The 55,144-nt window shown below is 62.6% G+C and carries 49 protein-coding genes (1 of these 49 only partly in view); 14 read left to right on the forward strand and 35 right to left on the reverse strand.

Features of this window, described 5'->3' with window-relative positions; genetic code table 11:
• On the forward strand, positions 1–815 hold the 3' portion of the coding sequence (locus FHW69_RS11480) for a histidine kinase (protein WP_183423184.1). It extends 256 nt beyond the left edge of the window; the window shows 815 of its 1,071 coding nt (coding positions 257–1,071); the start codon falls outside the window, past its left edge; its stop codon occupies positions 813–815.
• Positions 815–1,543 (forward strand): LytTR family DNA-binding domain-containing protein, encoded by a 729-nt coding sequence (locus FHW69_RS11485; RefSeq protein WP_183423185.1) that lies wholly within the window; start codon positions 815–817, stop codon positions 1,541–1,543. The genes FHW69_RS11480 and FHW69_RS11485 overlap by 1 nt, the downstream gene beginning before the upstream one ends.
• A gap of 39 nt (positions 1,544–1,582) precedes the next feature.
• Here FHW69_RS11485 and FHW69_RS11490 read toward each other — a convergent pair whose 3' ends face one another.
• Together FHW69_RS11490 and FHW69_RS11495 are read right to left on the reverse strand one after the other, a co-directional pair.
• Entirely contained in the window at positions 1,583–2,182 is a 600-nt protein-coding gene (locus FHW69_RS11490) for a hypothetical protein (protein ID WP_183423186.1), read from the reverse strand.
• Between the two features lie 383 nt (positions 2,183–2,565).
• Entirely contained in the window at positions 2,566–3,465 is a 900-nt protein-coding gene (locus FHW69_RS11495) for an HNH endonuclease (RefSeq protein ID WP_183423187.1), read from the reverse strand.
• A 212-nt stretch (positions 3,466–3,677) separates the two neighbouring features.
• Here FHW69_RS11495 and FHW69_RS11500 point away from each other — a divergent pair, with 212 nt between their 5' ends.
• On the forward strand, positions 3,678–5,552 hold the full coding sequence (locus tag FHW69_RS11500) for a nuclease-related domain-containing DEAD/DEAH box helicase (RefSeq protein ID WP_183423188.1): 1,875 nt from the start codon (positions 3,678–3,680) through the stop codon (positions 5,550–5,552).
• A gap of 52 nt (positions 5,553–5,604) precedes the next feature.
• Here FHW69_RS11500 and FHW69_RS11505 read toward each other — a convergent pair whose 3' ends face one another.
• From FHW69_RS11505 to FHW69_RS11515, 3 genes are all read right to left on the reverse strand, one after another.
• Positions 5,605–6,357: an NrdJb gene (locus FHW69_RS11505; RefSeq protein WP_183423189.1), complete on the reverse strand. Its 753-nt coding sequence runs from the start codon at positions 6,355–6,357 to the stop codon at positions 5,605–5,607.
• Between the two features lie 82 nt (positions 6,358–6,439).
• Complete coding sequence (locus FHW69_RS19225) at positions 6,440–7,456, reverse strand: hypothetical protein (RefSeq protein ID WP_183423190.1); 1,017 nt, start codon at positions 7,454–7,456, stop codon at positions 6,440–6,442.
• Between the two features lie 20 nt (positions 7,457–7,476).
• A complete protein-coding gene (locus tag FHW69_RS11515) occupies positions 7,477–9,624 on the reverse strand; it encodes an adenosylcobalamin-dependent ribonucleoside-diphosphate reductase (protein ID WP_183423257.1) in 2,148 nt (715 codons plus the stop codon).
• Positions 9,625–10,090: 466 nt separating this feature from the next.
• Here FHW69_RS11515 and FHW69_RS11520 point away from each other — a divergent pair, with 466 nt between their 5' ends.
• From FHW69_RS11520 to FHW69_RS11535, 4 genes are all read left to right on the forward strand, one after another.
• Positions 10,091–11,425 carry a DegQ family serine endoprotease gene (locus FHW69_RS11520; RefSeq protein WP_255494775.1) on the forward strand — a complete coding sequence of 445 codons (1,335 nt, stop codon included), beginning with the start codon at positions 10,091–10,093 and terminating at the stop codon, positions 11,423–11,425.
• Between the two features lie 245 nt (positions 11,426–11,670).
• Positions 11,671–13,194, forward strand: coding sequence for a substrate-binding domain-containing protein (locus tag FHW69_RS11525; RefSeq protein ID WP_183423192.1), 1,524 nt, complete (start codon positions 11,671–11,673; stop codon positions 13,192–13,194).
• Between the two features lie 8 nt (positions 13,195–13,202).
• A complete protein-coding gene (locus tag FHW69_RS11530; RefSeq protein ID WP_183423193.1) occupies positions 13,203–13,934 on the forward strand; it encodes an HAD family hydrolase in 732 nt (243 codons plus the stop codon).
• A gap of 39 nt (positions 13,935–13,973) precedes the next feature.
• Entirely contained in the window at positions 13,974–15,353 is a 1,380-nt protein-coding gene (locus FHW69_RS11535; protein WP_183423194.1) for a leucyl aminopeptidase family protein, read from the forward strand.
• 39 nt (positions 15,354–15,392) lie between these two features.
• On the opposite strand, the gene FHW69_RS11540 is transcribed toward FHW69_RS11535, so the two are convergent.
• The 9 genes from FHW69_RS11540 to FHW69_RS11580 all read right to left on the reverse strand — a co-directional run bounded on the left by FHW69_RS11540 (position 15,393) and on the right by FHW69_RS11580 (position 23,608).
• Complete coding sequence (locus FHW69_RS11540) at positions 15,393–15,707, reverse strand: hypothetical protein (protein WP_183423195.1); 315 nt, start codon at positions 15,705–15,707, stop codon at positions 15,393–15,395.
• A 97-nt stretch (positions 15,708–15,804) separates the two neighbouring features.
• Positions 15,805–16,296: a DUF4019 domain-containing protein gene (locus FHW69_RS11545; protein ID WP_183423196.1), complete on the reverse strand. Its 492-nt coding sequence runs from the start codon at positions 16,294–16,296 to the stop codon at positions 15,805–15,807.
• A gap of 101 nt (positions 16,297–16,397) precedes the next feature.
• Positions 16,398–17,066 carry a hypothetical protein gene (locus tag FHW69_RS11550; RefSeq protein WP_255494761.1) on the reverse strand — a complete coding sequence of 223 codons (669 nt, stop codon included), beginning with the start codon at positions 17,064–17,066 and terminating at the stop codon, positions 16,398–16,400.
• Positions 17,063–18,538: an anthranilate synthase component I gene (gene trpE, locus FHW69_RS11555; RefSeq protein WP_183423197.1), complete on the reverse strand. Its 1,476-nt coding sequence runs from the start codon at positions 18,536–18,538 to the stop codon at positions 17,063–17,065. Before trpE ends, FHW69_RS11550 begins: the two co-directional genes overlap by 4 nt.
• A gap of 40 nt (positions 18,539–18,578) precedes the next feature.
• A complete protein-coding gene (locus FHW69_RS11560; RefSeq protein ID WP_183423198.1) occupies positions 18,579–20,579 on the reverse strand; it encodes an ATP-binding protein in 2,001 nt (666 codons plus the stop codon).
• 66 nt (positions 20,580–20,645) lie between these two features.
• A complete protein-coding gene (gene pdsR, locus FHW69_RS11565) occupies positions 20,646–21,335 on the reverse strand; it encodes a proteobacterial dedicated sortase system response regulator (protein ID WP_183423199.1) in 690 nt (229 codons plus the stop codon).
• A 402-nt stretch (positions 21,336–21,737) separates the two neighbouring features.
• Positions 21,738–22,412 carry a ribulose-phosphate 3-epimerase gene (gene rpe, locus FHW69_RS11570; protein WP_183423200.1) on the reverse strand — a complete coding sequence of 225 codons (675 nt, stop codon included), beginning with the start codon at positions 22,410–22,412 and terminating at the stop codon, positions 21,738–21,740.
• Positions 22,413–22,478: 66 nt separating this feature from the next.
• A complete protein-coding gene (gene djlA / locus FHW69_RS11575; RefSeq protein WP_183423201.1) occupies positions 22,479–23,297 on the reverse strand; it encodes a co-chaperone DjlA in 819 nt (272 codons plus the stop codon).
• Positions 23,294–23,608, reverse strand: coding sequence for a c-type cytochrome (locus tag FHW69_RS11580; protein ID WP_183423202.1), 315 nt, complete (start codon positions 23,606–23,608; stop codon positions 23,294–23,296). The genes djlA and FHW69_RS11580 overlap by 4 nt, the downstream gene beginning before the upstream one ends.
• 101 nt (positions 23,609–23,709) lie before the next feature.
• Here FHW69_RS11580 and FHW69_RS11585 point away from each other — a divergent pair, with 101 nt between their 5' ends.
• The 4 genes from FHW69_RS11585 (at position 23,710) to FHW69_RS11600 (ending at position 25,831) form a co-directional block, all read left to right on the forward strand.
• Positions 23,710–24,606: a phosphoribosylaminoimidazolesuccinocarboxamide synthase gene (locus FHW69_RS11585; RefSeq protein ID WP_183423203.1), complete on the forward strand. Its 897-nt coding sequence runs from the start codon at positions 23,710–23,712 to the stop codon at positions 24,604–24,606.
• 30 nt (positions 24,607–24,636) lie between these two features.
• The gene (locus FHW69_RS11590; RefSeq protein WP_183423204.1) at positions 24,637–25,125 is read left to right on the forward strand and encodes an Mpo1-like protein; all 489 of its coding nucleotides are present in this window, start codon (positions 24,637–24,639) and stop codon (positions 25,123–25,125) included.
• Positions 25,122–25,532, forward strand: a complete 411-nt coding sequence (locus tag FHW69_RS11595) for a hypothetical protein (protein ID WP_183423205.1) — start codon at positions 25,122–25,124, stop codon at positions 25,530–25,532. Before FHW69_RS11590 ends, FHW69_RS11595 begins: the two co-directional genes overlap by 4 nt.
• A 101-nt stretch (positions 25,533–25,633) precedes the next feature.
• Positions 25,634–25,831, forward strand: coding sequence for a DUF2061 domain-containing protein (locus FHW69_RS11600; RefSeq protein WP_183423206.1), 198 nt, complete (start codon positions 25,634–25,636; stop codon positions 25,829–25,831).
• 16 nt (positions 25,832–25,847) lie between these two features.
• Here FHW69_RS11600 and FHW69_RS11605 read toward each other — a convergent pair whose 3' ends face one another.
• Positions 25,848–27,998, reverse strand: coding sequence for a beta-agarase (locus tag FHW69_RS11605; protein ID WP_183423207.1), 2,151 nt, complete (start codon positions 27,996–27,998; stop codon positions 25,848–25,850).
• Between the two features lie 152 nt (positions 27,999–28,150).
• Positions 28,151–29,494 carry an amino acid permease gene (locus FHW69_RS11610; protein WP_183423208.1) on the reverse strand — a complete coding sequence of 448 codons (1,344 nt, stop codon included), beginning with the start codon at positions 29,492–29,494 and terminating at the stop codon, positions 28,151–28,153.
• Between the two features lie 170 nt (positions 29,495–29,664).
• Between FHW69_RS11610 and FHW69_RS11615 the strand changes: the two genes are divergently transcribed.
• A complete protein-coding gene (locus FHW69_RS11615; protein WP_255494776.1) occupies positions 29,665–30,132 on the forward strand; it encodes a transposase in 468 nt (155 codons plus the stop codon).
• A gap of 122 nt (positions 30,133–30,254) precedes the next feature.
• Here FHW69_RS11615 and lpdA read toward each other — a convergent pair whose 3' ends face one another.
• The 15 genes from lpdA to FHW69_RS11690 all read right to left on the reverse strand — a co-directional run bounded on the left by lpdA (position 30,255) and on the right by FHW69_RS11690 (position 48,679).
• Positions 30,255–32,051 (reverse strand): dihydrolipoyl dehydrogenase, encoded by a 1,797-nt coding sequence (gene lpdA / locus FHW69_RS11620; protein ID WP_183423209.1) that lies wholly within the window; start codon positions 32,049–32,051, stop codon positions 30,255–30,257.
• A 12-nt stretch (positions 32,052–32,063) separates the two neighbouring features.
• Positions 32,064–33,725 carry a dihydrolipoyllysine-residue acetyltransferase gene (gene aceF, locus FHW69_RS11625; RefSeq protein ID WP_183423210.1) on the reverse strand — a complete coding sequence of 554 codons (1,662 nt, stop codon included), beginning with the start codon at positions 33,723–33,725 and terminating at the stop codon, positions 32,064–32,066.
• 132 nt (positions 33,726–33,857) lie between these two features.
• Complete coding sequence (locus FHW69_RS11630) at positions 33,858–34,736, reverse strand: mechanosensitive ion channel domain-containing protein (protein ID WP_183423211.1); 879 nt, start codon at positions 34,734–34,736, stop codon at positions 33,858–33,860.
• Between the two features lie 129 nt (positions 34,737–34,865).
• Entirely contained in the window at positions 34,866–37,130 is a 2,265-nt protein-coding gene (locus FHW69_RS11635) for a carboxy terminal-processing peptidase (RefSeq protein WP_183423212.1), read from the reverse strand.
• Positions 37,131–37,153: 23 nt separating this feature from the next.
• Positions 37,154–38,152: a lipoyl synthase gene (gene lipA / locus FHW69_RS11640; RefSeq protein ID WP_183423213.1), complete on the reverse strand. Its 999-nt coding sequence runs from the start codon at positions 38,150–38,152 to the stop codon at positions 37,154–37,156.
• Positions 38,153–38,166: 14 nt separating this feature from the next.
• Positions 38,167–38,835, reverse strand: a complete 669-nt coding sequence (gene lipB / locus FHW69_RS11645; RefSeq protein WP_183423214.1) for a lipoyl(octanoyl) transferase LipB — start codon at positions 38,833–38,835, stop codon at positions 38,167–38,169.
• Positions 38,836–38,953: 118 nt separating this feature from the next.
• Positions 38,954–39,244, reverse strand: a complete 291-nt coding sequence (locus tag FHW69_RS11650; protein ID WP_183423215.1) for a DUF493 family protein — start codon at positions 39,242–39,244, stop codon at positions 38,954–38,956.
• Between the two features lie 14 nt (positions 39,245–39,258).
• Positions 39,259–40,476, reverse strand: coding sequence for a D-alanyl-D-alanine carboxypeptidase family protein (locus FHW69_RS11655; RefSeq protein WP_183423216.1), 1,218 nt, complete (start codon positions 40,474–40,476; stop codon positions 39,259–39,261).
• Positions 40,477–40,541: 65 nt separating this feature from the next.
• Entirely contained in the window at positions 40,542–41,717 is a 1,176-nt protein-coding gene (locus tag FHW69_RS11660) for a septal ring lytic transglycosylase RlpA family protein (RefSeq protein ID WP_183423217.1), read from the reverse strand.
• The gene (mltB, locus tag FHW69_RS11665; RefSeq protein WP_255494777.1) at positions 41,714–42,679 is read right to left on the reverse strand and encodes a lytic murein transglycosylase B; all 966 of its coding nucleotides are present in this window, start codon (positions 42,677–42,679) and stop codon (positions 41,714–41,716) included. The genes FHW69_RS11660 and mltB overlap by 4 nt, the downstream gene beginning before the upstream one ends.
• A 131-nt stretch (positions 42,680–42,810) precedes the next feature.
• Positions 42,811–43,926 (reverse strand): rod shape-determining protein RodA, encoded by a 1,116-nt coding sequence (gene rodA / locus FHW69_RS11670; protein WP_183423219.1) that lies wholly within the window; start codon positions 43,924–43,926, stop codon positions 42,811–42,813.
• Positions 43,923–45,920 carry a penicillin-binding protein 2 gene (gene mrdA / locus FHW69_RS11675; protein WP_183423220.1) on the reverse strand — a complete coding sequence of 666 codons (1,998 nt, stop codon included), beginning with the start codon at positions 45,918–45,920 and terminating at the stop codon, positions 43,923–43,925. The genes rodA and mrdA overlap by 4 nt, the downstream gene beginning before the upstream one ends.
• A complete protein-coding gene (mreD, locus tag FHW69_RS11680; protein ID WP_183423221.1) occupies positions 45,917–46,408 on the reverse strand; it encodes a rod shape-determining protein MreD in 492 nt (163 codons plus the stop codon). Before mreD ends, mrdA begins: the two co-directional genes overlap by 4 nt.
• Complete coding sequence (gene mreC / locus FHW69_RS11685) at positions 46,405–47,415, reverse strand: rod shape-determining protein MreC (RefSeq protein WP_183423222.1); 1,011 nt, start codon at positions 47,413–47,415, stop codon at positions 46,405–46,407. Before mreC ends, mreD begins: the two co-directional genes overlap by 4 nt.
• A gap of 217 nt (positions 47,416–47,632) precedes the next feature.
• The gene (locus FHW69_RS11690) at positions 47,633–48,679 is read right to left on the reverse strand and encodes a rod shape-determining protein (protein ID WP_183423223.1); all 1,047 of its coding nucleotides are present in this window, start codon (positions 48,677–48,679) and stop codon (positions 47,633–47,635) included.
• A gap of 266 nt (positions 48,680–48,945) precedes the next feature.
• On the opposite strand from FHW69_RS11690, the gene FHW69_RS11695 reads away from it, so the two are divergent.
• On the forward strand, positions 48,946–49,881 hold the full coding sequence (locus tag FHW69_RS11695) for a carbohydrate kinase family protein (protein WP_183423224.1): 936 nt from the start codon (positions 48,946–48,948) through the stop codon (positions 49,879–49,881).
• Positions 49,882–49,953: 72 nt separating this feature from the next.
• On the opposite strand, the gene glpK is transcribed toward FHW69_RS11695, so the two are convergent.
• From glpK to FHW69_RS11715, 4 genes are all read right to left on the reverse strand, one after another.
• A complete protein-coding gene (glpK, locus tag FHW69_RS11700; protein WP_183423225.1) occupies positions 49,954–51,456 on the reverse strand; it encodes a glycerol kinase GlpK in 1,503 nt (500 codons plus the stop codon).
• 15 nt (positions 51,457–51,471) lie between these two features.
• The gene (locus tag FHW69_RS11705; protein ID WP_183423226.1) at positions 51,472–52,176 is read right to left on the reverse strand and encodes an MIP/aquaporin family protein; all 705 of its coding nucleotides are present in this window, start codon (positions 52,174–52,176) and stop codon (positions 51,472–51,474) included.
• A gap of 60 nt (positions 52,177–52,236) precedes the next feature.
• Entirely contained in the window at positions 52,237–53,736 is a 1,500-nt protein-coding gene (gene glpD, locus FHW69_RS11710) for a glycerol-3-phosphate dehydrogenase (RefSeq protein WP_183423227.1), read from the reverse strand.
• Positions 53,737–53,962: 226 nt separating this feature from the next.
• Positions 53,963–54,739, reverse strand: coding sequence for a DeoR family transcriptional regulator (locus FHW69_RS11715; RefSeq protein ID WP_183423228.1), 777 nt, complete (start codon positions 54,737–54,739; stop codon positions 53,963–53,965).
• A 169-nt stretch (positions 54,740–54,908) separates the two neighbouring features.
• On the opposite strand from FHW69_RS11715, the gene FHW69_RS11720 reads away from it, so the two are divergent.
• On the forward strand, positions 54,909–55,144 hold a 236-nt coding region (locus tag FHW69_RS11720; RefSeq protein ID WP_183423229.1), incomplete at its 3' end, for a transposase.

Raw genomic sequence — 55,144 nt, forward strand, 5'->3', positions numbered from 1 at the left:
CGGTAATCAACAACAGCCTTGGCTGGATGATGGCCGCGCACTGGCGTGTGGCGACGGCGTTCTCGTGGACTCGCATATTCCAGGGGCTGGATGGCTGCTGGCTCGCGCTGATCGCCTTCTGCGCCATCCATGCCGTTGTGTCGTACTACTACGAACTGCGCACCACTGAGCAACGCCTTCGCGACGCCCAGAACCTGGCGCGAGATGCCCAGCTGCGTGCCCTGCGTTACCAACTGCACCCTCACTTTCTTTACAACACCCTCAACGCCATTTCCTCGCTGGTGCTGGAGCATCGCAACGACGACGCAGCACGCATGCTGTCCAGCCTGGGCGACCTGCTCCGCGCCACGCTGGACAGCGGCGACACTCATTCGGTCACACTGGCCGAAGAACTGTCGATCACCCAGCTGTACCTCGACATCGAGAAAGCACGCCTCGGCGACAGACTGGTTGTGGACATCCGCGTCGGTCCCGACGTGCTCGCCGCCCGGGTTCCTTTCCTTCTTCTCCAGCCGCTGATGGAGAATGCCGTGCGCCACGGCATAGCCATGCGGCGCACAACCGGCCACATCCACCTGGACATTGCGCGCGCGGGCGACACTTTGAGGGTGACCCTGACCAACGACGGCATCGAAGAGGCTGGCAGGGAAAGCGAGCGCCCGGGTGCCATCGGGCTTCGCAACGTACGCGACCGGCTGGCCACGCTGTATGGCGACGAGCAAAGCGTCAACGTCGACATTGCACCCAGCGGATCGTGCGTCGTTACCGTGACCTTCCCCCTTCAGTCAGGCCCACCCCTGAAGGTGATGGATTGATGGACGTGTTGATCGTCGACGACGAACCGCTCGCTCGCAGCGGCGTCCGGACACGACTGGCACGGCACGCCGGCATCCACGTGATCGGCGAGTGCACCGACGGAGAGCATGCACTGGACAGACTGACAAATACGCACGTAGATCTCGTGTTTCTCGATATTCAGATGCCGGGAGTCAACGGCCTGGATGTGCTGCGTCAGTTGAAGCCCGAGCAACGCCCGCTATGCATTCTTCTGACGGCATACGACGACCATGCCGTACACGCGTATGACCTGAAGGTACTCGACTACCTTCTGAAGCCCATCAACGATGCGCGCTTCGACGAAGCAATACAACGCGCACGCGATGCCATGGACGCCAAGCGACACCTCTCGCAAAAGCGCCATAGCCACGTTCACCGATTTCAGGTGCGAGTCGGACGTCGCGACCTGCTCATCAATGCCGGCGACATCGACTGGTTCGAGGCCAGCGGTGACTACGTCGGACTCCATGTGGGAAGCGCCACACACCTCATACGCGAGACGATGCTTCAGGTGGAACAATCGCTTGATCCGGAACGCTTCGTCCGCATCCACCGATCCACTATCGTGCGTATTGACCGTATCGCCGAAACCCAGGCGCTGTCCAACCGCGATTGCATCGTTCGCCTGCACGACGGCACGATCCTGCGGGCAAGCCGCAGCTACGTGGCCGCGATGAAGGCCTTGCTGGAGCGGGGAACGCTTTAGCGTCGACCGACCTGCCGTGCATCCAGCCGCACCGTCACGCTAATCCCTGTACCAAACCGGACGAAGTCGCCGACTCGCTGCCCGACAAGGCAGCCGCCAGCGTCCATGCACCAAGGCCGCACGCAGCGGTCGCGCAAAAGCCGCACGAATGCACGCACCCTCACCCACCATCGCCGCCATCATCTCTTCCCTCTTATCCGGCGAGATGATGAGCTTCCGACCATTCGCCAGGACCACGAGAAACGGTGACGTAGCATTGCGAATATGCAGTCGCACCCAGCGATGCCGGGGGCTGTAGTAGAGGCCATCCACGGCAAAGAATGCGCCATGGCCTGGCACACGTTTCAACCCGTACATGATCGAAGCATCCAGGTAGATGGATGCGCCAGCCAGCGAATATTGGCGACACCACGCAAGCTGCCGGATACGCAACTCCCCACCCGAAACCGCATAGTCCTGTGTGGCAACGACGTAACGCACGGCCACAACAAGCACCGTCACCAGCCAGACCGTCAACGTCCACGGCGAGCTCAATCCATGGAAGGCCAACACCAGGACATCAACAAAAACAAGCACAGTGATCGACATCACCGTGCTGCATACGAGCGCCCTGCTCCGATGGGCATCAAACACCTTCATCCCGAATACCTCGCGCCCCGAAGACCGCGACACGATCTCGCGCGGCAGATTTCCGGGCAACGAGAAAATTCTGAGTTTTTACGGAATTAGCTGAAGGTTTTGTCAGCTGGAGACAGGACTATGCCTAATGGGAGATGTGTGGACGAGCCGTCACACACATTCGGCGAAAGTTACGAAATGGATTCCATGACTGCGCAACATGCGCCGCACGGTCTGTCACTACACAAGTGTGGATCGTCGCCGAGTAGTGCGAATCAAATGGAAGCCCGCAGTTCATACATCACCGATGACCAGAAGGCCAAACAGCGAGCGCTGGCATTCACCGGAATGGCAGACCTGCGTGCTCGCTTTGGAATTGGCTCAGATGACGCCGTCGACGAGAGTCACTGATCCACAGACTCTCGCCGTAAGCGCGGCACGCTCGCGTACAAACCGTCCACTAAGGCAGGCGAATCCAACCCGTGATGCAGGCGACGATGGCAGTTGGGGCAAAGGGCGACGGCATTGGTGATGGTGTCGGAACCACGGTCAGCGAGACGACGTACATGGTGTACTTCCAGGAACGGTCCATGGATATCGTGGAACGGCGCGGGCAGCCCACAGCAATCGCACACGCCGTTTGCTTCTTTCAGCACCCATGCGCGCACGTCCGGATCACGGGCGTAGCGCTTCACCACGACCGATGTCGACGACGGATGTTTGCTGCCGCCAGGTAGATTTTTTGGGGGACGTCTGGCGGCGCCTCGATAATCCAATTGTTCCGGTTCACGCTGCTCGACCTCGGCAATCATGCCCTCCAGCCGTTGAGCCACCACCGCTCCGACGTTCGATGCTGGAACCAGCCCCTTGATCCAAGCTTTACCCGACATATGAAGCACCGCCGAAATGTTCTGCATACGGCGCTCAAATGCCGAGGGCGAACGATTCCAGGTGTGACCCAAGACACGATAGACCTCCGCCTTGACGAACGGCTGCCCCGCCAAGGCCTTTTCACGCATCTGCATATAGGCCCGGACGGACGCCATCAGTTCGTCATCCGTCCACGGTCGCTCTTCGCTAATCAGCGTGATACGAACCGGGCTAACGGAATCCTCCTGGATAAATCGTTTGGATCTCTTGGCTTCCGAATGCACCGAACGGGTCAGGGCCGCCATCGGCGTTTGCCCTATCGGGCTATGGCGCCGGCCCGGGGTCGTCAATAATTCGGGAAATCGCTCCGCGGCCTGACGAGCCAATTCGGCGGCGTCCAAGCCATCAGGAAAGTCGGCCAAGATGGCCGCCATTGCGTTTGCCACTGACATGGATGTCGCCCCAACCTCGACAACCACGGAGGATAGCGAAATTTCTCAAAGACCTCACCCTACCCTACCCTAAAGGCAACGCATCCCCGGCCGATATGTGGTCAATGCCTTGCCCGACATCATCGGTCATAGTTGACACAACGGGCAGTCGAGGCTTATGGATTCAGCCACGGAATCGAACAAGGGGGGCCACGATGGCCAAGTTGATACCGGCACGGGGGACGTGCCTTCACGGGATGACTTCCGGAGAAAAGCGGGTTTCAGAGCGTCTGGAGCAGAAGCTCGATGACGACTATTTGCTTTGGTACGACGTACCCATTGGGCTCAAATACAGCAAACCCGACTTCGTGGTGTTTCATCCGCGACGGGGCCTGCTTGTTCTTGAAGTAAAGGACTGGAAGCTCGAATCAATTCAGAGCTTCGACAAAGAGAGTTTTGCGCTACTGACCTCACAAGGACTGGTGCGAAAACGAAATCCCGTGGCTCAAGCGCGGCTTTACTCGCTAGAGATCGGAGTCGTACTGGAGCGCGATCCGCTACTGCGACATCCTCCTGAGTCAAAATATGCTGGCAAGTTGGTATCGCCTTGGGCGTACGGCGTTGTTCTGACCAACATTAGCCGCAAGCAATTCGATGCGGCGGGCCTGGACCAAGTCATTCCTTCCCACTTGGCGATTTGCCAGGACGAAATGGTTCCATCGGTCGAGTCTGAAGCGCTTCAATCTCGTCTTTGGAACATGTTTCCGTGGCACTTTTCCGTCGCCATGAGCCTGCCGCAGATCGACCGAGTTCGCTGGCATCTTTTCCCTGAGATTAGGGTCGTTCCTGGCGAGGGCCAGTTCGGGCTGTTCGACCATCAGGAATCGAGTAAGACGTCGCTTGCCCTTCCAGACATCGTAAAAGTCATGGATATGCAGCAGGAGCAGCTTGCCCGATCCATTGGCGATGGCCATCGAGTGATTCATGGCGTGGCCGGCTCTGGCAAAACCATGATCCTCGGCTATCGATGTATGCACTTGGCGCGGCAGCCCATCAAGCCAATTCTGGTCCTTTGCTACAACAAGACTCTTGCAGCTAGGTTGCAGCAACTTATTGGCGAACGCGGCATCAGCGACAAGGTCCAGGTTTACAACTTCCACGCCTGGTGCATGGCACAAATCCGCTTTTACGGCTTGGTGCGCCCTGCCGGCAAGGACTTTTTCAACAAGCTCATCGAAGCGGTCATTGATGGCGTTGATAAAGGCTTGATTCCTCGTGAGCAATACGGCGCCATCCTCATTGATGAAGGGCACGACTTCGAGCCGGACTGGTACAAGCTAATCGCGCAAATGGTCGATCCGGCCACCAATTCGCTTCTCGTCCTTTATGACGATGCTCAGAACATTTACGGAAAAGCCACGCGCCGAAAGTTCACCTGGAAGAGTGTAGGTATCGACGCCGTTGGCCACACCACGATCCTAAAGCTCAACTACCGCAACACTGTGGAGATCTTGGCGGTGGCGCGCGGATTCGCGGAGGCTTTATTGGATCACCGCGAGGCGGCGGACGATGAAGTGCCTCTCGTCTGCCCCGAGTCAGCGGGCCGGCGCGGCGAGATTCCCGAACTCGTTCGGGTGGGTAGCCGAGACGAGGAAGTGCGCTTCGTGATCGGCCGAATTCGCGATGAAGTAGCTCATGGCCGCTCGCTTTCCGATATCGCCGTGATTCACCGCAAAGATCAAGATGGGCAGTGGTTCTTTGCCGAACTCGTCCGGGCCGGTATCGCCTGCCGACTGGCAAAGGGAGATGGAAAGGCTGATCTATTCACCGGCGAGCCGTCGGTAAAAATTGTCAGCATGCACAGTAGTAAGGGCCTAGAGTTTCCTGTCGTATTGATTCCACGCGTCGGGCAGATGCCCAGCGGGAAGGACGAAGAGGAAAAGGATGCCCGATTGCTATATGTCGCTATGACCCGAGCGACGGAGCGCTTGGTGCTCCTGAGCGATCAACCATCACAAATTTCCGACCGCGTATCGGAGTCGATAAGCCGCGTAAAGGTCGCAAGCGACGCGAGTCTCAGTATCGCTTGAACGAATGGGAAGCTCATGAAGGGGCGTCGGATTCGCCGCCCCTTTTGTTACCTCACCCGCACTTCGAATATCCGCAATTCAAGCAAGTCTGACACCCATCCAGGAGCACAAGAGCCTGGGTATTGCACTTGCTGCACAGCGTGGCGCCGGGCGGGAAGCTGGCTTCGGTGTCTGAACTGGTGAAGCTGCTCAGGTCGGCGGTGGGGGCTGCGGCGATGGGAGCGGGCTTCTTTGCTGCGGCCTCGTAGGCCGCGCGTTTCTCCGCGATGAGGGCGCGGGTGGCGTCGCTCATGTCCGGGTCGTGGATGAGGCCGATGGACTTCATGTGGGTTTCGATCGTGGCGCCGATTTCGGCGACGATGCTGGGCATGTAGATGCCGCCCGCCTTGAAGTAGCCGCCACGCGGGTCGAATACGGCCTTGAGCTCTTCAACGATGAAGGTCACGTCGCCACCCTTGCGGAAGACGGCGGACAGAATTCGGGTGAGCGCCACGATCCACTGGAAGTGGTCCATGTTCTTCGAGTTGATGAATATCTCGAAGGGGCGGCGCTGTTCGTGGGGGGTGCCGGCGTTGAGAACGATGTCGTTGACGGTCACGTACAGGGCGTGCTCGAAGAGCGGCGACTTGATCTTGTACGTACTGCCAACGAGGGTCTCGGGACGCTCGAGGCTTTCGTGCATGTGGATGACTTCGGCCATGGGCGCGGCGTCACTCACGGGGGCCGGGGCTGTTGCCTGGGCGGTTTTGTCTTCGGGCTTCACGACCTGGTAGCCCGTGATCTTCTTCTCGATCTTGATCGCCATGGCGTTGTGCTCTGTGTAGATCCTGGACAAAGGCAGCCCGGAGGGGTGCGGCCCGGCAGGTGCCGGGCCGCACGAGTACTACTTACTTGCGACGGACGCCACGTGCGGCGGACTTGCGTGCCGCGGTACGACCCGTCTTCTTGCTGGCAGTGGACCTCTTGACCGCCGGAGCGGCTTTCTTTGCAACGGGCTTGCGCGCCGTCTTGGTGCTGGCGACCTTACGGGTCGTCTTCTTGGCCGTGCTGCCGCGAACGCCAGCCTTGCGGCCGAGCTTGTTCACAGCCTTCGTGACTGCCTTGCGGGCGGTCGAAGCCTTCTTCGCAACGCGGCCGGCCGTCTTCTTGACTGCCTTGCGTGCGGTGGTGGCGGCCTTGCGGACGCCCTTGGTCACGGCAGCCTTACGGCCTGCAACCTTGCGGGCCACCTTCTTGACGGCCTTCTGGAGCGCGCCCTTGCGGGTCGTGACCTTCTTCGCAGCCGACTTCCTGACGGCGGCCTTCTTGACGGCAGTCTTCTTGACGGCCTTCTTTGCTGCGACCTTCCGGGTGGCTGCCTTCTTGCCAGCAACCTTCTTCGCGGCAACCTTCTTCACTGCTGCCTTCTTGACGGCCGTCTTCTTGGCGGGCGCCTTCTTGGCCGCAGCCTTCTTGACCGCAGCCTTCTTCACGGTGGTCTTCTTCACAGCCTTCTTGGCGGTCGCCTTCTTAGCTGCGGCCTTCTTGGCCGATGCTTTCTTGGCCGGTGCCTTCACGGCGGCCTTCTCAGCAACAGCCTTCTTGGCCGAGGCCTTCTTCGGCGCCTTTTTAGCCACCTTCTTCGGTGCAGCTGCCTCGACGACTGCCGGAGCGGCCTTGCGGGAAACCTTGCGAGCCTTCTTTACCGGTGCTGCTGCGACGACCGGCTCTTCGACGACCGGTGCTTCTGCAACCGGCTCAACGACCTTCGGTTTACGCGGCTTGCGCTTCACGACCTTCTTCACCACGGGGGCTTCGGAAGGGACGGGAGCTTCTTCTACTGCGTCAATTACCGGCGTGACGTCGGTAGCGTTGGTGTCGAGATCGAGCGTGTCGCCTTCGACAACCTGGTTTTCATCAGACATTTTTATCCCTCTCCGCGGGGTCAGAACTTGCCGTAATAGCCTTCCTTCAGGGCATCAAAAAGGTTGGCGGCGGTATGCATTTCACCGTCGTACTCCACCTTCTCGTTACCTTTCAGTTCGACAACGCTACCGTCTTCCAACTCGAAGCGGTAGAGGGTGTTTTCCAAATCGGTTTCTTTTACCAGTACACCCTGGAACGCGGCGGGGTTGAAACGGAATGTCGTGCACCCCTTCAAACCCTGTTTATACGCGTAAAAATAGATGTCTTTGAAGTCTTCGTAGGGATAGTCGGTGGGCACGTTCGCCGTTTTTGAAATGGATGAATCAATCCACTTCTGGGAGGCCGCCTGGATGTCCACATGCTCTTTTGGACTGATGTCGTCGGCCGAAACGAAGTATTCGGGCAGTCTGGCCTTAGGATCTTCGGAGTACGGCATCGCCTGTGCATTGATCAGGGCGCGGTATGCCAGAAGCTCATAGCTGTACACCTCGACCTTCTCTTTTGACTTCTTTCCTTCGCGAATGACGTTGCGCGAATAGTGGTGCGCGAAGCTCGGCTCGATGCCGTTGGATGCATTGTTCGCCAGGCTGAGCGAAATGGTGCCGGTGGGCGCGATGGAGGTGTGGTGGGTGAATCGCGCGCCGGTTTCCGCCAGGGACTGGACCAACTGTGGCGCCACTTCCGCCACCCGCTGCATGTAGCGGGAATACCGTGCGTGCAGCACGCTGCCCTTGATGGAGTCGCCCACCTTGTAGCCGTCGCGCACCATCTCCGGGCGCTTGCGCAGCATGTCGCCCGTCACTTCATAGGAGGCGGCCAGCACGGGAGCCGGGCCTTTTTCCTTCGCAAGATCCAGTGCCACTTCCCATCCGGCCACCGCCATGTCGCGGGACACAGCTTCGGTGAAGGTCACGGCATCGGCGGTGCCGTAGCGCATCTTCAGCATGGTCAGCGTGGAGCCCAGACCCAGGAATCCCATGCCATGGCGACGCTTGCCGATGATTTCCTGGCGTTGCTGTTCAAGCGGCAGGCCATTGATTTCCACCACGTTGTCGAGCATGCGGGTGAAGATTTTCACCACCTCGCGATACTCCTCCCAGTCGAACCGCGCCTTGGGGCCGAATGGGTCACGCACGAAAGTGGTGAGGTTCACCGAACCCAGCAGGCAGGAGCCATAAGGCGGCAGGGGCTGCTCGCCGCACGGGTTGGTGGCGCGGATATGCTCGCACCACCAGTTGTTGTTCATCTCGTTGACCCGGTCAATGAGGATGAAGCCCGGCTCGGCATAGTCATACGTGGACACCATGATCATGTCCCACAGATGCCGCGCGCGGATGTGGCCGTAGATCTTGCAGGCCACCAGGCCATCTTCGCGGACCACATAGTTCTGCGTGGTGGGCCACTCGCGCCAGATGACCTTCGTAGCATCGTTCAGGTCAAGCTCGTCCTGCTCTTTCACATGAATGGGAAAAACGGTGGGCCAGTCGCCATCGCTCTCCACGGCATCCATGAAGCCATCGGTGATCAGCAGCGACAGGTTGAACTGGCGCAGGCGCCCGTCCTCGCGCTTGGCGCGGATGAATTCCTTGGCATCGGGGTGACTGATGTCGAACGTGCCCATCTGCGCGCCGCGCCGGCCACCTGCCGACGAGACGGTGAAGCACATCTTGTCGTAGATATCCATGAAGGACAGCGGGCCGGATGTGTAGGCACCCGCTCCCGAGACGTAGGCGCCACGCGGCCGTAACGTGGAAAATTCGTAGCCGATGCCGCAACCGGCTTTCAGGGTGAGGCCGGCCTCGTGCACCTTCTCAAGAATGTCATCCATCGAATCGTGGATGGTGCCCGAGACGGTGCAGTTGATCGTGGAGGTAGCCGGCTTGTGCGCCAGCGCCCCCGCATTGGATGTGATGCGACCGGCAGGAATGGCACCGCGACGCAGCGCCCACAGGAATCGCGCAAACCAGTGCGCACGCAATTCTTCCGTAGCCTCCACATCAGCCAGCGCGCGGGCCACGCGCGAGTAGGTCTCGTCCACACTGCCGTCGACGGGTTCACCCGATTTGGCTTTCAGGCGGTACTTCTTGTCCCAGATGTCGTACGAGGCGGGCTGAAGCGGGATGACCGCGGCTTCAAGCCCTGCGGCTTGCGCACGTGCAGTGCTCATCGGTGTGTCGTCCTCGGTCTCGGCCATGTGTGGTTGGGCCGTTGTTGTCGTTCGCGGCAAAGCACTCAGATGCGTCCCCCCGGATGCACCTGAAAACCCTCATTTTCCGACATCGCACCGCCACCATTCCGCAGCGCACGCCGGCAAATCCCGACTCCACTTCAGCACCACCACTTGTGATATGCGAACACAAGAACACAAGATGTTGTGGTTGCCGTAGGTGGGAACCATACTGCTGCGCCTGGACGAAGTAAAGCTCGGCGTTGGCCTTTTTACGGCAACGGAAACCGCGCGTATTTGTTGTGGTCGAAAGGGAAGTTTTTGATGCCGGTCGACGCGGCCGCGAGGGGACCACACGAACACGGTCGCCCGTCCGTCGTAGCATCCTGATCCACACTGAAATCCACGCATCTTGATCACGTTAAGGAGACCGAACATGTCCGCTTTTCGACGTAATGCCAGCCGGATGCTTGCTACGTTGCTGCTGTGCTGCGCACCGCTTGCCGCCAGTGCGGCACTGCCCCCGGCGGTAAACGGCGAGGCGCTACCCTCGCTTGCACCGATGCTCACGAAGGTCACCCCCGCCGTCGTCAACATTTCCACCAAGACGCGCGTGCGTGCCCGCGATCCGTATTTCGACGACCCACTGTTCCGTCAGCTCTTTGGCAATCAGGGCGTGCCGCGTGATCGCGTGGAGCAGAGCCTCGGCTCAGGCGTGGTGGTGGATGCCACGAAGGGCTATGTGCTGACCAACCATCACGTGGTGGGCGGCGCGGACGACATCACGGTCACTTTGCAGGACGGGCGCGACTTCAAGGCGAAGCTGGTGGGCAGTGACGCGGACACCGATGTGGCCGTGCTGCAAATCAACGCCGACAACCTGCAGGCGCTGCCCATGGCCGATTCCTCTCAGCTGCGCGTGGGCGATTTCGTGGTCGCTGTCGGCGATCCGTTCGGACTTGGCCAGACGGTGACCTCAGGCATCGTGTCGGCACTGGGCCGGTCGGGACTGGGCAAGGGCTATCAGAGCTTCATCCAGACGGATGCCTCCATCAATCCGGGCAACTCCGGCGGCGCGCTGGTCAATCTGCGCGGCGAGCTGGTGGGGATCAACTCCATGATCTTCTCGCCGTCGGGCGGCAACGTGGGCATCGGCTTTGCCATCCCCGTGGATCTGGCCAGCCAGGTCATGAAGCAGTTGCTGGCCTACGGAAAGGTGCGTCGGGGAACACTGGGCGTGGAAGTGCAGGATGTGACAGATCGCGTCGCGCAGGCGCTGCGCCTCAAGGACGCCTCAGGTGCGGTCGTCACGCGCATCAACGAGGGCTCGCCCGCACAGAGCGCCGGGTTGCAGATCGGCGACGTGCTCACGGCCGTCGATGGAAAACCGGTACGCAGCGCTCAGGACGTACGCAATGCGGAAAGCCTGCTTCCGTTGGGCGCGTCGGTGCGCCTCACCGTCCAGCGAGAGGGAACCACCCGGAATATCCAGGCCACGATCGAGGCGACCAAAGTCGCCACCATGGAGGGTGGGCGCATCGACCCGAGGCTGACGGGCGTCACCCTTTCAGACGTCAATGCCAACCAGAAGGAGCAAGGCCTGTACGGCGTGGTGCTGAGCGGGGTATCGCGTGGCACCCGTGCGGCATCGGCCGGATTGCAGGACGGCGATATCGTCATTGGCGTGGGTCAACGCCGCATCATCAACGTGAAGGCCTTGCAGGCCGTCGCAGGACAACTGCCCCGGCAATTGCTGCTCACGGTGGTGCGGGGCAACGAGGTGTATTACGCCGTCATGTGAACGACAGCAGCCATCGGCGTGTCGCAGTAGGCAAATTCCTGCATTGTGCAGGTCTTCACCTACTACGATGGATCATCCGCTTTAGTCCGAAAATCAGCAGCCGAACGGGGTTTTTCGTCCTCAGGCCCCGTTCGGCTTTGTCACGGCAGGATGCTGAATGACGCCGCAGGTGCAGGCGAGGGCCTACATGGCCATAATTGCCGCCTATTACTTCACCGCTTTGCCCTTTGAGGTTCTTGCCGTCCATGTCCCTACGTCTCGCGCGACTGATTTCCGCCACGCTTATTAGCGTCTGTGCGTCCGCCACTGTTCTTGCCGCCGAGCCTCCGCTGGTCTGGCGTGGTGATATCACCACAGCCCGCGGCGTGGTCACCGACGTCGCCAAGGCATGGGAGAAGTCCGGCAAAGGCAAGATCGAACTGCAGCCCTTCAACACAGCGTCGGGTATCGACGCCGTGGCCAAGGGCTCGGCCGACCTCGCAGGCAGTGCCCGCCCGAGCTTCGGCGCCTCCGAACAGTCGCTGACCTTCACGCCCGTGGCGTGGGATGCGCTGGTCATGATCACCTACCCGTCCAACCCGGTCAGCAACATCACGCTGAAGGAACTGCACGAGATCTACTTCGGGCACATCACCAACTGGAAGGACGTGGGCGGCAACGACGAGCCCATCAACCTTTACGCGGTGGCGAGCCCGGCGGATGGTGTGGAATTCAGCATGCGCAAGCTGCTGTTCGGACGCGGCAACCAGCCGGTGGCCGCTCCGCGCCTGTACGTCAACGTGGCCAAGCTTGAAGAGGGTGTGACCCTCGACAAGCGCGGCCTCGGCGCCACCACGCTTGCGGGCGTTGCCGGCAACAAGAAAGTGAAGATCATCTCCATTGATGGCGTCGCGCCGTCGGCGGCCACCGTGGCAAGCGGCGCGTATCCGCTGTACACCGAGCTTTACCTGGTCACCAACGATGCTGGCCCGAAGGCTGCCGAGACCAAGGAATTCATCCAGTTCGTCACCAGCAGCCAGGGTAGCTCGCTGCTTCGCGCACACAGCCTGGTGCCGTACGCCGATGGCGCGTCGCTGGCATCGGGTGATGCGGCGCGGCGCGCCCGTATCGCCTCTGTCGTAGGCACCCGCGCCAATGTGGGCGCAGCGATGACCACGCCGACGGTGGCTGCCGCTGCCGCCGCGGAAACCACCGAGGCCAAGGCCGCGGCTGCGAAGGAGACCGTGGTTGCCAAGACCGGCAAGTCGGCGAAAGGCGAGAAAGCGGCGAAAGAAGCCGTTGCCAACGCCGAACCGTCGAAGTTCGCTGGCGTTGTTGCCAGCGTGACCACCACGGGCCACGTGGCGTTCAACGGCGTACACGCCGATGCGATCACGATTTCGGACAACGCAAAGCGCGGTGGCCGCTTCGCCAAGGTGATGGCCGACGCCGTCACCGTGCGCGGCAAGGCTGTGGCCAAGCCGATGCCGGCTGCCGAAATCCCCGAGAAGACGCCCGCTCCGCTGCCCATCAAGCCAGTCGCAGAAGCCGCCCCGGCCAAGGCGAAGGCTGAGCCCGCCAAGGTCGAGCCGAAGAAGGCCGTAGCCAAGGAAGTCCCGGCGAAGAAAGCTGCCGCCCCGACGCGCACCTACAAGGTGTCCTCCGGTGACACGCTTTATTCCATTGCAAAGAAGAATGCCGTGGACGTGAATCAGCTGCGCGCCATGAATGGCCTGAAGGACAACAATGTTCATCCGGGTCAGGTGCTGAAAGTCGGCTCGGCCCGCTGAGACCTTCGATGCAGATACATGCGGTATCGCTCGACCTCGATGACACGCTCTGGCCGGTCCTTCCAGCTCTCATCGAGGCCGAGCACTGTGTGGACCGGTGGCTGCGCGAACACCACCCCACCGTTGCCTCCGCATGGCCCATCGAGGCCATGCGTGAGTTGCGCGATCGTATCGCGCAGGAAAACACCCACCTCTCCCACGACTTCAGCGAACAGCGGCGCCTGACCATCCGGCACGCCTTTTCCGCTTGCGGCATCGACGATGCCCCGGTGGACGAGCTGTGGACGATCTATTTCGCCGCACGCAACCGCGTGGAGCTCTATCCTGACTCCCTTGCCGCACTGGAACGCATCGCGGCCCACCGGCCGATTGCCAGCATAAGCAACGGCAATGCGGACCTGGAAGTCATTGGTCTTCATCATTTCTTCCGTGAGCGCCTGAGCGCCAGCATCGAGGGTGTCGCCAAGCCGCACCCGCGCATCTTCCGCGCAGCCGCCGAGCGACTGGGCATCGCGCCAGAGCACATCCTGCATGTGGGCGACGACCCGCTGCTTGATGTCGTCGGCGCCCGCGAAGCCGGACTGGTCACCGGCTGGCTCAATCGCACGGGCGCCACCTGGTCGCATGGTCCTGCACCTGATTACGAATTTCCGGACATGACCGCGCTGGCCGACTGGCTGGAAGCGGATCGACTGTCCGGCAGCTCTTCGCGCGCCAGCCAGGCGCATCCCATTTCTTGAACGCGCGGTGCTTTGCATCGCAGGCATCTGGAGGCCCCCATGTCATCGCTGATTGAACGCAAGTCCGGAAAACATGCATTCGTTGTCATCGAAACCGTCGATACAGCAGGCATGGCCGCTACCGAAGGGCGACTGGATGCAGCGCAGAAGCAATGGCTGACGGCAACCGGGTTTCGCCCCACACCAGGCAGCGTGGCGCTGCTGCCGGACGCCAAAGGCGCGCTCACGCGCGTCCTTATAGGCGTGGATCGCGATGATCCCTTGTCGGGCGTGTCGTCTCTGCCCCATCGGCTGCCGGCCGGCGACTATGCCCTCGCACCGGAAGGCGTGATCGACAACGAAGAACTGCTCGCACTCGGCTGGGCGCTCGGCGCCTACAGTTTTGATCGTTATCGCAAGACGGCGCGTAGCCCCGCGCGCCTGGCCATTTCCGGCACCACCCTGAAGACACTCGCCCCGTTGGTGGATGCGACGGCGCAGGTGCGCGACCTGGTCAACACGCCGACCGAGGACATGGGCCCGGAACATCTGGCGGAAGCCATCAAGGCGCACGCCAACACGTACAAAGGCAAGTTCCGGGAGTGGGTGGGCGACGAGTTGCTGTCAGCCAACTTCCCGACCATTCACGCTGTGGGCCGCGCGAGCCATCGTCCGCCGCGCCTCATCGAGCTGACCTGGGGCAACGCCACCGATCCCAAACTGATGATCGTCGGCAAGGGTGTGTGCTTCGATACCGGCGGCCTGGATCTGAAGCCCGCCGACGGCATGCGCTGGATGAAGAAAGACATGGGTGGCGCAGCGCATGCGATTGCGCTGGCCAGCCTGGTGATGCAGGCCGGGCTGCCGGTGCACCTGACGCTACTGGTTCCGGCGGTGGAGAACGCCGTGTCCGGCAATGCCATGCGTCCGGGCGAGGTGATTGTCACGCGCGCGGGCTATTCCGTGGAGGTGGACAACACCGATGCCGAGGGCCGGCTCGTGCTGTGCGATGCACTGGCTTACGCCTCGGAGCAGAAACCCGACCTGATCGTGGATTTCGCAACGCTGACGGGCGCCGCACGCGTCGCACTGGGCCCCGACCTGCCCGCGCTGTTCACCAACCGCGACAGCCTGGCCAACGACGTGCTGGCGGCCGGTACGGCGGTGGCTGACCCGCTGTGGCGCCTGCCGTTGTGGCGCCCGTACCGTCGCATGCTGGAATCGTATCTGGCCGACTTCGCCAACTCGGGCGCGTCGCGTCATGCCGGCGCCATCACTGCCGCGCTTTACCTTGAGCGATTCGTGCCGGAAGACATCAACTGGATGCACCTGGACACGTATTCGTGGAATGACGCGGATCGTCCCGGCCATCCGCGCGGCGGCGAAGCGCAGGGGCTTCGCGCGTTTTTCCGCTTCCTGAGCGAACGTTACGCTGCCTGATCTGCACAGCCTGCCCCATCGGCCCGCCGGCGCCTGCGCTCAGGAGTCGGCGTCGGCCTGGCCGGCGCGACGGGCTTCAGCAACTTCCAGCGCCACCACGGCGCGCAGGTTGCGTTCCAGTTCGGCAATCGTGAGCGGGAAATAATTGTCGGCACGATCGGGGGCTGACCAACTCTCGACGCGCGCTTCGGTGACCGGAACGCCCACGGCATTGAGCGCTTCGCACACGCGCCTTGGGTCCAGGTGAGTGGATTGCAGCACCAGTTGCCACAACCAGTTCATTCGCTGCGGATCCACGCCGCGCGTCATCGGTGGGCGCGTGTATTCGCGCGCCGGAGTGTCTTTGCTGTTCACGAGGCGAGCCCTTCCTGATGCCGTGCCGGGCAACGATTATGGCATCGGGAACGCATAAGTTTGCGACCAGAAAGAGCGTAAGCCGCGCCCATGAATGTCAGAAAGCCTGTTCGTCCTCGCGGCCACGGGTGTCTGGTTGCACCGGTCGGATGACGTAGCCGACGGGCGACCAACCGCCCTGAACCGGGGCCAGCGAAATGCTTTCCTGCACGTCGCCCTGCGAATAGCGTGCATGGAATACGACGTTGAGATAGTCCCCTTCCGGCAATCCCTTGGGATCGACCACGCGGGTAATTTCAAACCAGTCCCGGGCACGGAATCGCCCCAGTTGCGCACGCAGGCCGATGAGGTAACGCAGCCAGTCGGCGAGCGGTACGCGGTCACGCATGAGGATGTCGGCCGCTTCCCACATGGCCTCGGCCTGGTGAGTGTTGGACAACTCGACCCAGTGGGTGGCCGTGGCCACGGCGCTGTCGATGCTGCGAAGAGGCGTGTCGATGCCCGGGCCGATGGTGAGGAATTCGGCCAGTGCACGCATCTTGCCCAGGTTGTCGACCGCGGCGTAGCCGCGTGTACCGGATCGAGCCATGCGAACCTCCCTGCATGCGCCTGAAGGGTCTGCCCATCACCGCGCCGGGTCAAGCCAGCCGAAAGGACTAGGCCCCGACCGCACCTTCACGCGAGCACGCCCTAGCGTGCGGGAAAGGTCAGGACGTCGGCCGTGTAGGTTTCCACAACAAGGCTGAAGGGCTGGTTGCCCGCCGTGTACAACACGGCCCGGTGTTGCAGTACCTCATGGGGGATCGCCAGGGGCAGAGTCTTCGACGGCCCCACAGGCGCGCCCATTTCCCAGCCCCTGGGTAATGGCGACCAGAGCAGTTCTGCCTTTGTGGTCTGTCTGCGGAAGCCCAGTGGCTGCACCACCTTGCCGAATGGCTGATCGGTGGTGTCGAGGGTACGGTTCATCTCTGGTGTGAGCCGTGAAGGCACATACCAGTTGTCGGCCTCGGACAGGACGTGTCCACCGCATGCCAACTGTACGCGGCGATACCGGACGGGCTCAGCGTCATCAATGCCAAGCTCTGCACGTGCGCCTTCCGGCAGCGGCTTGTCGGCACCAGGCACGCGATTTGCCACCACTTTGGCCGGATCAGCCATGCCGTGCTCACCGCACCAGCGCTCCAGCGTCAGCGTGGCGCTGGGATGACTCAGGAGATCTGAGTTGAGCGTTTCCAGAAGCGCAAGCGCCTGGAGGCGTGATTCGAAGTCGTCCACCCACGGTGCACGCGGCGGGCGCGCCTGCGTGCTGCTGACAGCCACGACGGCCGCCATGGCCGCCACTGTCGTCAGGCGGTTCATAGTCCTTTGGCCGCCTGCGCCACCGCGCGGAATAGCGCCCTGCCCTTGTTCATGGTTTCTTCCCACTCCGCCGCCGGGTCGGAGTCATACACGATGCCTCCGCCCGCCTGGACGTGCAGGCGACCGTCCTGAATGACTGCCGTGCGGATGGCGATGGCCGTATCGGCGTCGCCCCACCAGTTAAGCCAGCCGATAGCGCCTGCATAGATGTTGCGCTTGAAGGGCTCAAGCTCCTGGATGATTTCCAACGCGCGAATTTTGGGGGCACCGCTTACCGTGCCTGCGGGGAACGTCGCCTTGATGACGTCCATGTACGACAGGTCATCACGGATATCGCCCTCGACCTGAGACACGATATGCATCACGTGCGAATAGCGCTCCACAACGAAGGATTCGGCCAGTTCCACGGTGCCCGTCTGACTGACGCGACCGACATCGTTGCGGCCCAGATCAATCAGCATCAGGTGCTCGGCACGCTCTTTCGGATCGGCCAGCAGATCCGCTTCCAGCGCCTGATCTTCCGCCTCGTCCACGCCACGCCTGCGCGTTCCTGCGATGGGGCGAAGGACCACCCGCCCGTTCTTCAGGCGCACGAGAATTTCCGGCGACGAGCCGACAATCTGCGTCGTGCCAATGTCGATGAAGAACATATAGGGCGACGGATTCATCGCCCGCAGCGCGCGATAGACGTCCACGGGGCGGGCATGAAAGCCCACGCTCAGGCGTTGTGAGGGAACGACCTGGAAGATGTCCCCGGCGCGGATGTACTCCTGCGCCGTGCGGACCATGGCCTCGTATTCTTCGCGCGTAAACGACGACTTGAAGTCAGACTCGTCCAGTACAGCCGGCTGCAACATCTGCGGATACGACGCGCCGCTCTGGCGCAGGCGGAAAGCCAGCGCCTCCAGGCGTCGCGACGCTTCTGCATAGGCCTGCGGACGCGACGGGTCGGCGTGCACGATCAGGTACAGGCGGCCCTTCAGGTTGTCGAATACGGCAACTTCCTCGGCCAGCATCAGCAGAACGTCAGGCGTGCCCAACTCGTCACGCTTGTCCCACTGCGCCAGCCGCTTTTCGATGTAGCCAATCGTCTCGAATCCGAAGTAGCCGACGAGGCCACCCGTGAAGTCCGGCAGCCCGGCGAGCTTGGGAACCTCATATTGCTTGCGAAGGATTTCGATCTCACCAAGCGGATCATCAAGATGACGACGCTCGACGACCTCGCCCGACTCCTCCACCTCCAGCTCATGCCCGCGCAGGCGGTATACGCGGCGGGCAGGCAGGCCGATGATCGAATAGCGTCCCCAGGTGGCGCCGCCCTCAACCGATTCGAACAGGAAGGTATACGGGCCATCGGCCAGCTTCAGGTAAACCGACAGGGGCGTGTCGAGGTCGGAGAAGACCTCCCGCACCAGGGGAATACGCGTGTTGCCTTCGGCAGCCAGCGCGTCGAATTCGTCTCGGGAGATCACGGCGGAGCTCTTGTTCGATGGATCGGCCATTGTAGGCCAGTCAGCCGAGTCGCTGCCTGGGTAGCCCGCGAAGATGCAGAGTAAAGGCCACGCCACTGCCATCTTCCAGATTGCGGGCACTGGCCGAACCCTGATGGCGCTCGGCCACCAGGCGCACTACATACAGGCCCAGGCCCAGATGGGGCGCGTCGCCGGGCGTGGCCTTGTCGCGCAGGCTGACCAACGAATCGAACAGGCGCCCCTGCATGGCCGTGGGCAAAGCAGGCCCCTGATTGGCCAGTTCGATGTCGGCGCCATCCGATGTCGGACGCAGGGAAATACGCAGCCAGCCGTTCGGCGGGGTGAACGACAGGGCGTTATCGAACAGCTTGTCCAGCGCCTGCGCCACGAGTTCAGGGGACACATGCATGAGCACGGGGCCTTGCGGCAGCAGGCATTCAACCCGCCGATCCCCCGCCAGCGCCCGGTAGCCCTCAGCGCAACCGCGCACGATGTCGGCCATATTCACGTCTTCGGCTTCCGCCGCAGCAATCGCCCGCTCCATGCGGCTTGCCTCGCTCATGGCGCGCACAAGCGCACCCAGACGGGCCACGCCGTCGCGCGCCCGCAACAGATACGGCTGCGCTTCGGCGGGAAGGCCGGCGTGATCCAGGTTGTCGAGCGACGACTTGACGATAGCCAACGGGGTATTTAGCTCGTGCGACAGCTTCGATGCCAGGGTTCGCAAATAGTCTGTGTAGCTGCCCACCACATCGAACAGTCGGGCGAAGCTGCGGGCCAGATCCCCCAGCTCATCCTCTGAGTCGATGAGGGGAAACGGCCCGTCCAGACGTCCATCGTTGTCCTGAGCGCGCTCGGCGGCATTGCGCAAACGGCGCAGGCGAATGGTCAATCGGGTGGCAAACATCAGCAACACGCCACCGGCGATCAGCAGGACCGCAAAACTGGTCAGCAGCAAGCCGAACAAGGCACGATTCGCCAGCAGCGGAACAGCCCGGCTTGGCTGCTCCAGAAGGACAACGCCACGCGATTGTCCGCGCACCTCGATCGGCATGGCGGCGGCAAGAACCACACTGCCCCGTGCTTCACCTGCACGCCACGCCGTGGCCGGGGTGCCCTTCAGGGCTTCTGCAACTTCAGGCAGATCGACGCGCGGGGCATCTTCTGCCCAGCCACCGTCTTCGTCCAGCCGGGTGGCCAGCAGCGAGCGGTAGATCAGCGACGCGAACCAGCCCGGACGCTCCGATGCGGGCAAGTTGGGCAGATCCAGACGGCCGCTCTGCGCGAGCAACCATGCATCGGGCGCGAGGACGCGAACGCGAACGCCGTCGGGCGCAAGGAGGGCAAGCTCACGGGAAAGAGCGGTCGAGTACTCAAGAATGGGCCGGACATCCGCCGCCGCAGGGTCGCTGCTGTCCCCGGGAAGATGTGCGCCTATGCCGAGTCGCTCGATGGCCAGGCCGCGCGGCAAGCGAAGCTCCACGCGAAAACCGCTGCCATCCTCCTGCCACTGAGCGTTCAGACGGTCGGGCAAAATGCCTGCCGGCGGGTCCATGGCAATGCCTGTGGTGGCACCGGGCGCGGAGCTGGCAATCAGGTAACGCTGCGTGTCATCACTGCTGGCGATGGTGAGGACCAGATGGTCGGCGCTCATGGCCAGATGGTCTTCGGCGTCCGCCCGATGACGTCGGGGAGCGCGCACATCTATGTACGCATACAGCCAGTGCGCATCTTCAGCCAGAAGAAGGCGGGCATTTTTGCCCACCGGCTGCGCCCATGGCGTAAGCGCTGCCCAGTCGTCTCCGTAGCCATCCACGGTGATCGGCAACGAGGTGCGCTGGACGTACCAGGCAGGGCCCGCCGGCGGCAAAGGCGCATCGACCACGACAAGACTACGTGCCAGCGCGCGTGCGGATGCGACAAGCGCCTGGGCCTGACCTTCGCGCAGCAACGTTTCCATCTGCCGCACATATAGCCAGCCGGCCACTGGCAACGCCAGCGTGCAGAGGGCAACGAGAAGAAGTTTCTGGCGCAGGGTCATGACGTGAAGCCTGTTATTGCGCGACGGCGATGGCGACGCGCAACGACATTGCGCACGGAATCACCGTCACGGAGTCCAGCGATAGCCCACGCCATGAACGGTTTCGATAGCGTCAAAATCCGGTGCCAGGGCAATGAACTTCTTGCGGATGCGTTTGATGTGCGAGGTGATCGTGGCGTCGTCCACTACCAGTTCGGCTTCCCGCATCAGCTGGTCGCGGTTTTTCACGTGGCCGGGGAAGCGCACCAGCGTGTGCACCATCCAGAACTCGGTCACGGTCAGCGGAATTTCGATGCCATTCCAAAGGACGCGCATGCGCTCTGATTCCAGCTTCAGTGGGCCGTGCTCGATAACGGTTTCACTGGCAGCCGGCGCTTTCAGCGACTCAATGCGACGGAACAGGGCCGCGATGCGGGCTGCAAGCTGATGCAGGCTGGTGTCTTTGCTCAGGTAGTCGTCCGCGCCCAGACGCAGGCCGGAAATGACGTCAAAGTCGGAGTCACGGGCGGTCAGGAAGATGAGCGGAAGCGTGGCGGACTTCGCGCGCAGTTCGCGGCACAGGTCAAAGCCGCCTTCGGGCTCATCGCCCAGGCCGATGTCGATGATGACCAGGTCCGGCAGGCGCATGGAAAACGCGATGGACGCCTCACCCCGCGACCCGTAGCCACGCGTCTCGTAGCCGAAGCGATTGAGGGCTTCGACGTAGTTGGCGCGGATGATGGGCTCGTCTTCGACGATGGCGATAGTGCGGGCCATGCGGTACTCCAATGGATAAGCGGCGTGCGCAGGGTGCTATGGGATGCCGCCATGCGCAAGGGACGAGAGTCAATTGCCTCAAATTCGCCCGATTCGGTCGGCGCAATGCCTCTTCACTGCCGCACTGCGCCCTCGCTGGCAGGGTTTACTTAACCCCACTGGAGGACACTCATGAAAGCCGAAGCGAACAACACCGAACTGGAACGCAACTTTGAACCGCTGCGCGTCGCACTGGCCATCGGAGCACTGCTGCTCGGTATCGTCTTCGGCATGCACTGAGGGTCATCCGGCGATGAACTTCCGCAGCGACCCCGACCCGGACTGGCAGCCGATCTGAACCCCCTCGCTCCTCGTGGAGCTTCTCACTCCCCCGTACTCCTCGTCCGGGGGAGCTTTTTTTGCTCAGGCGTCCTGGATCGACCGATGCATGCTGGCAATCGCTGCGGCGTAGTCCGGCGCATTGAAAATGGCTGATCCGGCAACAAAGGTGTCGGCGCCCGCCGCTGCGATCTGTGCGATGTTTTCCGTATTGACGCCGCCATCCACTTCCAGACGGATAGGCCGACCGCTGCGGTCAATGCGCTCACGTACCTGACGGATCTTCTCCAGCGCCATCGGAATGAACTTCTGACCGCCGAAACCGGGGTTCACCGACATGATCAGCACCAGGTCGATCTTGTCCATGACGAAATCGAGGTAGTCCAGTGGCGTGGCCGGATTGAAGACCAGGCCGGCCTGGCAGCCTTCTTCCTTGATGAGGCTGATGGTGCGGTCGACGTGCTCGCTGGCTTCCGGATGAAAGCTGATGCTGTTGGCGCCAGCACGGGCAAAGTCGGGAACGATGCGATCCACGGGCTTGACCATGAGGTGCACGTCGATGTGCTCCATGATGCCGTAGTCACGCAGCGCCTTGAGCACCATCGGGCCGATGGTCAGATTGGGCACGTAATGGTTGTCCATGACGTCGAAGTGCACCCACTGTGCGCCGGCGTCCAGCACTTTGCGGGTGTCATCGCCCAGGCGGGCGAAGTCGGCCGAGAGAATGGAAGGGGCGATGACGGGAGACTGGCGGGACATGGGCTGGCCTTGGTCGAAGAGCTAGGGGACTAGCGTAACGCGGATCAGTGATGCGCCCGGAGACGCTTACTTGAAACCGCGCTCCGCCTTGATGCGTTCGTAAGCGGCGTTGATGTCGCTGGCGCGCGATTCGGCGCGGCGGCGCATGTCGTCCGGCAGGTCGCCCAGACGATCCGGGTGATGCTCGGAAATGAGCTTGCGATAGGCGCGCTTGATGGCGCGGTCATCTGCGTCACGAGCGATGCCCAGAACGGTGTAAGGATCTGGTCCCTGCGTACTGCGCTGGGGCGGAATATAGCTACCCTGGCCGCCGCCACCGCCGTAGGCGCGCCCGCGTTGCTGCCCGCCCGTATTCCAGGCATAGCCCTTCATGGCCATGAGGGCCATAAGTTCCATATCACTGATGCGCAGGGCAAACGCGAGCTGGCGCAGGATCGCCATCTTTTCAGGCGCGGGGTCGCCCTCGGCCAGAACCGTCTCCATGACCACATCCAGCACCGTGAAGCTGTGATCCCGGCGATGACCGACCCAGCTGCGCAGCTCATTGATGACGATGGTGGCGTTGAATTCGGGCTGTTTGCCCTGGTTGAAGGCCACGATGGCATCGCGACGGCGTTCCGTATCGAGGCCAAAACGGTCCATCAGGCGTTCGGCGATGGCGATCTCCGCTTCGGAGATGCGGCCGTCGGCTTTGGCCACGGCGCCGATCAGGGCAAACAGCGGCTGGAGGTAGCCGCCCGCTGCGGGAGCCGCCCGGGCGCGCTTCTGCTGACGGCTGGCATCGAACATGAAGCCGAGGGCAGCACCCACCATGGCGCCGAGAAGGCTGAAATGGGTGAACCAGAAGCCAATGAAGGCACCAATGAGGGTGACGGAAAAATTCATGGAGCGGCCTGGGGATGGGGCGTCTGGGCGGAGAACCACTCGGCGAGCTGGTCCAGTTCCGCATCGGAGAGGGGGCCGGTGGCCGCGCGCATGACCGCAATGTCGCGACGCCCGTCCCGGTACTGGCGCAAAGCTTCGCGCAGATAGTCCTTGCGCTGACCCGCGAGGTTGGGCGCGCCCGGCATCGTCGCCGTGCCGTCCGCGCCGTGGCAGGCCGCGCACAGCCCCAGACGCGCCGGCTTGGACGGCGGGGCAGCGAACGCAGGGAATGTCAGGGCCAGGGCAAGCGCCGCGGTCGTCAGAATACGCATTCGTAACGCTATGAGGGCATCGGACGCTAATTCTAGCCTGCGGTGGGGCGGGTCGGGGGCGGTACAATGGCGCATCCCTTAGCCTTTCCGGAGTCCGAGCCGTGCCGACCACCCTGCTGCAATCCGAACTGCCCGGCCTGGACCTGATCCATCGCGGCAAGGTCCGCGACGTCTACGCCCTGCCCGGCAACCGCCTGCTGATGGTGGCAACGGATCGGCTGTCCGCTTTCGACGTGGTGCTGCCGGACCCCATCCCGGGCAAGGGCGAGATGCTCTGCCAGATTTCCAATTTCTGGTTCGACAAGACGGCGCACATCGTTCCGAACCATCTGACTCACGAATCCGTGGCGTCAGTGCTGCCCGCAGGCGTCGATGTTGCCCTGTACGACAAGCGCGCTGTCGTTACGAAACGTCTCAAGCCGGTTCCCGTGGAAGCCATCGCCCGCGGTTACCTGATTGGTTCCGGCTGGAAGGACTACAAGGCGACAGGATCGCTTTGCGGCATTTCGTTGCCCGCCGGGCTGCAGCAGGCTCAGCAGTTGCCCGAACCCATTTTCACGCCGTCGTCGAAAGCCGCCGTGGGCGACCACGACGAGAACATCACCTTTGATCGCATGATCGAACTGGTGGGCGAAGAGATGGCCAACAAGGTGCGCGACACCACGCTGGCCATTTATCGCTTCGCGGCGGCGTACGCTGCCGAGCGCGGCATCATCATCGCGGACACGAAGTTTGAATTTGGTACGGACGAAGATGGCACGCTGTACGTGATGGATGAGATGCTGACACCCGACTCGTCGCGCTTCTGGCCCGCCGAGGAGTACAAGGTCGGCATCAGCCCGCCCAGCTACGACAAGCAGTTCGTGCGTGACTACCTGGAAACGCTGGACTGGAACAAGACGGCGCCTGGCCCGAACGTGCCGGCCGACGTCATCGCCGGCACAGCGGCGAAGTACGCCGAGGCGCTGGATCGACTGGCAGGCATCCGGATCGACTGATCCGGCACATCACGGGAGGGAGGGATCGACATGCGCGACGCAGCCACCTGGTTTGGTAACTACAGTCAGGATCATCAGCATCCGACGAATCGCCTGATTCACTGGATCTGCGTGCCCGCCATTACCTGGTGCGCCATCGCGCTGATCTGGCTGATCCCCGTCCCTTCCGTGATCGGACGACCCGGCCTCTGGGCCGTGGTTGCCATGTTTCTGGCGTTCCTCTTCTATTACTACCGCTTGTCCCGACGGATTGGCCTGGCGATGGCACTGGTGTTCATCGCGCTGGGCGTCATCACCGAGCTGCTGTTCCGGTCGCTGGGTGCTTCAGGCCTGGCGTGGCTGGCTGTCGGAGTTTTCGTCGCGGCATGGATAGGCCAGTTCGTGGGCCATGCCATCGAAGGACGTCGTCCATCGTTCTTCACTGACCTGCAATATCTGCTGATTGGCCCCGCGTGGCTGATGAGCAAAGCCATGCGGCGCGCAGGCTTCTCTTACGAAACGCCAAAGGATCACGCGTGACGCAAACGCTTCTGACGTTTCTCAGCGCGTCCATCTGGTGGGTGATTTACAGCAGTGCAGGAGCTGTCCTTCCTGCCCTCGTGGTGTGGCTGGTATTGCGCTGGCTTGAGAAGGTGCCTGTCGTATTCAACCGGGCCTATTTCGCCAGCCTGCTGTGGACGCTGGCCGCCGTTGCCATGGGCGCGGGGGTCCTCATTGCCCAACACGGCAGGTCGGCCGGCGTCTCGATCTTCCAGCTACCCTGGATGCGCGCAAGCCTCGTGGTCGACATGCTGCTTGGCGTGCTCCTGATCTGGCGACTGGTGCCCCGGACAGACGCCCGCCGTGTGAAGCCCACCAGCGCCTGCATGGCGGTCGCCCTGGTCATGATGGTGGCGATGATTGTGGGAACGACGATTCGGCGATAAGGCGCCGATATACGGGGCCTATCGGCGTCATTCAAAGGAACCGTTGGACTATCCGGGCGCCGACCCCATAATGAGAGTCATTCTCATCAAGGAGTCGCGCCATGGCACGCCAGATCAAATATGCCGCGACGCATTTCAGCATCGCGTTTTCCATGAGCTATGCCGCCAATCAGAATGTGCTGACCAGCGCCGTCATCGGCGTCGTCGAGCCCGTGGTGTTTGCCGTTGGGAGCCGCTGGTTTCGCGGCAAGCAAAGCTCGCCGCCGGTGAGATCGTCCGCCGCCTCTTACGCGGCTTGACGGTGCATCGCGATAATCAACGGCGTGATGCCTTGTCGTTCTCGTCCGCTACGGCGCGAGTGAAATCGTCGAAGGGAATGTCGGTGATGCCCACCAGACCGATATGGGCATTTTCGCCATCCAGAATGCGGCCCGTGACGGGCTGATCGACGTACTGAAACCAGTGCGTTCCGACAATGACGCCCGACGATACGGCCGCATCCACGAAGCGTGCGTATGCCTTGCCACGCTCCGCCTCCGTGGCCACAGCTGCCACACCGCTACCGAAAGGTCCGCGATCCGAAGAGCCGAAATGGAATTCGGTAATGAGAACCGGTTTGTCCATCCGGCGGAATGCCGCCACGTCAAAACCGTGCTCCGGAAGATCGGTGTAGGTGTTGATGCTGGTGACGTCAGCCCATTGCGCGCTGGCCGCCTCCACCTCCGGCGTTCGGACGGCCAGACGGCCTCCGAGGAAAAGGTGATGCGGGTCTGCTTTCTTCAAGGCCTGCGCCACTGTGCGGAAGTATGTATCCGCGTACAGCTTGAGGAATACGATGTAATCCTCCGCGACGGCGGGATGGGATTCGGAAGGATCCGGTGCTGCGAAGTTGGCCGCATTGAGTTGATCCCATGATGCAATCGACACGCCCCACGCCTGCGCCAATCGCGATACATCGTCCCGGTATTTGTTGCGAAGACTCGTGACGAAGGCCTGCTTGGCCGGACTATCCGGCGCCTGCTTCAAAGTGCCCGTAGCAAGTGCCCAGCGCCCCTGCGGGCCTGTACCTGCCCACGCCAGTTCATTGTCGGCGAAATATCCAAGAAGCCAGGGATCGTTCTGCATGTCTTTGGTCGCCGTCGCCACCGCGCTGCGGGTAGCGCTGACAAAGCGCGGATCGAAGGGGTCCGGCATCCGGCCCCAATAATCGAAACCGGTCGCTACCGTATTGAAGTCGCCGTGGATCAGGATGGGCACGGTGTACGCGATGCGCCGCGCTTTGCCGAGCTCAGGATCACTCCAGTTGCCCAGCGTATTGAATCGCCAGTTCAGCAGGCGGGTGATGCTGCGATCACGCCAGCCGGGCTGCCAGTTCTTGCCTAGCGTCCGGGCCACATTGCTCGCGTACACGTCCCACCACTTGCCATGATTCAGGCCATTGTCGCGCTGTGATCCCTTGTCGCTGCGGCTATCCCCCGCACCCATCAGATCATCGGCCCACGATGTATCCGTGAACATGTACTCGCGGCCCTCGACATAGGTGCGTCCGTCCGTCGCGTTCACCGCGTTGACGCCAAGCGAGAAGAACGCGTGCCCTTCGGGGGTCACCAGATACCAGCGATTGCCCTGCTTTTGCGTATGAAACCACCCCGTACGCTTGAAGCCGGCAAGATCCGTCCGACCACCATAGGTATCCATGCCTTCGCGAACGGTGGTGGCCTTGGAAAGGGCGACGCGCGCTTTCAGTTCACTGTCCGACGCAATTTTCTCAGGCCAGGTCGCCCGGGTGAATTGTCCGTAGCGATCCACGATGCCGGTATAGGCGGACGTCAGGGAGAAGTTGCCCGCAACACCGTCCAGCTTGCCGACAAGAATGGTCTGGGCGGCGCCAGGTTGCGGCATGGACAAGGTGATGGATCGAACCGCGCGAGTGTCGATCTGACCCTCCACGAACGTAGCCACGATGCGTCGATGCGCTTCATCACCGAACGGCATCGGCGGGCCCGCCTGCATCCCGAAAGCACGGGGCGATGTGGCAGCAAGCGGTATGTCCAGCGTTTGCGGCGGCCCGGGCGGCAGACCTGTGGTGGTCCGAATGTGGGTGTCGCCCTCCCCCGCAATATCCACAATGAGCGTGACCGGCCAGGGCATGCCGTTCTGCACGCGAAGGGCGACGCTGCCTTTTCCTGACCAGTCCCAATGACCCGAGGGTGCGCTCAGTTGCACGAAGGGCCGGGTGGCCGGGCGGAACGTCAGGGCCACCAGTTCGCTGCCGTCGGCGGCACGCTGAACCTTGCTGTCCAGGGTGGCATCCGCCGAATCGACTTTGACGCGTGAGTCGATGTGGGCGAAGTCTGCCAGGTCGCTGGGCGAGGCCGGGCTGGCTACCGAAACGGAAGGCTGTGCCGCTGCAGAGCAGCCACAGGCCACGCAAGCGACCAGCATCAGGGAATTCAGGGGGCGCATGGCAGTGTTATGCCACGTCGCCTGTGAATCAGAACTGGCCGCAGATGAAACCCGCGAAGCAGCGATAGTCGCTCGTGCTCATCCTGTGGTTGATCGGCTGCCGCGTGGCGCGGTCGGTCGAGTGCTTGGAATGTCGGTCGACACGCCTCCCATCACACCCCGTCGTTGTCTGGTGATCGAGTCAGACGATGACGCCACAGGTAGAAGACCGGTACGCCCAGCGCGATGATGAGCAGGCTCATGCCGGCATTGCGGGGATCGTTGATGGCCGTTGCCAGGATCACCCCGAGCACGGTGACCACGAAGATCATCGGCAATACCGGATACAACGGCACAAGGTAGGGAGAGGGTTCGCTTTTCAGCTTGCGCCGGTACCAGAAGATGGTGGCGATGCCGAATGCGTGGGCCAGCCATTCGCCTACAGTCGTGTAGTCCAGCAAGGCACCGAAGCTACCCGACAGGATGAGGAAAATGGCCCAGATGCCCAGCGCAGCCAATGCAAACTGAGGTGCACGGGTGCGCGGTTCGATGCGCGCAATGGGGCGGAAGAACATGCCGTCAGCACTCATCACCTGCAACACGCGGGCACCGCCTGCGATGGCAATGCTGCAATAGCCGAATGTGGAGCAAGCGATGCCGACAGCGATAACTGTCGCGCCGTGCGGGCCAAACATGCGGCGCATCAGTTCGGCAGCGGGCGCGGTACTTGCCGCCAATCCCGCATGCCCGAGACCCGCGAGGTAGGCGAAGTTGACCAGCACGTAGCAGACGACCACGGTCGCCATGCCCAGTCCGAGCGCGCGCGGGAGCGTGCGTTGTGGATCGCGGACTTCGCCAGCCAGATCGTTCAGATAGTGGAAGCCGCCGTAGGCGAACAGCACGGGAAGCAAAGCGCCAACGAATGAGCCTGCGGGCACATGCGTGGTGTCGGGAGCGAATGCCACGCCATAGTGACCCTGCGCAATGACAAGGCCGACGACAATCAGCAAGGCAACGGCGCCGAGCTTCAGCACCGTGAACAGGTTTTGCACCAGTGCGCCAGCCCGGATGCCGAACAGATTCACGGTGACGATGAAGACGATGGCGCCCACCGCAAGCGGCTTCACCCACAGGACAGGCAGGCCGATGGCGGCGCAGGCGTAGTCTGCGAACGTGGTGGCCACGGCCGCGACGCTGCCGGGATAGTTGATGAGCGCCATCGTCCAGCCGAAGAGGAAAGCGGGCAGCTGTCCGAAAGCCTCTCGCAGATAGACGTAAGTTCCGCCCGCCTGCGGGCGTCGGGCACCCAACTCCGCATAACAGAGCACGCCGCAAAGAGTGAGCAATCCGCCCACGACCCAGAGCGCCAGCAACGCGCCTCCGGAGCTCGTGCGTTCCGCCACGGTAGCCGGCGTGCGGAAAATGCCCGCGCCGATGACACCGCCGATCACGATGGCCGCGGCATCCCACAAGCCGAGGCGACGAAGGTAATGCTGTGATGCGGGTGCATTAGGCATGGCCTAACGATGCCACACGTGGGCGCTGGATTGGAGTGGCTTGCGAGGAGTATGAACGTGCTGTGGAAGCGAGCTTGCTCGCGATCCTACGCAGCAGGCCCCTCACCGCTTTCCTCCGCGAGCTTGCGCCGCTGATCGCCCGCTTCGCGGAATCAAAGCATCGTCACCGGATGCCCTCTGCACCTGCATCGAACGCTCTCAGAAAAGGCCGCGCCTCACAGGCGGGGCGAATCTGCCTGGTCACGGCATTCACCTGGGGGCGAGCCCATCTGTTTGCCCAGTGTGGAGCCGCGCGTACGGTAGCTCGCCTCTCCCACGCGTCATCCACGTGGCCTGACGCCACCTGTCTTGCATGGGTCGTCATGCCGGATCACTGGCACGGTTTGATCCAACTGGATCAAGGAGATCTGTCCCGGACAGTGGCTCGGTTCAAATCGAAAGTGACTGTCGCCTTGCGTGCATCCGGCAGGAAATATCCTGTGTGGCAGCAGGGGTTTGATGAGAGGACTTTGCGAGCTGAGGACAACCTTCGGACGGCCGCAAGATATCTGGTGGGCCATCCAGTCAGGGCTGGACTCGTTGACCGGATCGGAGACTATCCCTACTGGGATGCCGTCTGGGTCGGAGGAGGCGCTTGAGGATGTGTGGGCAGGAATATCGCGAGCAGGCCCGCTCCCACTGAGGCGTCCGTCTCGGCTGCCTGCCGCCTTGTGGGTTGTTCATTGCGAGCAAGCTCGATCCCACAAGGCGGCGGCCGGGGCTATTTCTTCTTCGGGATGTACAGGTCGGTGATCGTGCCTTCGTACACTTCCGCCGCCATGCCGACGGATTCGCCGAGCGTGGGGTGGGGGTGAACGGTGCGGCCGATGTCGCCGGCTTCTGCGCCCATCTCGATGGCGAGGGCCAGTTCGCTGATGAGGTCACCTGCGTGCACGCCGACGATGCCTGCACCCACGATGCGGTGGGTCTCTTCGTCGAAGATGAGCTTGGTGAAGCCTTCGGTGCGATCAATGCCGATGGCGCGGCCGGAGGCTGCCCACGGGAATTTGCCCACGCCGACCTTCAGGCCCTTCTCTTTCGCTTCGCGCTCGGTGACGCCGACCCATGCGATTTCCGGATCGGTGTATGCCACCGACGGAATGACGCGTGCGTCGAAGAAACTCTTCTCACCATGCGCAGCTTCCGCAGCAACCTTGGCCTCATGCGTGGCCTTGTGCGCCAGCATGGGCTGACCCACCAGATCGCCGATGGCGAAGATATGCGGCACGTTGGTGCGCATCTGTTTGTCGACCGGAATGAAGCCGCGATCGGTCACTTCCACGCCCGCCTTGTCCGCACCGACCTTGTTGCCATTGGGCGAACGGCCCACGGAAACGAGAACGCGGTCGAACACGGTGGTTTCCGGAATGCTCTCGCCTTCAAACGTGATGACGATGCCCTGCTTCTCAGCCTTGGCAGCGACAACCTTCGTCTTCAGGTGGATGCCCTTGTAACGCTTGGCGATACGCGCCTGCAACGGCTTCACCAGGTCGATGTCGGCACCCGGCATCAGCTGATCGGCCAGCTCGACCACAGTGACTTCGGCGCCAAGCGACGCGTAAACCGTGGCCATTTCCAGACCGATGATGCCGCCGCCGACTACCAGCAGCTTCTTGGGAACGTCGCGCAGTTCCAGCGCGCCGGTGGAATCGATGACCCGATCATCGTCCCACGGAAACGACGGCAGCTTCACCGACTGCGAACCTGCCGCGATGATGGCTTTCTGGAAGCGGACGAGCTTCACGCCGTCTTTCGTGGTGACTTCGATTTCATGGGGCGAAATGAACATGCCCACGCCGGTGACGGTGCGCACTTTGCGCTGCTTGGCCATGCTGGCCAGACCGCCGGTGAGCTTGCCCACGACCTTCGTCTTGAAGTCACGCAGCTTGTCCAGGTCGATCTGCGGCTTGCCGAAGGTGATGCCGTGCGCGGCAATGGCCTCGGCTTCTTCGATGACGGCCGACGCATGCAGCAGCGCCTTGGACGGAATGCAGCCCACATTGAGGCACACGCCGCCCAGCGATTCGTAGCGCTCGATCAGCACGACGTCCATGCCGATGTCCGCGCCACGGAAAGCAGCCGTATAGCCGCCCGGACCCGAACCCAGCACCACGAGCTCGCACTCGATGTCTGCGGTGCGACCCGATGCGCCAGCCGCCTTCGGAGCCGTAACGGCCGGTGCCGGTGCAGGTGCCGCCGCAATGGGCGCAGCAGCTGCCGCCGTCGTTGCCTGACCCACAACCTTTTCGCCCACAGGCTTGCCGGTGTCGACAGCCGCGGCCACTTCGATCGTGGCGATGACGGTGCCTTCGTTCACTTCGTCGCCAAGCTTGATCTTGATGTCGACGATGGTGCCGCCCTGGCTGGCCGGAATATCCATGGTGGCCTTGTCGGATTCGAGCGTGATGAGGCTCTGTTCCTTGATGACGGTGTCACCGGGCTTGACCAGGATTTCGATGACCGGCACGTCGTGCGAACCGCCCAGATCGGGGACTTTCAGTTCAATGATGTTTGCCATGGTGGCCTCCGGTCAGAGCAGCAGGCGGCGGATGTCGCCGAGCTGGTTGGCGAGGAACACGGCAAAGCGTGCAGCAAGCGCACCGTCGATGACGCGATGGTCATAGGACAGCGACAGCGGAAGCATCAGGCGCGGGGCAAATTCCTTGCCATTCCACACGGGCTTCATCTGCGCCTTGGAGACGCCGAGGATGGCCACTTCAGGCGCATTGACGATGGGCGTGAACGCCGTGCCGCCGATGCCACCGAGCGAGGAAATCGAGAAGCAGCCACCGGACATGTCGTTGGCGGTGAGCTTTTTGTCACGTGCCTTCTTCGAGATTTCGCCCAGTTCAGCGGCGAGTTCGAGCAGGCCCTTCTTGTCGGCATCGCGGATGACGGGAACGACGAGGCCGTCCGGCGTATCCACGGCGATACCGATGTGGAAATACTTCTTGAGCGTGAGCTTCTCGCCCGTGACATCCAGCGACGAGTTGAACTGCGGGAATTTCTTCAGCGCAGCGACCACTGCCTTGATCTGGAAGACCAGCGGGGTGATCTTCATGTCCTTGTTTTCTTCACCCAGCTTCTTGCGGAAGGCTTCCAGCTCGGTGATGTCCGCGTCTTCGTGCTGCGTGACGTGCGGAATCATCGCCCAGTTGCGCGCCAGGTTGGCGCCGGAAATCTTCTGGATGCGCGACAGCGGCTTTTCTTCGATCTCGCCAAATTTCGAGAAGTCGACCTTCGGCCACGGCAGCAGATTCAAGCCGCCGCCTGCCGCGACAAGGCCGCCTTCAGCCGGACGGGCGCCCGAGGCAAGTGCGTGCTTCACCCAGCCGGCGACGTCTTCGCGCTGGATGCGTCCACCACGGCCACTGCCCTTGACCTGCGCCACGTCGACGCCCAGCTCGCGCGCAAATGCGCGGACAGCCGGGCTGGCATACGGTGCCTGGCCGGGCATGATGACGCTGGCATCGAAGGACACCGGCGGCGTGCGCGGGCCGCCAGCATCAGCGGATTTGGCCGGCGCAGGAGCCGCCGCTTCCACGCGCCTGGGCGTTTCGGCCGGAGCAGCAGCGGGCACGGCAGGAGCAGCCGCCGGAGCAGGTGCGGCATCGCCCTCGGCGTCGATCAGGGCGATGACGGCATCCTGGGACACTTCATCGCCAATCTTGACCTTCAGCTCCTTGATGGTGCCCGCGAACGGTGCCGGGATTTCCATCGTGGCCTTGTCCGACTCCAGCGTCATCAGGCTCTGGTCCTTGGTGACGGTGTCGCCCACTTTGACCAGGATCTCAATGACGGGCACGGCGCTGGTACCGATGTCGGGCACGCGCACTTCTTTCGTTCCACCCGAAGCGGCCTTGGCAGGAACCGGGGCCGGGGCGGCGGGAGCCGGAGCGGCGGGCGCGGGTGCGGGTGCGGGTGCGGGTGCAGCGGCCTTCGGGGCTTCAGCGGCGTCAGCTTCCACCAGCGCGATGACTGCGCCTTCGTTGACTTCGTCGCCGATCTTGACCTTCAGTTCCTTGATGACGCCGGCAAACGGGGCCGGCACTTCCATCGTGGCTTTGTCAGATTCGAGGGTGACAAGACTCTGGTCTTTCTCGACGCGGTCGCCGACCTTCACCATGATTTCGATCACGGGAACGGCGGAGCCGCCGATATCGGGAACAAGTGCTTCTTTGACGTCGGCCATGGAACCTCCAGGAACTGCACGGACGGGCTGACGAACCCGTCTGCGGGGGAAAGAGGGCGCCGTCGTAGCGGCGCAACCCTCTAATCATAATCCCTGTTTACCCATTTCCCACGGTTTAAACGCTCGTTTGCCTCATTTCGCGGCTGGCGGCGACGGCACAAGCGGGTTCGTGGCCGACTCGGCGGGGGCCGGCTGGCTTACTACGCGGATTTCGCTTTGCGGATAGGGAATGGTGATGCCGGCCGCGTCGAAGCGCTCTTTTACCTTGCGCAGAAGGCTGGTCTGGGTCTCCCACATGTCTGCGACCTTGGTCCAGCCGCGGATCACCAGGTTCACGCTGCTGTCGCCCAGGGCTTCGGTCCAGACGCCAGGAGCCGGGTCGTTCAGGATGCGGGGGTCGGCGGCAAACAACTCGCGGACGGTCTCCATGGCCTTGCCAATGTCATCGCCGTAGCCGATGCCCACCTTGATCTCGAATCGGCGGGTACCGCGACGGTTGAAGTTGATGATGGCGTCACCGCCCACCTTGGCGTTGGGCACCACGGCCTCACGGTTGTCGCCCATGACCAGATAGGTGTGCATGAGATTCACGCTCTGCACCGTGCCTTCCACACCACCGACCAGCACGTAATCGCCCACGCGAAAAGGGCGGAACAGGATGAGCAGCACGCCCCAGGCCAGGTTGGACAGCGAGCCGTTGAGGGCCAGGCCGATGGCCAGCCCCGCCGCACCCAGAGCCGCCACAAACGGTGCGGTAGGAATGCCCGCGACGCCCATCGCCTGCACGATCAGCAGCGCGATGAGCACGCCGTAAATAACGTTGCGCAGAAACAGCGCCAGCGTGACGTCGACACTGGCGCGCTCAAGCGCACGGCGACCGACGTTGGATATGCGCGCCGCCAGCCAGAAGCCCACCACGACGACCAGCAGCGCCAGGCCGATCTTGATGCCGTAGTGCGACAGGTTCTGCGTGAAGTGCTCGAATCCGATCGAGTCGAAGAAGTCGTTCATGGGCTGCCCTTCGGTGGAGATCGCCGGGGAGGGTATCAGCGCAGGGGTGAATGATGAGTGGGCTGAAATCGCAAAAGGCCGGACTTTTCAGGGTCCGGCCTTTCGATCATGCGGTAATGCAGCCAGCCGTCAGTGCGGCGTGGCGGCCGGTGTTGCCGGAACCTGCGCGGTCTGCGGCTGCGCCATGTCGATCTTCTTGCCGCCGTACGGCAGCACGGTCGCGGCGAGCTTGCTGTCGGCCTTCAGCATGCCGACTTCGTCACCCACGATGTGGGCGGCTTCGTCCAGCGGCGTGTCCTTGGCTTTCTTGGCAGCATCTTCGGACTTCAGTTCCGACTTCAGGCTGCGCTCGTTCGGGTTCAGGCCATCGTCGCCGGAGTTGTCGTCAGCGGTGCTGTCCGAACCGTCACCACCGAAGATCGCCTTGCGACGATTGCGGAAGTCGGTCTGCAACGCGTCGTACTGCTTACGCTCTGCCTGACGTGCGGCGAAGTTCAGCGACACGTCCGTCTTGTCACGCAGCTTCTTGTACTGAGCCAGCTCGTCCAGCATCAGCTTCCACGCGGGCGAGTTCGCCGTGCGGGCTTCGTGCTTCTGGGTGAGCGGCGCAATCAGCGGCTTGAGGTCAGCAACCGGCTTGTACTCGGCCGGATCAATGTGACGCCACGGCAGCGCGTTGTCGTAGGTGGATTCGCCGAAGTCCTTGTCGTCGCCATTCTTCGGGAACGCGATGTCCGGGGTGACGCCACGCAACTGCGTGCTGTCGCCATTGATGCGGATGAACTCCGCAATGGTCATCTTGAGCTCGCCGTACTGAGCCTTCTCGCTGGCACCACGGCCGAAACGGTCGAGGTCCACCAGGTTCTGCACGGTGCCCTTGCCGAAGGTGGGCTCGCCAATGATGAGGCCGCGGCCGTAATCCTGGATGGCGGCCGCGAAGATTTCCGATGCCGACGCGGAACCGCGATTGACCAGAACGGCCATCGGACCATCCCACGCCATGCCCGGCACGTCGTCGCCCTGCGCGTCCACCTGGCCACGGGCATCACGCACCTGGACCACGGGGCCGGTGTCGATGAACAGACCGGTGAGCTCGGTGGCTTCGTTGAGCGAACCGCCGCCGTTGTTGCGCAGGTCGATGACCACGCCGTCGACCTTGTCGGCCTTGAGCTGGGTCAGGAGCCTGGCAACGTCGCGCGTGGCGCTCTTGAAGTTGGGATCACCGGCACGGTGCGCGGCGAAGTCCTGGTAGAACGTCGGAAGGGAAATGACACCGATCTTGCGGGTGACATCGCCGTCCTTGACGTCGATGACCTTCTTCTTGGCCGCCTGTTCTTCCATCGTGACCTTCTTGCGGACAAGCGCGACGAACTCGTGCTTGCCATCGAGGCCCACGTCGGCCGGAAGGATTTCGAGGCGAACGGTGGTGTCTTTCTTGCCGCGAATCAGCTTGACCACGTCGTCCTGGCGCCAGCCGACGACATCGACCATCGGGCCGCTTTCGCCCTGCCCGATCGCCACGATACGGTCGCCCGGCTTGATCTTGTTGGACTTGGCAGCCGGACCACCGGGAACGAGTTCGCGCACCTGGGTGTAGTCGTCACGGGCCTGCAGAACGGCACCGATGCCTTCCAGCGACAGGCGCATGGCGATATCGAAGCTGTCTGCCGCGCGGGGACCAAGGTAGTCGGTATGCGGATCGGTGGACTCCGCGTAGGCCGTCATGAACGCCTGGGTGGCATCCTCGTTGTCGAGCTGGCGCACGCGGCTGACGTAGTTGGCGTAGCGCTTGTCCAGCGTCTTGCGGATGTCGTCATCAGACTTGCCGGCAAGCTTCAGGCGCAGCCAGTCGTTCATCGTGCGCTTGCGCCACACGTCGTCGAGTTCGGCCTGATCTTTCGGCCACGGGGCCTTCTTGCGGTCGAAGTTGTAGCTTTCGTTGCCGCTGAAATCAAAGCCCTTGGCCAGCAGGCCGCGCGCATAGTTCATGCGGTCGACGGCGCGCTCGACATACAGGTTGAATACCGAGAACGGGCCGGAGAGGTCCTGGTTCCAGATGGCATCGTCGAACTGCGTTTTCAGCGGCTCGAACTTGGCCATGTCAGCCTGGGTGAAGAAGACTTTTTCGCTGTCCAGCGCGTCGAAGTAGGCCTTGTAGATCTTGGCCGACATCGCATCGTCGAGCGGCTGCGCCTGATAGTGGAAGCGCGTGAGAAAACGCGCCGACAGCTGCGCAGCCTGCGCTTCGGCCGCTGTGGGCTTCAGCGGAAGCGTCGATTCCTTGCGCCCCGGCTCCGGGGAGGTCGCCGCTTGCGACGCGTCCGGTGCGCTCTGGGCGTGAACGCCCATGGCGGAGAGAGCCAGAAGAAGGGCTAACGCGGGGCGAAAGGTCATACGGGATGGGCCTCGAAAGCGCTTTATTCGACGACGCCGGCGGCGTGAGCCATCAGGTCGGCATGGTAGGAAGAACGCACCAGCGGCCCGGAAGCGACGTGGCCGAAGCCCATCTCTTCACCAGCAACACGAAGCGTCTCGAATTCGTCCGGCGTCCAGTAACGAATCACCGGATGGTGATGCGCCGTGGGTTGCAGGTACTGTCCGATGGTGATCATGTCCACGTCATGGGCGCGTAGATCCCGCATCGTTTCCAGCACCTGCTCGAAGGTTTCGCCAAGGCCCAGCATGATGCCGGACTTCGTCGGAACATCGGGGTGCTGCGCCTTGAAGCGCTTCAGCAGGTCAAGCGACCACTGGTAATCGGCGCCCGGACGCACTTCGCGATAAAGGTGCGGCACGGTTTCAAGGTTGTGGTTGAACACGTCCGGCGGGAAGTCCTTCATGACTTCCAGCGCACGCTCCATGCGACCCTTGCCCCGGAAATCGGGCGTCAGGATCTCAATGCGGATGTTGGGGCTGGCGTGACGCACCGCGCGGATGCACGAGGCGAAATGCTCGGCACCACCGTCGCGCAGATCGTCGCGGTCCACCGAGGTGATGACCACGTACTTCAGGCGCATGTCGCGGATGGTTTCGGCAAGGCGCGCCGGCTCCAGCGGATCGGGCGGCTGCGGACGACCATGGGCCACGTCGCAGAACGAGCAGCGACGGGTGCACACCTCGCCCAGGATCATGAAGGTGGCCGTGCCCTTGCTGAAGCACTCGTGGATGTTCGGGCAGGAGGCTTCCTCGCAGACCGTGACCAGCGAGTTTTCGCGCAGCCGCGATTTCAGCTGCTGCACGGCGTTGCCCTGCGGAAGGCGCACGCGAATCCAGCTCGGCTTGCGCAGCGTCGGCACCGTGGTGTCGAAATTCGCGCGGTTCAGGCCGATTTTATCGTTGCCCAGCATCTTCTCGCCCGGCTTGTCGACCACGGCGATAGGGATGGAGCGGGAGGGGGATGTGGTGGTTTGGCTCATGACGTCTACCACTCTCAGACCGCGATGCGGGCCGGGAGTTCGGGAAGAGTGGGAGCGGCCGGCACGGCGTCGAAGCCAAACTGGCGGCAAAATTGCTCCACCAGAACGTCTTCCACGTCCGCCAGTCGCGACGGACCACCCAAGTCTAGCACCTGAGTGACTTCCAAACCCTTGTAGCCGCAGGGGTTGATGCGGTGATACGGCTCAAGGTCCATGTTCACGTTGAAGGCCAGCCCATGGAAGCTGCAGCCGCGCCGGATGCGCAGGCCAAGCGCCGCGACCTTGGCCCCGGCCACGTAGACGCCAGGGGCGCCTTCGACCCGCTCAGCCACGATGTTCCACTCGGCCATGGTGTCGATGATCGATTGCTCGATGCGGCAGACGAGCTGCCGTGCGCCCACACCAACGCGGCGCAGGTCAATCAGCGGATAGGCCACGATCTGGCCGGGGCCGTGGTAGGTAACCTGCCCTCCCCGATCCACCTGAACCACCGGGATGTCTCCCGGCGCCAGCACGTGTTCGGCCTTGCCCGCCTGTCCCTGGGTGAACACCGGGTCGTGCTCCAGCAGCCATATCTCATCGACAGTGTCGTCGGTACGGTTGTCGGTGAAGGCGCTCATCGCCTTCCAGATGGGCTCGTAGGGAACGCGGCCGAGCCGGCGCACGTTGAGAGGTAAGGACATGGGGATGGCCTGGATGGGGGCTCAACGGGAGAATTTGCGGGCGCGCCGGAGGCGAAACAAGTGGCAAAAGACGGGGGCGGAGCTCCCCTGACCCGCAGGCCAGGGGGCTCGCCACGCTTCAAAGGGTGAAGCGGATATTTTCGTCAGCCTTCAGGGCCGCGTGTGCTTCGTCGTACTTCTCGCGCGTTGGCGCGACAAAGCTGACGGTTACCGACTGGTAGTTGCCAGCCGGGGTTTTCTTGGTCGAAAGCGTTTCGTGCAGCACCGTCAGGCCAATGCTGGCCAGAATCTCCGGCACCCGGGCATCCAGGCCCTTGTCGGCAAAGCCGATGGCGGTGATCTCAAACTCGCCCGGGAACTGAAAACCCTGGTCCGGACGTTTGATCGCGTGCAGGTCAATGTGCTGCATGGCTGAAGGCCCTCTTACTTTTTGTCACCATCGCTGTGGAACCACAGCATGATCGTGTCCCAAAGACGGGAGAAGAAACCGCCTTCAGGCGCGTCGTTCAGCGCCACCAGCGGTGCGGTGAGCACCGGCTGTCCATCAAGGGTAACGCGCAGCGTGCCGATCTGCTGGCCCTTCTTGAAGGGGGCGATCAGGGTAGCCGGAATATCGAGATTGGCTTTCAGCTTGTCGTAGTCGCCGCGCTTGACCGAGACCATCGCGTCTTCTGCCACTCCAAGGGCCACGGTGTTTTCAGCACCCTTCCACAGCTTGGGCGTGGCCAGCGGCTTGTTGGCTTCGTACAGCTTGTGGCTTTCGTAGAAGCGGAAACCGTAGTTCATCAGCGCCAGCGCCGCATCAGCACGACCTTTCTCGCTGCTGGCACCCATGATGATGGCGATCATGCGGGCGTCGCCCTGCTTCGCCGAAGCAGCCAGGCAGTAGCCGGCAGCGGCTGTGTGACCCGTCTTGATGCCATCGACCGTCTGATCGCGCCACAACAGGAGGTTACGGTTGTGCTGCTTGATGCCGTTCCACTCGAATTCCTTGACCGCGGAAATCGCGTAGTCCTCGGGGAAGTCGTGGATCAGTGCACGCGACAGCACCGCGATGTCGCGGGCGGTGGTGTAGTGGTTGGCGACCGGGTAGCCGGAAGCGTTCTGGAACTGGCTGTGCGTCATGCCCAGCTGCTTGGCGTAGGCATTCATCAGGTTGGCGAACGCCGGCTCGGAGCCTGCGGTGTGTTCGGCCAGCGCGATGGCGGCATCGTTGCCGGACTGGATGATCATGCCGTACAGCAGGTCCTTCAGCGGCACCTGGCTGTTCAGCTTGAGGAAGCTGGTGGAACCGTCGGTGCCCGCACCGCCGCCGCGCCAGGCGTTTTCGCTGATGTTGACCGGATCGGTCATGTGGACCTTGCCATTGGCCACTTCGGCCGACACGACGTAGTCGGTCATCACCTTGGTGATCGAGGCGGGTTCGAGCTGAAGGTCCGGCTCTTTCGAGGCCAGGATCTGCCCGGTGTTGTAGTCCATGAGCACCCAGCTCTTGCCCTCGACGTCCGGCGGCGGCGGCACCGGCGCTTCCGGCACCACAGGGCGCGGTACGGTCGGGCGGGGCGGCGTCTGCGCGACGGTAACGCCAGCGATCAGCGCGACCGCAGCGAAAGCGAAGAGAGAGCGGGGCATAAGCTTCATGGTTTTCGGCAATCCAAGGGTTAAGGCTAAAAGTCTTGCGGCTCTTTGGGGCCGCTCAAAGCGGGTCAGTCTACCGCGACCTGCGGTCTGGGCAGTCCCATGCCCGCGATCTGGTCGGTCACCCGGTCAGCGGTATCCACGTCGGCCAGCGGGCCGACACGGACGCGACGTACGCTTCGGCCATTGATGCTGGCCTCCACGACACTGACAGGACCGAGGCCGGCACGGTTCAACTGATCGGCCACGCGGGACGCGTTCGCCAGATCGGAAAACGCGCCAACCTGCAGATAAATAGAGGGTTTCGGCTCAATCACCGGCGTGCCAGCGGGCACGGCGGAAGACGGAAGCCGCGTGGGCAGCGGCGGCAACAGTTCGGAGGAGCTACTGGCAACCGTGACCGGCGCAGGCGATGCGGGCGCAGGCACTGATCGTGTCGGCAGCGTCTGCACGGCGGGATTCCCTGCGGGCACGACGGTCGTCGGCGGCCGGGCAGCCACCACCACAGGCGCAGCAACCGGCGCACTGCGCGGCGGCGGCGTGGTCAGAAGCGGCGCAGGACCGCTTTCTTCCGGATGTTCCGGATCAATGGCGCGCACCTCGACCAGCCCGGTACCTTTGGGCCATACGCCCAGTTTTACGGCAGCCGCGAACGACAGGTCGATGATGCGGTTCTCGTGGAACGGACCACGGTCGTTGATGCGGACGATGACGCTGCGACCGTTTTCCAGATTGGTGACACGGGCGTAACTCGGCAGCGGCAAGGTCTTGTGCGCCGCCGAGAACTGATACATGTCGTATTCCTCCAGGCTGGAGGTTTTGTAACCGTGGAACTTGTTGCCGTAGAACGAGGCGATGCCGCGCTCCACATAGCCGTTCGGCGACGGCAGCACGTTGTAGCTCTTGCCCAGTACGCTGTAGGGTGACTTGTTGCCGTACAGCGCGCGCGGCTCCACCTTCGGCACGGGCTCGGGCAGCTTGCTGACGTCTGGAATCTCGGTGGGCACGCTGTCGTTGTCCACGCTGTAGCGCGAACCCTGCGACTTGCGGATGTCGTCATTGCGCCCGGAGCCACGCGGATATTTTGACGCACTGGCACTGGATGAGCCCCGCGACGGACGCTTGTTTTTCGAGCCACCACAACCGGCGATCAGCGCAACCAGCGCACAGAGCAACAGCAGCGCGGCGATTCGGCCGAACCGTGGTGTTGGCGCCCCCGCCTTCTGCGCGCCCCGTGAACTCATCTGCCGCTGCCTGCTCCCTGCGTGCGCTGACGGATAGCCTGCGCAAGTTGATCCACCGCCATGGCGTATAGCGGGCTGCGGTTATAGGTAGTGATGACGTAGAAATTCTGGAAGGTGAACCAGTACTCATCACCACCGGGGCCATCCAGGCGCACCAGCGCTGCATCACGGCCGGGCTCCAGGTGTTGCACGGGCGCGTAGCCTTCAGCCATGTAGTGCTCCACCGAAGCGGTGGGGCGGTAGTCCTTGGGAACGGCGGGCGGCACAGCGCGGGAGTCCGGCTGCGCACGTGCGGCGACCGGGCCACCGGCTTCCCAGCCGTGTTTCGCGAAATAATTGGCAACGCTTTCGAAGATGTCGGGCATGGAGCCCTTCATGTCGATGCGGCCATCGTGATCGCCATCCACACCGAAGTCGCGGATGCTTGAAGGCATGAACTGACCCCAACCCTGCGCGCCGGCGTACGATCCGGTCAGGGTGTCGATGGGACCGCCCAGGTGGTTGTCAGGCAGGATCAGCAGCGCCTTGAGCTGTTCGCGGAAGAACGGCGCGCGCTTGGGGTAATAGAACGCCAGCGTGGTCAGGGCATCGATGACTTTGTACTTGCCCGTGTTGCGGCCGTAGAACGTTTCCACGCCCACGATGGCCACGATGTATTCGGGCGGCACGCCATATTTCTTGCCGATGCCATCGAGCAGGGCACGATGTTCGCGGTAAAAATCGGCGCCGGCAGCGATGCGCTGCTCGGTGAGGAAAATGGGCCGGTAGTCTTTCCACGGCTTGCCTTCCGCCGGACGGCTGATCGCATCCAGAATGCTCTGCTGTTTCTTTGCGGCATCCAGAATGGCGGTAAGTTGTGCCGGGCTCTTGCCCGTCTCCTTCGCCACCTCCCTGACCAGTTGCGCTTCGCCCGGATGCGTTTCTGCATGGGCGGTGGCAACGAGGAACGGGAGGACGAACATCGCGCCGGCAAGGCGGCGAATCCGGTTCGTGGCGGGGCGTGCGCTGCGCGCTTTCATTACATCATCCATGTCCTGAAGCGTAGCACGCGATATCGCCCGCGCCCTGCCCGATTCATGGCGCCGTTCAGGCATTACTCGTGCAGCTTTCGATTCGCGTGAATGGACATCAGTACGCCAAACCCTACCAGCAACGAGACCGCCGACGTGCCGCCATAACTGACCAGTGGCATGGGTACGCCCACCACCGGCAACATGCCCGCCACCATGCCGCCGTTGACGACCACGTATACGAAAAAGCTCATGCCGATGGCACCCGCCAGAAGGCGCGAGTACGTGTCGCGCGCGTTCATCGCGATCCACAGGCAGCGGCCGATGATGAACGAGTACAGCAACACGATGGCACACACGCCCACCAGTCCGAATTCTTCGGAGAACACGGCGAAGATGAAGTCGGTGGTGTGCTCGGGCAGGAACTCCAGACGCGACTGGGTGCCCTGCCCCCAGCCCTTCCCGAACGCGCCGCCTGAGCCGACGGCGATCTTCGACTGAATGATGTGCCAGCCATTGCCAAGCGGATCGGATTCCGGATCAAGCAGGGTACGCACGCGGTTGCGCTGATACTCGTGGAGGAAATTCCACGCCACGGGAATCACGGCTGCCACCGCACCGACCAGGGCGCCAATGCGCCACCATGCCATGCCGGAGAGGAACAGCGCGAACGCGCCTGCGCCCGTGACCAGCAACGCGGTGCCAAGGTCGGGCTGCTCGGCGATGAGACCGGCCGGCACCGCGATCAGCAGGCCGACCACGATGATGTCTTTCCAGCGCGGGGGCAGCTGACGCGGATGCAGATACCAGGCCACCATCATCGGCATGGTCAGTTTCAGAAGCTCGGACGGCTGAAAGCGCATGAAACCCACGTCCAGCCAGCGATAAGAGCCGCGCCCCTCACCGAGGACGGCCACCACCACGAGCAATGCGGTGCTTCCCGCGTAGAGCCACGGCGTCCACGAGCGCAGCACAGGCGGTGGGATACGCGAAATCACGGCCAGCAGGATGCCGCCCAGCACGAAGCGCGCGGCCTGCCCGCCCACCAGCGCCATGTTGCCGTTGCCCGCGCTGTACAGCGTGGCCAGGCCGACGCAGCCCAGGATGAACAGCGCCAGCAGCAACGGCAGGTCCAGGCGCGGCCGCTTCAGGAGACGCAGGCCGAACCGGCGCAGGCGCGCGGGAATCGAGGCAATCATGGCGTGTCTCCGTTGGGCGTTCCGTCGTCCACTGGTGCATCAGCGGGCGGCGGCGGTGCAGAGCTGGTCGGGGCCGGTTCGCGTTCGGGCTCCGGCACGGCGTCGCTGGTCACGACGTCCACCGCGCCCGGCGGGGTCGGGCGCTCGCCGCCGTTGTCCACGACCCATTCGTCGAGAATTTTTCGCGCGATGGGGCCGGAGTCCTTCGCACCCCATGCACCGGCTTCCAGCACCACCGCTACCGCGATGCGCGGATCTTCCGCCGGGGTGTAGGCAATGAACAGCGCACGGTGACGCGTGGCCAGATAGGCCAGATTCTTGTTTTCGTTGTATGCGTTGGTGGTACGCGAGAAGCGCTCGGCCGTGCCGCTCTTGCCCGCGATGATGTACGGGAATCCCTTGCCCAGGCCTATGCCGGTACCCGTGCCGTTGATCACGGCGATCATGCCTTCATCCACCGCATCCCAGTCAGCCGACTTGCGAATGACCGACTCGCCCGCTGGAAACGGCTGCGCCACGCGCGGACTGTCCACGCCGTCCTGGGTGTCCAGCAGCAGATGCGGCGTATAAGGAATGCCCTTGCCGGCGAACGTGGCGGTGGCGTGTGCCAGCTGCAACGGCGTGACGGCCCAGTAGCCCTGGCCGATGCCCGCAATGATGGTTTCACCGGGGAACCAGCCCGCCTTGCTGCGGCCGGCCTTCCATTCGCGCGACGGAAGAATGCCTTCCACTTCGCCGACCAGGTCAATGCCGGTTTTGGCGCCGAAGCCGAACTTGCTCATCCACGCGCTGAAGCGGTCAATGCCCATGTCCAGCGCGAGCTTGTAGAAATACGTATTGGTCGACTTCTCGATGGCACGCACGAGATTGACCACGCCGTTGCCGCCCCGCAAATCGTCGCGATAGCAGCGCGATTGCCCCGGAATGCAGAACTCACCGGTGGAAAGCACGGTATCGGACGGGCGGCGCAAGCCGAGTTCGAGGCCGCCCAGCGCAATGAATGGCTTCACGGTGGAACCCGGTGGGTACACGCCGCGCAGCGCGCGGTTGTATAGCGGCTTGTCCGGCGCCGTGGTCAGCGCCGTGTAGTCGGCGTGGCTGATGCCGTTGACGAACAGGTTGGGGTCGTAGTCGGGCACGCTGACAAACGCCAGCACCTGGCCGTTGCGCGGATCAATGGCTACCGCCGCACCGGAACGGCCAGCGAATGCCTCCTGCGCCACCTTCTGCAGACGCATGTCGATGCTGAGGTAGATGTTCTTGCCCGGCGTCGGTGCGGTGGTATCCAGCACGGCCTGGGTACGGCCGTCCGCATTGACTTCCACCAGCTCGTAGCCCGGCGTGCCGTGCAGCAGGTCTTCGTAGTAACGCTCCACGCCGATGCGGCCGACGTGCGTGGTGCCCTTGTAGCGTGACTCGTCCAGACGCGTGAGGTCATCCGCATCAATGCGGCTGACGTAGCCGACCACGTGCGCCATCACGGCGCCCTGCGGGTAGCGCCGGGTGAGATAAGGCACCACGTCCACACCGGGGAAACGCCAGCGGTTCACCGCAAAGCGGCCAATTTCGTCTTCAGTGAGCTTCAGCTTCAGCGGCACGCCATCGAAACGGCGGCTGCCCTTGACCTGCTTCTTGAACGTGGCGATGTCGTCATCGCTGATGGGCACGACCGCGCTGAGGCGACCGAGCATGTCGTCCATGTCCTTGACCTGCTCCGGCGTGACTTCGAGCCGAAAGGCCGGGACGTTGTCTGCCAGCAGCACCCCGTTGCGATCGTAGATCAGGCCACGCGCAGGCGGAATGGCGCGGGGCTTCACGCGGTTCTGCTCAGAGCGCGCCGCGAACTCGTCGTGATGCAGCACCTGCAGGTAGACGTAACGTCCGATCAACGCCCCCAGTCCGAGCAGGATCAAAGCGAAGCCGGTCAACGCGCGACGGCGGAACAGGGCCACCTCGCCGCGGATTTCCTTGATGGAGGCGCGACGCGTGCTCATGCCTCGTGGATGCGCAGGCGCGCCCGAAGGTCATCAAGAATGAGGAACAGGAACGGCCAGAGCGCCGCGCCCACGAACGGCGAAATCCAGTATTCAGCAGGCGGCAGCGCATCGCCACCCAGCACGCGCACAAGCAGCAGGAGCACACGGTCGTTCAGCAGGAATCCCAGCACGGCCAGCGATTGCTGCCACATGGGGAAAAAGCGCAAGCGCGAGCGAAAGCGCAGCGCGATGAACACCATGGCGGTGAGCCGCAGGGCCTGCTCGCCGAGAAGCACGCCATCGAACAGGTCCGCCCCCACGCCCACGCAGAACGCGAGACCAAGCGTCACCCGGTCGCCCGACTGCAGGCACCAGTACAGCAGCACGAGCGCAGGCCAGTACGGCTTCAGCGGCATCAGCGGCGCAGGAAGAGGAATGAGCATGAGGAACAGCGACATGACCAGCGTCGCCACGAACCACAGAAGCCGGATGCGCTGACGGTTCATGGTGTCCCCGTGGGCGCAATGGCGCTGGAACTGGTGGCGTTCGCCGGCACAGGCGTGACAGACGGCGAGGTCACGGACGGCAACGTGGGTGCAGCAGACTGGGGCGGCATGGCCAGATCTGCCGGCGGTCCCGACGAAGTGGCCGGCGCGGGCGGCCCGGCGCCTTCTGCCAGATCGTGCAACAGCAGGACGTCTTCACTGCGATCCAGGTCTGCTGCCGGACGCGCCTGCGCGGCCAGGAACATGCCCGATGGCGTCTGCGCCACTTCGCGGATTTCGCCCACCGGGAAGCCGGGCGGGAAACGGCCGCCAAGACCGGAGGTCACCAGCTTGTCGCCCTCGCGCACATCGGCGGAAACCGGAATGTTGGGCAACGTCAGCATGTCGCCCGCGCGCGAGCCATACGCAATGGTGCGCAGGCCTGTGCGTTCAACGGTGACCGGGATCGCGTGATTCGGATCGGTAATCAGCATCGCCACGGACGTGGTGGGCATGACATCGACCACCTGCCCCATCACGCCACGGGCGTCGATCACCACCTGGCCGGGCTTCACCTGATCGCGCGCGCCCACGTTGAGGACGATGCGATGACGGAACGTGCCCAGGTCCACGCCAATGAGACGGGCGAGCTGCACGTTGAGGTTGAGGCTGTGCTGGGTGTCCAGCAGCTCTTTCAGGCGGGCGTTCTGCTCGGCCACCGAGGCCATGCGGTTGAGCTTGGCGTTGGCCAGCAGCAGATCTTCGCGCAGGCGCTGGTTGGCCTCGGTCAAACGCTGACGATCCGCGAAGGCCACCGTGGCGGCATGGAAGCCCTGCGATGGCAGGCCCGCAATGCGGTATACCGGCTCGACAATCAGTGACAGGCCGTAGCGCACGCTGTTGAGCCAGCCGCCGCGGTGGTCAAGCACCATCAACACACAGGCCAGCGCCAGATACACAATGAGTCGAAGCGTTCCGGCCACGGAGCCGGCGAAGAGCGGTGAGGATTCGTCCCTGTTCAACGCCATCGCATCAGCTTCCGCGCGGCAGCATGACGCGGGCCGCAGGGCGGCACGTCGGATCGGTGGACGACGGGGCGAAACGCGCGCGTTGCATGGAGGCTCTGTATCCAGGCCAGCGCGAGCCGGACGGCCCGCGCGGTATCACGTAAACGACCGGGCGCGCAGGCGCGCCGGCCATGGCGAGGATGACGGGATGCGTTGTGCCCCCCGTCATCGGCACCGCTTACTCGAACGCGAAGAAATCGCTGCCGTGCTGGTCGATCATTTCCAGAGCCTTGCCGCCACCACGGGCCACGCAGGTCAACGGATCATCGGCCACCTGCACGTGCAGGCCGGTTTCTTCGGAGATCAGGCGATCCAGGTCACGCAGCAGCGCACCACCACCGGTGAGCACGATGCCGCGTTCGGCGACGTCGGAGCAAAGCTCCGGCGGCGTCTGCTCCAGCGCAGCCTTGACCGCTGCCACGATGCCGGACAGCGGCTCGTGCAGCGCTTCCAGCACTTCGTTGGAGTTGATGGTGAACATGCGCGGCACGCCCTCAGCGAGGTTGCGGCCGGAGATTTCGATCTCGCGGACTTCGCTCTGCGGGAAGGCGCAGCCGATTTCCAGCTTGATGCGCTCGGCGGTGGACTCACCGATCAGCGTGCCGTGGTTACGGCGCACGTAATTGATGATGGCCTCGTCGAAGCGATCGCCGCCCACGCGCACCGACTGCGAGTAGACGATGCCGTTGAGCGAGATGACTGCCACTTCGGAGGTACCGCCACCGATGTCCAGCACCATCGAGCCGCGCGCCTCGTGCACCGGAATGCCGGCGCCGATGGCAGCGGCCATCGGTTCCTCGATCAGGAACACGTCGCGGGCGCCTGCGCCTTCGGCCGATTCCTTGATAGCGCGGCGCTCCACCTGGGTGGAACCGCACGGCACGCAGACCAGCACGCGCGGGCTGGGACGCAGCATGCGAGATCGGTGAACCTGCTTGATGAAGTGCTGAAGCATCGCCTCGGTCATGGTGAAGTCGGCAATGACGCCGTCCTTCATCGGACGCACCGTGGCGATATTGCCCGGCGTACGACCCAGCATGCGCTTGGCGTCGCCACCCACGGCCGCGACCGTGCGCGGACCACCCGGCCCGCGATCCTGGCGGATGGCGACCACGGAGGGTTCATTAAGGACGATCCCCTGGCCCCGCACATAGATCAGCGTATTGGCCGTGCCGAGATCGATGGAAATGTCGTTGGAAAAGAGTCCGCGAAACTTCTTAAACATGATGCGGCATGCGCCAATAGCGGGAAAAAGTAAGCGTGGCAGTCTAGATTGGACCCCTCCCCCACGCAAGGGCGAAGAAGTTAAGAAAGCCTTGTAAGTCTGAATGATGCGAGCATGTGCTCCCGCTTTTGCGTAATTCTGTACGTACAGGCGATATCGCCATCGGTCGTCTTTCGGGGTACGATTCGAGTCTTTGCCGGGCATTCGCCCGCCGCCCGCGGCAGCAGGGGTCTGCGCCGCCTCAACCGATATTGGGTCGCCCACGCATGACAGCCGTTATCTGCGGTTCCCTGGCTTACGACACCATCATGGTGTTCCCTGACCAGTTCAAGAACCACATCCTGCCGGACAAGGTCCATATCCTGAATGTTTCCTTCCTCGTGCCGCGCATGCGCCGCGAGTTCGGCGGCTGCGCGGGCAACATTGCTTATAACCTGAAGCTTCTCGGCGGTAACCCGATGCCGGTGGCCACGGTGGGTCAGGACTTCGCGCCGTACCGCGATCACCTGGTGAAGAACGACATCAGCCTGGACAACGTCCGTCAGTTCGACGACCAGTTCACGCCGCAGTGCTTCATCACGACTGACCTGGACAACAACCAGATCACCGCATTCCATCCGGGTGCGATGTCCAGCGCGCACGAAAATCACGTGCGCGACATCCCCGATTGCGAGTTCGGCATCGTGGCACCGGACAGCCGTGACGCCATGCTGCAGCACGTGGACGAGTTCGCTGCACGCGGCGTACCCTTCATTTTCGATCCGGGTCAGGCGATGCCGCTGTTCAACGGCGACGAGTTCCGCTCGATGATCGAAAAGTCGACCTACGTGATCGTCAACGATTACGAGTCGCAGCTGCTTCAGCAGCGCACCGGCTGGAGCGCCAACGAGATTGCCTCGCACGTAAAGGCATACATCGTGACTCAGGGCCCGCGCGGCTCACTGATTCACACCGATGGCCAGATCATCGAGATCCCGCCCGCACGCGAGCGCCAGGTGGTTGATCCGACGGGTTGCGGCGACGCCTATCGTGCCGGCCTCATCTTCGGCATCATGAAAGGCTACGACTGGAAGACCATCGGCCGCATGGCATCACTGATGGGGGCGCTGAAGGTCGAGCACCACGGTACGCAGAACCAGAAGTTCACGTACGACCAGTTCGCGGCCGAGTTCAAGGATCAGTTCGGCTACGCGTTCGCCTGAACGATTCAGCCGTCCAGATGAAAAAGGCGACGCAGCAATGCGTCGCCTTTTTTTGTTGTCTTCGGCGTGGCCTCAGGCGACGCGGAAACCCATCGTGGCTTCTACCGCCATCTTCCAGCCTTTGTAGAGCCTCTCGCGTTCTTCCTCGCCCATCGCCGGCTTGAAGCGATGATCGACGGCCCACTGTTTGGCGATGTCTTCCCGGCTTGACCAGAATCCGGTCGCGAGACCTGCCAGATATGCGGCGCCCAGCGCCGTGGTTTCCTGCACTTTCGGGCGTAGCACGTCGATGTTGAGGATGTCGCTCTGGAACTGTGCCGTGAAGTCATTGGCGATGGCACCGCCATCTGCGCGCAGCTCCTTCACGTCAATACCCGAGTCACCAACCATCGCCTCGAGCACGTCGCGCGTCTGATAAGCCATGGATTCCAGCGCCGCACGAACGAACTGTTCCTTCGTTGTTCCGCGTGACAGTCCGAATACAGCGCCGCGGACATCACTTCGCCAATAGGGTGCGCCGAGACCGACAAACGCCGGCACGAAGTAGACACCGTCGTTGTCACGCGCGCGCTCGGCGTAGGCCTGCGAATCGCTCGCCTTGCCAAACATGCGTAATCCATCGCGCAACCACTGAACCGCAGAGCCGGCAACAAAGATGCTTCCTTCCAGTGCGTACTCCACTTTGCCGTCCAGACCCCACGCGATGGTGGTCAGCAGTCCGCTCTTCGAGCGCACGGCTTTCTCGCCTGTGTTCATCAGAAGGAAGCACCCGGTGCCATACGTATTTTTGACCAGACCCGGCTCGAAGCACGCCTGACCAAAAAGGGCCGCCTGCTGGTCACCGGCGATGCCTGCAATGGGAACCTCACGCCCGAAGAAATGCTTCGGCAACGTCTGTCCATACACCTCGCTGGACGAGCGAACTTCGGGAAGCATGGCGCGGGGAACGTCTAGCATCTTCAGAAGTTCGTCGTCCCACTCGCGCTTGTAGATGTCGTACATGAGCGTGCGCGATGCGTTGGTGTAATCAGTGACGTGCACCTTGCCGCCGGTGAGGTTCCAGATGACCCAGCTGTCGATGGTGCCGAACAGGAGCTCGCCCTTCCGGGCCCGCTCGCGCGCGCCTTCCACCTTGTCGAGAATCCACTTGACCTTGGTACCCGAAAAATAGGCATCAATCAGAAGGCCCGTCTTCTCGCGAACCATCTCTTCGTGGCCGTCCGCCTTCAACTTCTCGCAGATGTCCGCCGTCTGACGGGACTGCCAGACAATGGCGTTATGGATGGGTTGCCCGGTCTTTTTGTCCCAGACCACCGCCGTTTCCCGCTGGTTCGTGATGCCGATCCCGGCAATGCACGAGGCGTCGATACCTGAACTGCTGATCACTTCAGTAAGCGTGGTGAGCACACTGGTCATGATTTCGCGCGGATTGTGTTCGACCCAACCCGGTTGCGGGAATATCTGGGGAAATTCGCGCTGCGCCATGCCGGCAATGGAGCCTTCGTTATCAAACAGGATGGCACGGGAACTGGTGGTGCCCTGATCAATGGCAAGGATGTATTTTTTAGTCGTCACGTCAGTGTCCTCGTGTCAGCCGGCAACAGCATTGAAGAAGAAGGCGGCAAGCAACGCACCCACGATGGGGCCGATGATGGGCACCGGCGCGTACGCGAAATCCGAGCCGCCCTTGCCAGGAATGGGAAGCAGCGCATGGGCGAGTCGCGGGCCCAGGTCGCGTGCAGGATTGATCGCGTAACCGGTAGGTCCGCCCAGGCCCATGCCGATCACCACCACCAGCGACGCGACAGCCACAGGGCCCATGCCGTTGGTCAAATTGTTTGCGCCAATCGCGAGCACGCCGTACACGAGGACGAATGTGCCGATCACTTCGGTGAGCAGGTTTGCAGGGATATTTCGCACGGCAGGAATGGTGCAGAACACGCCCAGCTTGGTCGTCGGATCATCCGTGCGCGCCCAGTGCGCCAGGTAGGTCAGGTACGTGAGTACCGCGCCCGCGAAAGCACCGGCCATCTGTGCCGCAATGTAGCCGGGGACCAGCGCCCAGGACAGCTTGCCGATGGAAGCCATCGCAATCGTGATGGCAGGATTCATGTGCGCGCCGCTCGCCGCCGCCACGAATATGCCCATCAACACCGCAATACCCCACGCCACGGTGATGACGATCCAGCCAGAGTCCTTGGCTTTGGAATCTTTAAGAAGCACACCTGCCACAACGCCATCACCCAGGAGGATCATGACCATCGTGCCAAGGAATTCACTCAGATAAACCGACATGCGTATCTCTCCTTGAATGTTCTTTTTCGGGTCAGCGGGTGATTCATGCGCACCGGATCGTCAGTGATTCTGTCGCGCCGTTCTGGCCAGATAGGCGTCCAGACGAACGGTCTGATCCGACGTGAAATGAAGGCCCAGTTTGCTGCGCCTCCACAGAATGTCTTCGGCATACCGCGCCCATTCGTGGTGTACGAGGTAGTCCACTTCGGCCTGATAGAGGTCTGCACCGAAGTGCTCACCAAGTGTCTCCAGACTGGTCACCTCCCCAAGAAGCTCGCGGGCACGGGTGCCGTAGCTATGCGCGAGACGCCAGGCCATCGTCTCCGGAAGCCAAGGGCGGGTACTCCTGACATCGGCAATCAGCGCATCCATGTCGCGCTCGCCTCCGCCGGGAAGTGGCGTCGCATTGGCCGTCCAGGCCGGCTGGCGATTACCCAGAAGCGGCGCCAGTCTGTCGATGGCTTCTTCGGACAGCTTGCGGAATGTCGTGAGCTTTCCGCCAAACACGTTGAGCAGCGGCGCGCCTTGCGTATCCAGATCCAGAAGGTAGTCGCGAGTGACTTCCGATGCGTTGCCCGATTCGTCCTGGAGCAGCGGGCGAACACCGCTATACGTCCATACGACATCTGCGCGAGTCAGCGTTTTCTTGAAATAGCGATTCGCCGCTTCGCACAGATACTGAGTTTCTTCGACGTCGATGGTCGGCTTCGACGGATCAGCGTGGTACTCGATGTCCGTGGTTCCGATAAGCGTGAATTCCCTTTCATAAGGGATTGCGAACACGATACGGCGATCAGGCTGTTGGAAAATATACGCGTAACGATGATCGAAAATCTTCGGCACGACGATATGGCTTCCCTTTACCAGTCGCAGCGAATGGTCATGCTTGATGTGCGCGACGTTATCCAGGAAAGAGGCGGCCCATGGACCTGCCGCATTGACCAGGGCACGGGCGCGCACCGTCGTTTTCGTACCGTCTGCGGCGACCAGTTCAGCCGTCCATCCGTCCTGATCGCGCGCCGCATGTGTGCATTCCGTATGTGTACGGATCTGCACGCCACGAGTCAGTGCATCCATCGCGTTCAGGACCACAAGGCGCGCATCCTGTACCCAGGCGTCCGAGTAGACGAAGCCCACCTTGAACTCGCTGCGCAGTGGCTCACCCGTCACGTGCTTGCCGAAGCGAACACGTCGCGACCCCGGCAAGGTGCGCTTGCCGCGTCCAAGGTGGTCGTAGAGAAATAATCCGATACGGATCATCCACGCGGGACGCAGGTGTGGCTGATGTGGAAGCACGAAGCGTAGCGGCCAGATGATGTGCGGTGCGGCGCGAAGAAGTACTTCGCGCTCCGCGAGCGCCTTGCCTACGAGGGCGAATTCGAACTGCTCCAGATACCGCAAGCCACCATGGATCAGCTTGGTACTTGCGCTTGAGGTATGCGCGGCAAGATCGTCACGCTCGCACAGGACGACGGAAAGCCCCCGCCCGGCAGCATCCCGGGCGATACCTACGCCATTGATGCCTCCACCCACTACCAGGACGTCGACTTGCTCGGTCATGCCACGCTCCGCTCAAAGGAGGGCTTGCACTGGCGATTTCGCATTTACGAACATTTCACGCACGAGATCGGCAGTCCATACCCGTCTATCGAGCATAAACGAACAAAATCGAACATCGCACGCTGCACCGCAGCGTAACCGGATACTTGAGGCGGTGTGGCCTGGTGGATATGCGGATCGTCTGGCGGTATCAGCGGGGCACGTGGGAAGGGAAGCCCGTATGGCTCTAGTTGTGCGCGTCGGCGATATGCAACGTGGTGCCTGCCTCGATCAGCGCGGAGAGCAACGGCGCCGGAGGCTGTCGATCCGTGTACCAGGCGCTGATGCTCCCCAGATTGCCAAGGCGAACCATCGCATTCCGCCCGATCTTGCTGTGGTCAGCAGCGAGGAACACCTGTCGCGAGTGCTCGATGATGGCCTGTGCGACGCGGACCTCGTGGTAATCGAAGTCCAGCAGCGTGCCATCCAGCTCGATACCGGAAATTCCGATGACGCCGAAGTCCACCTTGAACTGGCGTACCAGCTCAATGGTGGCCTCGCCGGTGACGCCATGATCCCGACCACGCACGACACCACCGGCGACGATCACCTCGAAGGTCGGATTATTGCTGAGCATGATCGCGACATTTAGGTTGTTTGTGATCACGCGAAGACCGCGATGATCCAGCAACGCACGCGCGACGTCCTCATTGGTGGTGCCAATATTGATGAACAGCGACGCGCCGTCGGGAATATGGCTGGCCAGCAATGACGCGAGGCGTCGCTTTTCCGCCTGTTGAAGTCCCTGGCGCGCGGTATATGCGAGATTTTCCACGCTCGAAGGAGCCTTCACTCCGCCGTGATAACGGCGAATGAGGCCAAGGTCGGCAAGCAGATTGAGGTCGCGACGAATGGTCTGCGGGGCCACATCGAAGTGGGCCGCCAGATCTTCAACGGCCGCGAAACCATCGCGCTGAACCATGGCGACCAGCTCTTCCTGCCGCCGATTAAGAATAGGTTCCATGGGCCCTCCAACTGAACGCAACACAAGCCATCATGCAGCTTGCCGACCTCAATGTCATGGCGCGCCGCGGTGTAATCAGTGCGAGTGCGCTGCTTTTGTCGCCTCCCCGTAAACTTACTCCAGACATAAACCGAGGTCCCCGGGCAAAATATCCCCAAGGAGACCTACGATGCGCAAAAGCAAATTCACCGAGAGCCAGATCGTTGCGACGCTAAAGCAGGTCGAAGGCGGCAGGCAGGTCAAGGACATGTGCCGGGAGCTGGGCATTTCCGAGGCGACCTATTACACCTGGAAATCGAAGTACGGCGGAATGGAAGCGTCGGACGTTCATCGCCTGCGCGACCTGGAAGCGGAGCACAACAAGCTCAAACGCATGTACGCGGATTTGGCGATGGAGAACCACGG

It is taken from the genome of Luteibacter sp. Sphag1AF, assembly GCF_014192715.1.
Taxonomy (GTDB): domain Bacteria; phylum Pseudomonadota; class Gammaproteobacteria; order Xanthomonadales; family Rhodanobacteraceae; genus Luteibacter.

Excerpts from the sequence above, each read along its gene's own strand:
- FHW69_RS11545 (WP_183423196.1), bottom strand. The coding sequence starts at position 16,296 with ATGGCTCGATCCGGTACACGCGGCTACGCCGCGGTCGACAACCTGGGC.
- FHW69_RS11610 (WP_183423208.1), bottom strand. The coding sequence starts at position 29,494 with ATGCCTAATGCACCCGCATCACAGCATTACCTTCGTCGCCTCGGCTTG.
- pdsR (WP_183423199.1), bottom strand. The coding sequence starts at position 21,335 with ATGGCCCGCACTATCGCCATCGTCGAAGACGAGCCCATCATCCGCGCC.
- glpD (WP_183423227.1), bottom strand. The coding sequence starts at position 53,736 with ATGACCGAGCAAGTCGACGTCCTGGTAGTGGGTGGAGGCATCAATGGC.
- FHW69_RS11530 (WP_183423193.1), top strand. The coding sequence starts at position 13,203 with ATGCAGATACATGCGGTATCGCTCGACCTCGATGACACGCTCTGGCCG.
- mreD (WP_183423221.1), bottom strand. The coding sequence starts at position 46,408 with ATGAACCGTCAGCGCATCCGGCTTCTGTGGTTCGTGGCGACGCTGGTC.
- FHW69_RS11660 (WP_183423217.1), bottom strand. The coding sequence starts at position 41,717 with ATGAGTTCACGGGGCGCGCAGAAGGCGGGGGCGCCAACACCACGGTTC.
- FHW69_RS11695 (WP_183423224.1), top strand. The coding sequence starts at position 48,946 with ATGACAGCCGTTATCTGCGGTTCCCTGGCTTACGACACCATCATGGTG.
- mltB (WP_255494777.1), bottom strand. The coding sequence starts at position 42,679 with ATGTTCGTCCTCCCGTTCCTCGTTGCCACCGCCCATGCAGAAACGCAT.
- FHW69_RS11520 (WP_255494775.1), top strand. The coding sequence starts at position 10,091 with ATGCTTGCTACGTTGCTGCTGTGCTGCGCACCGCTTGCCGCCAGTGCG.
- rpe (WP_183423200.1), bottom strand. The coding sequence starts at position 22,412 with ATGTCCCGCCAGTCTCCCGTCATCGCCCCTTCCATTCTCTCGGCCGAC.
- lipA (WP_183423213.1), bottom strand. The coding sequence starts at position 38,152 with ATGAGCCAAACCACCACATCCCCCTCCCGCTCCATCCCTATCGCCGTG.
- FHW69_RS11615 (WP_255494776.1), top strand. The coding sequence starts at position 29,665 with ATGCCCTCTGCACCTGCATCGAACGCTCTCAGAAAAGGCCGCGCCTCA.
- FHW69_RS11485 (WP_183423185.1), top strand. The coding sequence starts at position 815 with ATGGACGTGTTGATCGTCGACGACGAACCGCTCGCTCGCAGCGGCGTC.
- FHW69_RS11560 (WP_183423198.1), bottom strand. The coding sequence starts at position 20,579 with ATGACCCTGCGCCAGAAACTTCTTCTCGTTGCCCTCTGCACGCTGGCG.
- FHW69_RS11580 (WP_183423202.1), bottom strand. The coding sequence starts at position 23,608 with ATGCGTATTCTGACGACCGCGGCGCTTGCCCTGGCCCTGACATTCCCT.
- FHW69_RS11690 (WP_183423223.1), bottom strand. The coding sequence starts at position 48,679 with ATGTTTAAGAAGTTTCGCGGACTCTTTTCCAACGACATTTCCATCGAT.
- lpdA (WP_183423209.1), bottom strand. The coding sequence starts at position 32,051 with ATGGCAAACATCATTGAACTGAAAGTCCCCGATCTGGGCGGTTCGCAC.
- FHW69_RS11655 (WP_183423216.1), bottom strand. The coding sequence starts at position 40,476 with ATGAAGCTTATGCCCCGCTCTCTCTTCGCTTTCGCTGCGGTCGCGCTG.
- FHW69_RS11590 (WP_183423204.1), top strand. The coding sequence starts at position 24,637 with ATGCGCGACGCAGCCACCTGGTTTGGTAACTACAGTCAGGATCATCAG.
- FHW69_RS11630 (WP_183423211.1), bottom strand. The coding sequence starts at position 34,736 with ATGAACGACTTCTTCGACTCGATCGGATTCGAGCACTTCACGCAGAAC.
- FHW69_RS11525 (WP_183423192.1), top strand. The coding sequence starts at position 11,671 with ATGTCCCTACGTCTCGCGCGACTGATTTCCGCCACGCTTATTAGCGTC.
- rodA (WP_183423219.1), bottom strand. The coding sequence starts at position 43,926 with ATGATTGCCTCGATTCCCGCGCGCCTGCGCCGGTTCGGCCTGCGTCTC.
- mrdA (WP_183423220.1), bottom strand. The coding sequence starts at position 45,920 with ATGAGCACGCGTCGCGCCTCCATCAAGGAAATCCGCGGCGAGGTGGCC.
- FHW69_RS11515 (WP_183423257.1), bottom strand. The coding sequence starts at position 9,624 with ATGAGCACTGCACGTGCGCAAGCCGCAGGGCTTGAAGCCGCGGTCATC.
- FHW69_RS11635 (WP_183423212.1), bottom strand. The coding sequence starts at position 37,130 with ATGACCTTTCGCCCCGCGTTAGCCCTTCTTCTGGCTCTCTCCGCCATG.
- FHW69_RS11715 (WP_183423228.1), bottom strand. The coding sequence starts at position 54,739 with ATGGAACCTATTCTTAATCGGCGGCAGGAAGAGCTGGTCGCCATGGTT.
- FHW69_RS11505 (WP_183423189.1), bottom strand. The coding sequence starts at position 6,357 with ATGGCGATCAAGATCGAGAAGAAGATCACGGGCTACCAGGTCGTGAAG.
- FHW69_RS11650 (WP_183423215.1), bottom strand. The coding sequence starts at position 39,244 with ATGCAGCACATTGACCTGCACGCGATCAAACGTCCGGACCAGGGTTTT.
- FHW69_RS11490 (WP_183423186.1), bottom strand. The coding sequence starts at position 2,182 with ATGAAGGTGTTTGATGCCCATCGGAGCAGGGCGCTCGTATGCAGCACG.
- djlA (WP_183423201.1), bottom strand. The coding sequence starts at position 23,297 with ATGAATTTTTCCGTCACCCTCATTGGTGCCTTCATTGGCTTCTGGTTC.
- FHW69_RS19225 (WP_183423190.1), bottom strand. The coding sequence starts at position 7,456 with ATGTCTGATGAAAACCAGGTTGTCGAAGGCGACACGCTCGATCTCGAC.
- FHW69_RS11535 (WP_183423194.1), top strand. The coding sequence starts at position 13,974 with ATGTCATCGCTGATTGAACGCAAGTCCGGAAAACATGCATTCGTTGTC.
- lipB (WP_183423214.1), bottom strand. The coding sequence starts at position 38,835 with ATGTCCTTACCTCTCAACGTGCGCCGGCTCGGCCGCGTTCCCTACGAG.
- FHW69_RS11550 (WP_255494761.1), bottom strand. The coding sequence starts at position 17,066 with ATGAACCGCCTGACGACAGTGGCGGCCATGGCGGCCGTCGTGGCTGTC.
- aceF (WP_183423210.1), bottom strand. The coding sequence starts at position 33,725 with ATGGCCGACGTCAAAGAAGCACTTGTTCCCGATATCGGCGGCTCCGCC.
- FHW69_RS11500 (WP_183423188.1), top strand. The coding sequence starts at position 3,678 with ATGGCCAAGTTGATACCGGCACGGGGGACGTGCCTTCACGGGATGACT.
- mreC (WP_183423222.1), bottom strand. The coding sequence starts at position 47,415 with ATGGCGTTGAACAGGGACGAATCCTCACCGCTCTTCGCCGGCTCCGTG.
- FHW69_RS11705 (WP_183423226.1), bottom strand. The coding sequence starts at position 52,176 with ATGTCGGTTTATCTGAGTGAATTCCTTGGCACGATGGTCATGATCCTC.
- FHW69_RS11495 (WP_183423187.1), bottom strand. The coding sequence starts at position 3,465 with ATGGCGGCCATCTTGGCCGACTTTCCTGATGGCTTGGACGCCGCCGAA.
- FHW69_RS11600 (WP_183423206.1), top strand. The coding sequence starts at position 25,634 with ATGGCACGCCAGATCAAATATGCCGCGACGCATTTCAGCATCGCGTTT.
- FHW69_RS11605 (WP_183423207.1), bottom strand. The coding sequence starts at position 27,998 with ATGCGCCCCCTGAATTCCCTGATGCTGGTCGCTTGCGTGGCCTGTGGC.